This window comes from Pseudomonas sp. MF6396 (assembly GCF_002018915.1).
Lineage (GTDB): Bacteria > Pseudomonadota > Gammaproteobacteria > Pseudomonadales > Pseudomonadaceae > Aquipseudomonas > Aquipseudomonas palmensis.
The window spans coordinates 115,344-170,887 of sequence record NZ_MVOK01000008.1; the positions used below are offsets into that span (position 1 = coordinate 115,344).

General features: G+C 65.0%; 58 protein-coding genes (2 of these 58 cut by a window edge). 21 read left to right on the forward strand and 37 right to left on the reverse strand.

The window, feature by feature from the left end; translation table 11 throughout:
• Together MF6396_RS10475 and MF6396_RS10480 are read left to right on the forward strand one after the other, a co-directional pair.
• Positions 1 to 224, forward strand: partial view of an outer membrane protein OmpK gene (locus MF6396_RS10475; protein ID WP_043862345.1) — the 3' end only. 562 nt of this gene lie to the left of the window's left edge; only the last 224 of its 786 coding nucleotides appear in the window; its start codon lies beyond the left edge, outside the window; it ends in the stop codon at positions 222 to 224.
• A 353-nt stretch (positions 225 to 577) separates the two neighbouring features.
• A complete protein-coding gene (locus MF6396_RS10480) occupies positions 578 to 1,363 on the forward strand; it encodes an outer membrane protein OmpK (RefSeq protein ID WP_043862344.1) in 786 nt (261 codons plus the stop codon).
• 83 nt (positions 1,364 to 1,446) lie between these two features.
• Here the strand turns inward: MF6396_RS10480 and MF6396_RS10485 are convergent, their stop codons facing one another.
• Positions 1,447 to 2,355, reverse strand: a complete 909-nt coding sequence (locus MF6396_RS10485) for a DUF808 domain-containing protein (RefSeq protein ID WP_054915600.1) — start codon at positions 2,353 to 2,355, stop codon at positions 1,447 to 1,449.
• Between the two features lie 155 nt (positions 2,356 to 2,510).
• Between MF6396_RS10485 and MF6396_RS10490 the strand changes: the two genes are divergently transcribed.
• The gene (locus tag MF6396_RS10490) at positions 2,511 to 3,119 is read left to right on the forward strand and encodes a TetR/AcrR family transcriptional regulator (protein WP_043862341.1); all 609 of its coding nucleotides are present in this window, start codon (positions 2,511 to 2,513) and stop codon (positions 3,117 to 3,119) included.
• An 84-nt stretch (positions 3,120 to 3,203) separates the two neighbouring features.
• Here the strand turns inward: MF6396_RS10490 and MF6396_RS10495 are convergent, their stop codons facing one another.
• A complete protein-coding gene (locus MF6396_RS10495; protein WP_078480259.1) occupies positions 3,204 to 3,644 on the reverse strand; it encodes a GlcG/HbpS family heme-binding protein in 441 nt (146 codons plus the stop codon).
• A 256-nt stretch (positions 3,645 to 3,900) separates the two neighbouring features.
• Here MF6396_RS10495 and gcl point away from each other — a divergent pair, with 256 nt between their 5' ends.
• The 12 genes from gcl (at position 3,901) to MF6396_RS10555 (ending at position 19,840) form a co-directional block, all read left to right on the forward strand.
• The gene (gene gcl / locus MF6396_RS10500) at positions 3,901 to 5,676 is read left to right on the forward strand and encodes a glyoxylate carboligase (RefSeq protein WP_043859896.1); all 1,776 of its coding nucleotides are present in this window, start codon (positions 3,901 to 3,903) and stop codon (positions 5,674 to 5,676) included.
• 57 nt (positions 5,677 to 5,733) lie between these two features.
• Positions 5,734 to 6,516 carry a hydroxypyruvate isomerase gene (gene hyi / locus MF6396_RS10505; RefSeq protein WP_054915603.1) on the forward strand — a complete coding sequence of 261 codons (783 nt, stop codon included), beginning with the start codon at positions 5,734 to 5,736 and terminating at the stop codon, positions 6,514 to 6,516.
• A gap of 119 nt (positions 6,517 to 6,635) precedes the next feature.
• Complete coding sequence (locus MF6396_RS10510; protein WP_078480260.1) at positions 6,636 to 7,529, forward strand: 2-hydroxy-3-oxopropionate reductase; 894 nt, start codon at positions 6,636 to 6,638, stop codon at positions 7,527 to 7,529.
• Between the two features lie 183 nt (positions 7,530 to 7,712).
• Entirely contained in the window at positions 7,713 to 8,993 is a 1,281-nt protein-coding gene (locus tag MF6396_RS10515; protein WP_054915605.1) for a glycerate kinase type-2 family protein, read from the forward strand.
• Positions 8,983 to 10,398 carry a pyruvate kinase gene (gene pyk, locus MF6396_RS10520; protein ID WP_043859892.1) on the forward strand — a complete coding sequence of 472 codons (1,416 nt, stop codon included), beginning with the start codon at positions 8,983 to 8,985 and terminating at the stop codon, positions 10,396 to 10,398. Before MF6396_RS10515 ends, pyk begins: the two co-directional genes overlap by 11 nt.
• 150 nt (positions 10,399 to 10,548) lie before the next feature.
• Positions 10,549 to 11,427: an urea transporter gene (locus MF6396_RS10525; protein WP_058542041.1), complete on the forward strand. Its 879-nt coding sequence runs from the start codon at positions 10,549 to 10,551 to the stop codon at positions 11,425 to 11,427.
• A gap of 31 nt (positions 11,428 to 11,458) precedes the next feature.
• Positions 11,459 to 12,283, forward strand: coding sequence for an ion transporter (locus MF6396_RS10530; protein WP_043859890.1), 825 nt, complete (start codon positions 11,459 to 11,461; stop codon positions 12,281 to 12,283).
• A 92-nt stretch (positions 12,284 to 12,375) separates the two neighbouring features.
• Complete coding sequence (locus tag MF6396_RS10535; protein ID WP_043859889.1) at positions 12,376 to 13,377, forward strand: sulfate ABC transporter substrate-binding protein; 1,002 nt, start codon at positions 12,376 to 12,378, stop codon at positions 13,375 to 13,377.
• A gap of 238 nt (positions 13,378 to 13,615) precedes the next feature.
• Entirely contained in the window at positions 13,616 to 15,655 is a 2,040-nt protein-coding gene (locus MF6396_RS10540) for a mechanosensitive ion channel family protein (RefSeq protein ID WP_043859888.1), read from the forward strand.
• Positions 15,656 to 15,709: 54 nt separating this feature from the next.
• Positions 15,710 to 16,096, forward strand: a complete 387-nt coding sequence (locus MF6396_RS10545; protein WP_043859887.1) for a DUF2946 domain-containing protein — start codon at positions 15,710 to 15,712, stop codon at positions 16,094 to 16,096.
• Positions 16,097 to 16,186: 90 nt separating this feature from the next.
• Positions 16,187 to 18,340, forward strand: coding sequence for a TonB-dependent receptor (locus tag MF6396_RS10550; protein WP_078480261.1), 2,154 nt, complete (start codon positions 16,187 to 16,189; stop codon positions 18,338 to 18,340).
• 48 nt (positions 18,341 to 18,388) lie between these two features.
• On the forward strand, positions 18,389 to 19,840 hold the full coding sequence (locus MF6396_RS10555) for a PepSY domain-containing protein (protein WP_078480262.1): 1,452 nt from the start codon (positions 18,389 to 18,391) through the stop codon (positions 19,838 to 19,840).
• A gap of 82 nt (positions 19,841 to 19,922) precedes the next feature.
• Here the strand turns inward: MF6396_RS10555 and MF6396_RS10560 are convergent, their stop codons facing one another.
• On the reverse strand, positions 19,923 to 20,843 hold the full coding sequence (locus MF6396_RS10560; protein ID WP_102063796.1) for a class I SAM-dependent methyltransferase: 921 nt from the start codon (positions 20,841 to 20,843) through the stop codon (positions 19,923 to 19,925).
• A gap of 81 nt (positions 20,844 to 20,924) precedes the next feature.
• The gene (locus MF6396_RS10565) at positions 20,925 to 21,830 is read right to left on the reverse strand and encodes a DMT family transporter (protein ID WP_054915609.1); all 906 of its coding nucleotides are present in this window, start codon (positions 21,828 to 21,830) and stop codon (positions 20,925 to 20,927) included.
• A gap of 131 nt (positions 21,831 to 21,961) precedes the next feature.
• On the opposite strand from MF6396_RS10565, the gene MF6396_RS10570 reads away from it, so the two are divergent.
• From MF6396_RS10570 to MF6396_RS10580, 3 genes are all read left to right on the forward strand, one after another.
• A complete protein-coding gene (locus MF6396_RS10570) occupies positions 21,962 to 22,399 on the forward strand; it encodes an Lrp/AsnC family transcriptional regulator (protein WP_043861856.1) in 438 nt (145 codons plus the stop codon).
• A 98-nt stretch (positions 22,400 to 22,497) separates the two neighbouring features.
• Positions 22,498 to 23,394, forward strand: coding sequence for a hypothetical protein (locus MF6396_RS10575; RefSeq protein WP_153046074.1), 897 nt, complete (start codon positions 22,498 to 22,500; stop codon positions 23,392 to 23,394).
• Positions 23,394 to 24,071 carry a hypothetical protein gene (locus tag MF6396_RS10580; protein ID WP_078480264.1) on the forward strand — a complete coding sequence of 226 codons (678 nt, stop codon included), beginning with the start codon at positions 23,394 to 23,396 and terminating at the stop codon, positions 24,069 to 24,071. The genes MF6396_RS10575 and MF6396_RS10580 overlap by 1 nt, the downstream gene beginning before the upstream one ends.
• A gap of 3 nt (positions 24,072 to 24,074) precedes the next feature.
• Here MF6396_RS10580 and MF6396_RS10585 read toward each other — a convergent pair whose 3' ends face one another.
• The 5 genes from MF6396_RS10585 to MF6396_RS10605 all read right to left on the reverse strand — a co-directional run bounded on the left by MF6396_RS10585 (position 24,075) and on the right by MF6396_RS10605 (position 27,598).
• A complete protein-coding gene (locus MF6396_RS10585) occupies positions 24,075 to 24,737 on the reverse strand; it encodes a hypothetical protein (protein ID WP_058542044.1) in 663 nt (220 codons plus the stop codon).
• A 205-nt stretch (positions 24,738 to 24,942) separates the two neighbouring features.
• Positions 24,943 to 25,530: a hypothetical protein gene (locus MF6396_RS10590; RefSeq protein ID WP_153046075.1), complete on the reverse strand. Its 588-nt coding sequence runs from the start codon at positions 25,528 to 25,530 to the stop codon at positions 24,943 to 24,945.
• A 13-nt stretch (positions 25,531 to 25,543) separates the two neighbouring features.
• Positions 25,544 to 26,155: a hypothetical protein gene (locus MF6396_RS10595; RefSeq protein WP_043861852.1), complete on the reverse strand. Its 612-nt coding sequence runs from the start codon at positions 26,153 to 26,155 to the stop codon at positions 25,544 to 25,546.
• A gap of 80 nt (positions 26,156 to 26,235) precedes the next feature.
• Positions 26,236 to 26,574: an FKBP-type peptidyl-prolyl cis-trans isomerase gene (locus tag MF6396_RS10600; RefSeq protein ID WP_043861851.1), complete on the reverse strand. Its 339-nt coding sequence runs from the start codon at positions 26,572 to 26,574 to the stop codon at positions 26,236 to 26,238.
• A gap of 91 nt (positions 26,575 to 26,665) precedes the next feature.
• Complete coding sequence (locus MF6396_RS10605) at positions 26,666 to 27,598, reverse strand: DMT family transporter (protein ID WP_043861850.1); 933 nt, start codon at positions 27,596 to 27,598, stop codon at positions 26,666 to 26,668.
• A gap of 156 nt (positions 27,599 to 27,754) precedes the next feature.
• On the opposite strand from MF6396_RS10605, the gene MF6396_RS10610 reads away from it, so the two are divergent.
• On the forward strand, positions 27,755 to 28,648 hold the full coding sequence (locus MF6396_RS10610) for a LysR substrate-binding domain-containing protein (protein ID WP_078480266.1): 894 nt from the start codon (positions 27,755 to 27,757) through the stop codon (positions 28,646 to 28,648).
• On the opposite strand, the gene MF6396_RS10615 is transcribed toward MF6396_RS10610, so the two are convergent.
• From MF6396_RS10615 to ccmA, 12 genes are all read right to left on the reverse strand, one after another.
• Positions 28,641 to 29,054 carry a GFA family protein gene (locus MF6396_RS10615; RefSeq protein WP_078480267.1) on the reverse strand — a complete coding sequence of 138 codons (414 nt, stop codon included), beginning with the start codon at positions 29,052 to 29,054 and terminating at the stop codon, positions 28,641 to 28,643. The genes MF6396_RS10610 and MF6396_RS10615 overlap by 8 nt on opposite strands.
• Before the next feature lie 91 nt (positions 29,055 to 29,145).
• Positions 29,146 to 30,084 carry a 2-hydroxyacid dehydrogenase gene (locus MF6396_RS10620; protein WP_078480268.1) on the reverse strand — a complete coding sequence of 313 codons (939 nt, stop codon included), beginning with the start codon at positions 30,082 to 30,084 and terminating at the stop codon, positions 29,146 to 29,148.
• A 48-nt stretch (positions 30,085 to 30,132) separates the two neighbouring features.
• The gene (locus MF6396_RS10625) at positions 30,133 to 30,543 is read right to left on the reverse strand and encodes a hypothetical protein (protein ID WP_043861846.1); all 411 of its coding nucleotides are present in this window, start codon (positions 30,541 to 30,543) and stop codon (positions 30,133 to 30,135) included.
• Positions 30,544 to 30,553: 10 nt separating this feature from the next.
• Positions 30,554 to 31,738: a c-type cytochrome biogenesis protein CcmI gene (ccmI, locus tag MF6396_RS10630; RefSeq protein ID WP_078480269.1), complete on the reverse strand. Its 1,185-nt coding sequence runs from the start codon at positions 31,736 to 31,738 to the stop codon at positions 30,554 to 30,556.
• A complete protein-coding gene (locus MF6396_RS10635) occupies positions 31,731 to 32,207 on the reverse strand; it encodes a cytochrome c-type biogenesis protein (RefSeq protein WP_078480270.1) in 477 nt (158 codons plus the stop codon). Before MF6396_RS10635 ends, ccmI begins: the two co-directional genes overlap by 8 nt.
• On the reverse strand, positions 32,204 to 32,740 hold the full coding sequence (locus tag MF6396_RS10640) for a DsbE family thiol:disulfide interchange protein (RefSeq protein WP_043861843.1): 537 nt from the start codon (positions 32,738 to 32,740) through the stop codon (positions 32,204 to 32,206). Before MF6396_RS10640 ends, MF6396_RS10635 begins: the two co-directional genes overlap by 4 nt.
• Positions 32,737 to 34,710 carry a heme lyase CcmF/NrfE family subunit gene (locus tag MF6396_RS10645; protein ID WP_167400228.1) on the reverse strand — a complete coding sequence of 658 codons (1,974 nt, stop codon included), beginning with the start codon at positions 34,708 to 34,710 and terminating at the stop codon, positions 32,737 to 32,739. The genes MF6396_RS10640 and MF6396_RS10645 overlap by 4 nt, the downstream gene beginning before the upstream one ends.
• An 11-nt stretch (positions 34,711 to 34,721) precedes the next feature.
• A complete protein-coding gene (gene ccmE, locus MF6396_RS10650) occupies positions 34,722 to 35,177 on the reverse strand; it encodes a cytochrome c maturation protein CcmE (RefSeq protein ID WP_058542048.1) in 456 nt (151 codons plus the stop codon).
• Positions 35,174 to 35,350 (reverse strand): heme exporter protein CcmD, encoded by a 177-nt coding sequence (gene ccmD / locus MF6396_RS10655; protein ID WP_043861840.1) that lies wholly within the window; start codon positions 35,348 to 35,350, stop codon positions 35,174 to 35,176. The genes ccmE and ccmD overlap by 4 nt, the downstream gene beginning before the upstream one ends.
• Entirely contained in the window at positions 35,347 to 36,123 is a 777-nt protein-coding gene (locus MF6396_RS10660) for a heme ABC transporter permease (RefSeq protein WP_043861839.1), read from the reverse strand. Before MF6396_RS10660 ends, ccmD begins: the two co-directional genes overlap by 4 nt.
• A gap of 43 nt (positions 36,124 to 36,166) precedes the next feature.
• Positions 36,167 to 36,835, reverse strand: a complete 669-nt coding sequence (gene ccmB / locus MF6396_RS10665) for a heme exporter protein CcmB (protein ID WP_078480271.1) — start codon at positions 36,833 to 36,835, stop codon at positions 36,167 to 36,169.
• The gene (ccmA, locus tag MF6396_RS10670) at positions 36,832 to 37,464 is read right to left on the reverse strand and encodes a cytochrome c biogenesis heme-transporting ATPase CcmA (protein ID WP_078480272.1); all 633 of its coding nucleotides are present in this window, start codon (positions 37,462 to 37,464) and stop codon (positions 36,832 to 36,834) included. Before ccmA ends, ccmB begins: the two co-directional genes overlap by 4 nt.
• 182 nt (positions 37,465 to 37,646) lie before the next feature.
• Here ccmA and fliK point away from each other — a divergent pair, with 182 nt between their 5' ends.
• Together fliK and MF6396_RS10680 are read left to right on the forward strand one after the other, a co-directional pair.
• Complete coding sequence (gene fliK / locus MF6396_RS10675; protein WP_078480273.1) at positions 37,647 to 39,218, forward strand: flagellar hook-length control protein FliK; 1,572 nt, start codon at positions 37,647 to 37,649, stop codon at positions 39,216 to 39,218.
• The gene (locus MF6396_RS10680) at positions 39,215 to 39,550 is read left to right on the forward strand and encodes an EscU/YscU/HrcU family type III secretion system export apparatus switch protein (protein WP_043861835.1); all 336 of its coding nucleotides are present in this window, start codon (positions 39,215 to 39,217) and stop codon (positions 39,548 to 39,550) included. The genes fliK and MF6396_RS10680 overlap by 4 nt, the downstream gene beginning before the upstream one ends.
• A gap of 25 nt (positions 39,551 to 39,575) precedes the next feature.
• On the opposite strand, the gene MF6396_RS10685 is transcribed toward MF6396_RS10680, so the two are convergent.
• The 16 genes from MF6396_RS10685 to fliR form a co-directional block, all read right to left on the reverse strand.
• Positions 39,576 to 39,968, reverse strand: a complete 393-nt coding sequence (locus tag MF6396_RS10685) for a DUF2802 domain-containing protein (RefSeq protein WP_043861834.1) — start codon at positions 39,966 to 39,968, stop codon at positions 39,576 to 39,578.
• 1 nt (position 39,969) lies between these two features.
• A complete protein-coding gene (locus MF6396_RS10690) occupies positions 39,970 to 40,449 on the reverse strand; it encodes a chemotaxis protein CheW (protein WP_043861833.1) in 480 nt (159 codons plus the stop codon).
• A gap of 64 nt (positions 40,450 to 40,513) precedes the next feature.
• On the reverse strand, positions 40,514 to 41,407 hold the full coding sequence (locus MF6396_RS10695; protein ID WP_078480274.1) for a CheW domain-containing protein: 894 nt from the start codon (positions 41,405 to 41,407) through the stop codon (positions 40,514 to 40,516).
• Positions 41,407 to 42,195, reverse strand: coding sequence for a ParA family protein (locus MF6396_RS10700; RefSeq protein ID WP_078480275.1), 789 nt, complete (start codon positions 42,193 to 42,195; stop codon positions 41,407 to 41,409). Before MF6396_RS10700 ends, MF6396_RS10695 begins: the two co-directional genes overlap by 1 nt.
• Positions 42,196 to 42,238: 43 nt before the next feature.
• Complete coding sequence (gene motD, locus MF6396_RS10705) at positions 42,239 to 43,126, reverse strand: flagellar motor protein MotD (protein ID WP_043861830.1); 888 nt, start codon at positions 43,124 to 43,126, stop codon at positions 42,239 to 42,241.
• Between the two features lie 3 nt (positions 43,127 to 43,129).
• Positions 43,130 to 43,870, reverse strand: coding sequence for a flagellar motor protein (locus tag MF6396_RS10710; protein WP_078480276.1), 741 nt, complete (start codon positions 43,868 to 43,870; stop codon positions 43,130 to 43,132).
• A complete protein-coding gene (locus tag MF6396_RS10715; protein WP_078480277.1) occupies positions 43,870 to 44,991 on the reverse strand; it encodes a protein-glutamate methylesterase/protein-glutamine glutaminase in 1,122 nt (373 codons plus the stop codon). Before MF6396_RS10715 ends, MF6396_RS10710 begins: the two co-directional genes overlap by 1 nt.
• Before the next feature lie 45 nt (positions 44,992 to 45,036).
• A complete protein-coding gene (locus MF6396_RS10720; protein WP_078480278.1) occupies positions 45,037 to 47,274 on the reverse strand; it encodes a chemotaxis protein CheA in 2,238 nt (745 codons plus the stop codon).
• Positions 47,275 to 47,286: 12 nt separating this feature from the next.
• The gene (locus tag MF6396_RS10725) at positions 47,287 to 48,075 is read right to left on the reverse strand and encodes a protein phosphatase CheZ (RefSeq protein ID WP_043861826.1); all 789 of its coding nucleotides are present in this window, start codon (positions 48,073 to 48,075) and stop codon (positions 47,287 to 47,289) included.
• A 20-nt stretch (positions 48,076 to 48,095) separates the two neighbouring features.
• Positions 48,096 to 48,470, reverse strand: coding sequence for a chemotaxis response regulator CheY (locus tag MF6396_RS10730; RefSeq protein WP_043861825.1), 375 nt, complete (start codon positions 48,468 to 48,470; stop codon positions 48,096 to 48,098).
• 104 nt (positions 48,471 to 48,574) lie between these two features.
• On the reverse strand, positions 48,575 to 49,315 hold the full coding sequence (gene fliA, locus MF6396_RS10735) for an RNA polymerase sigma factor FliA (RefSeq protein ID WP_043861824.1): 741 nt from the start codon (positions 49,313 to 49,315) through the stop codon (positions 48,575 to 48,577).
• A complete protein-coding gene (fleN, locus tag MF6396_RS10740) occupies positions 49,312 to 50,145 on the reverse strand; it encodes a flagellar synthesis regulator FleN (RefSeq protein WP_054915624.1) in 834 nt (277 codons plus the stop codon). The genes fliA and fleN overlap by 4 nt, the downstream gene beginning before the upstream one ends.
• A gap of 119 nt (positions 50,146 to 50,264) precedes the next feature.
• On the reverse strand, positions 50,265 to 51,575 hold the full coding sequence (flhF, locus tag MF6396_RS10745; RefSeq protein WP_043861822.1) for a flagellar biosynthesis protein FlhF: 1,311 nt from the start codon (positions 51,573 to 51,575) through the stop codon (positions 50,265 to 50,267).
• Positions 51,576 to 51,586: 11 nt separating this feature from the next.
• Complete coding sequence (gene flhA / locus MF6396_RS10750; RefSeq protein ID WP_043861821.1) at positions 51,587 to 53,716, reverse strand: flagellar biosynthesis protein FlhA; 2,130 nt, start codon at positions 53,714 to 53,716, stop codon at positions 51,587 to 51,589.
• Positions 53,717 to 53,880: 164 nt separating this feature from the next.
• Positions 53,881 to 55,017: a flagellar biosynthesis protein FlhB gene (gene flhB / locus MF6396_RS10755; RefSeq protein ID WP_054915626.1), complete on the reverse strand. Its 1,137-nt coding sequence runs from the start codon at positions 55,015 to 55,017 to the stop codon at positions 53,881 to 53,883.
• 2 nt (positions 55,018 to 55,019) lie between these two features.
• Positions 55,020 to 55,544 carry the 3' portion of a flagellar biosynthetic protein FliR gene (fliR, locus tag MF6396_RS10760; protein WP_054915627.1) on the reverse strand. 252 nt of this gene lie beyond the right edge of the window, so the window shows 525 of its 777 coding nt (coding positions 253-777); its start codon lies off the right edge, out of view; its stop codon occupies positions 55,020 to 55,022.

The window sequence follows — 55,544 nt, forward strand, 5'->3', positions numbered from 1 at the left end:
GGGTGGTGGACAACGACGAAAGCCGTCGCGGCACCTACCACGCCAACCTGCACTTCAACCCGCAGGTCAAGTACGACCTTGGCAAGGCGCTGAACATCGGCGCCAAGCAGCTGTACGTGGGTATCGAATACAGCTACTGGAAGGACAAATACGGCATCGAGGACAGCGATCGCCTCAAGACCAACCAGAGCGTGACCAGTGCGCTGATCAAGGTTCACTTCTAAAACCTGATCGAACGCACAGTTTTTGTCGCACACGCTCCATAACGGAGCACTTGAGGGACGGCGCGCAAGCCAGTAATCTGCGCGCCCCCTCGCTCAGGGTAGGACCCCTCCTACCTGCGTTTACTGACCGCTCAGTCAATGAATTCGGGCGGTTGGTAAGCGTATTGCCAGCCTCACGCCCCTTGTTCAACTGTTCAGAAAGACGTCGAGCAGGCCCGTTGCGCCAACCCGCCAAGGTTGGCTCAGCTCTTGCGAACGCGCTGTGGCCGATCGAAAAAAGCTGACCAAAAAGACAACACGTTGAACCAGAACGGCGCCGACACAGAGTGCCGAATCAATCAAGGGAGCACGCAATGCGCATTACCAACAGCCTGATGCTTGCAGGCGGCCTGCTGGCGGCAAGTACCGCCACCGCCGGTGACCTGCTGCAGTGGCAGAACAACAGCCTGACCTACCTCTACGGCAAGGACTTTACGGTCAACCCGCAGATCCAGCAGACCTTCACTTTCGAGCACGCCGATGCCTGGAAGTACGGCGACAACTTCCTGTTCATCGACAAGATCTTCTACAACGGCAAGAAGGACGGCAACGTCGGTCCGAACACCTACTACGGCGAGTTCACCCCGCGCCTGTCGTTCGGCAAGATCTTCGACCAGAAACTGGAGTTCGGCCCGGTCAAGGATGTGCTGCTGGCCATGACCTACGAGTTTGGCGAGGGAGACAACGAGTCGTACCTGATCGGCCCAGGCTTCGACCTGGCCATCCCCGGCTTCGACTACTTCCAGCTCAACTTCTACCAGCGCCACACCGAGGGCAGCCGCGCCGGTGACAACGTATGGCAGATCACCCCGGTGTGGTCGTACACCATTCCCGTGGGCAAGTCGGACATCCTGATCGACGGCTACATGGACTGGGTGGTGGACAACGACGAAACCCGGCGTCGCGGCACCTATCATTCCAACCTGCACTTCAACCCTCAGATCAAGTATGACCTGGGCAAGGCCCTGAACCTGGGCGAAAAACAGCTGTACGTCGGTTTCGAATACGACTACTGGAAAGACAAGTACGGTATCAAGGACAGCGACGCCTTCGATACCGACCAGAACACCGCGAGCCTGCTGGTGAAAGTGCACTTCTGACCGGGTTGCGTTCTTCGCCGGCAAGGCCGGCTCCTACAGACGGCTCACTCCTGTAGGAGCCGGCCTTGCCGGCGAAGAGGCCATCAGCCCCGGATGGCCTTCCAGAGCTTGCCCACCACGGCAACCACCGCCAGCACCGCAGCCCCCGCCACTACGCCCACGCCGGCATTGAGCAAGGCCGTCGTCAGCGCCCCGCCACGCCCTTCGCCGAAGGCCTCGATGGCATGATGCAGCGGCGCGATGCCATGCACCAGAATCCCCCCACCTACCAGGAACATCGCCGCGGTGCCGATCACCGACAGGCTTTTCATCATGTAGGGCGCCGCACTCAAAATGCCGTTGCCGATGGCCTTGGCTGCACGCGAGGCCTTTTGCGTCAGCCACAGGCCCAGATCATCCAGCTTGACGATCCCCGCCACCAGCCCGTACACGCCGATCGTCATCACGATCGCGATGCCCGACAGCACGATGATCTGCTGGGGCAGTGGCGCATCGGCCACGGTGCCCAGCGTGATGGCGATGATCTCGGCCGAGAGAATGAAGTCGGTACGCACCGCGCCCTTGATCTTGTCTTTCTCGAACGTCACCAGGTCGACCGCCGGGTTGGCCACTGCTTCGGTCAATGCCGCATGCCCGGCCTTGGCCTCCTCGGCGCTGTGCAGAAACCTGTGCGCGAGCTTTTCGAACCCCTCGAAGCACAGGTAGGCGCCGCCGAGCATCAGCAGCGGGGTTACCGCCCACGGGATGAATGCGCTGATCAGCAACGCAGCCGGCACCAGGATCAGCTTGTTCAGGAACGAGCCCTTGGCCACCGCCCACACCACCGGCAGTTCCCGCTCGGCGCGCACACCCGTGACCTGCTGGGCATTGAGCGCCAGATCATCACCCAGTACGCCGGCGGTCTTCTTGGCCGCGACCTTGGTCATGACCGAGACATCGTCGAGTACCGTGGCGATATCGTCGATCAGTACCAGCAAACTGCTTGCAGCCATGATTCATGTTCCATTGAGGTGAGATGGCGCCAAGCTTAGCCTGTCGATGGGCAAAAGGGGCGACCTTGAGCGCTTCGCGAACGCGGTGCTACCATGCGCAACCGCCTGCCCAGGCCTGTTGCCGCACGCGGCCAGATACAAGGAACAGCGCCACCATGAGCACCATTCGCGAGCGCAACAAAGAACTGATCCTGCGGGCCGCCAGCGAGGAGTTCGCCGACAAGGGCTTCGCTGCCACCAAGACCAGCGACATCGCGGCCAAGGCCGGCCTGCCCAAGCCCAACGTCTACTACTACTTCAAATCCAAGGAAAACCTCTACCGCGAGGTGCTCGAAAGCATCATCGAGCCGATCATGCAGGCCTCCACCCCGTTCAATGCCGACGGTGAGCCGCAAGAGGTGCTCAGTGCCTACATCCGCTCCAAGGTGCGCATCTCCCGCGACCTGCCCTTCGCGTCCAAGGTGTTCGCCAGCGAGATCATGCACGGCGCGCCGCACCTGAGCGCAAGCCAGGTCGAGCAGCTCAACGTGCAGGCACGGCACAACATCGAATGCATCCAGGGCTGGATCGAACGCGGCCTGATCGCCCCGGTCGACCCGCACCACCTGATGTTCAGCATCTGGGCTGCAACCCAGACCTATGCCGATTTCGACTGGCAGATCTCGGTGGTCACCGGCAAGGCCAAGCTCGAGGACAGCGACTACGAGGCGGCGGCGCAGACCATCATCCGGCTGGTGCTCAAGGGCTGTGCGCCGGACGCCTGATCGCGTTGACTGCTTCGCCGGCAAGGCCGGCTCCTACAAGGCTCGCGCAGACATGTAGGAGCCGGCCTTGCCGGCGAAAGGGCCCTACGCCGCTACCCCCGCATCCGCCGTCAGCCCCGCCTCTTCGATCGCACTGATCGCGCACTGCTCGTCGATATCCGACGTATCACCGCTGATACCGATCGCGCCCAGCACTGCCCCGCTCTGATCCCGAATCAGCACCCCACCCGGCGCCGGCACCACAGGGCTCTGGCCCAACCCGTTGAGCGCGGCAAAGAACGCCGGGCGCTGCTGCGCGTCCAGCGCCAGCAGGCGCGAGCCCTTGCCCAGCGCAATCGTGCCCCACGCCTTGCCCATCGCCACCTGCGGACGCAGCAGGCTGGCGCCGTCCTCGCGCTGCAGAGTCAGCAGGTGCCCACCGGCATCGAGCACCACCACGGTCAGCGGCGCCGCCGAAATCCTGCGGCCGGCCGCCAGCGCGCCATTCACCAGGCTCACCGCTACTTTCAAGCTCAGAACGTTCATCCAAAGGTCCTCTTGTTGTTAGAAGCCCACGTGGGCAAGTGAAAAACCGATACAACAAATAGAACACAATGAAGAATATTTTTGTATACAATAATTCACTCCATCCGACCAAAACCCGTCACAACCCCTTTTTACGGGGTAACGACGAAAGCACCCGGTGGCGGATGAAAATGGATTGACCAGAGTCGCCTGCCGTGAATACACTCTGTCGAAAAGCAATTTGTATACAATTACAAAATCTAAGAGGCACAAAACCATGAGCAAAATGAGAGCAATCGATGCAGCCGTGCTGGTCATGCGCCGTGAAGGCGTCGACACCGCATTCGGCATCCCGGGCGCCGCGATCAACCCGCTGTATTCGGCCCTGAAGAAAGTCGGCGGCATCGATCACGTCCTTGCTCGTCACGTGGAAGGTGCCTCGCACATGGCCGAGGGCTACACCCGTACCAAGGCCGGCAACATCGGCGTGTGCATCGGCACCTCCGGCCCTGCCGGCACCGACATGGTCACCGGCCTGTACAGCGCCTCGGCCGACTCCATCCCGATTCTGTGCATCACCGGCCAGGCGCCCCGCTCGCGCCTGCACAAGGAAGACTTCCAGGCCGTCGACATCACCAGCATCGTCAAGCCGGTCACCAAGTGGGCCACCACCGTGCTCGAACCTGGCCAGGTGCCGTATGCGTTCCAGAAAGCCTTCTATGAAATGCGCACCGGCCGTCCTGGCCCGGTACTGATCGACCTGCCGTTCGACGTGCAGATGGCCGAGATCGAATTCGACATCGACGCCTACCAGCCGCTGCCGGTGAGCAAGCCGTCGGCCAACCGCGTGCAGGTCGAGAAGGCCCTGGCCATGCTCGACTCCGCCGAGCGTCCGCTGCTGGTGGCCGGTGGCGGCATCATCAACGCCGATGCCAGCGACAAGCTGGTGGAATTCGCCGAACTCACCGGTATCCCGGTCATCCCGACCCTGATGGGCTGGGGCACCATCCCTGACGACCACCCGCTGATGGTGGGCATGGTCGGCCTGCAGACCTCGCACCGCTACGGCAACGCGACCATGCTCAAGTCGGACGTGGTGCTGGGCATCGGCAACCGCTGGGCCAACCGCCATACCGGCTCGGTGGATGTGTACACCGAAGGCCGTCGCTTCATTCACGTCGACATCGAACCGACCCAGATCGGCCGTGTGTTCACCCCGGACCTGGGTATCGTGTCCGACGCCGGCGCCGCACTGGACGTGTTCCTGGAAGTGGCCCGCGAGTGGAAAGCCGCCGGCAAGCTCAAGGACCGTGGCGAGTGGCTCAAGGACTGCCAGCAGCGCAAGGCCAGCCTGCACCGCAAGACCCACTTCGACAACGTGCCGGTCAAACCGCAGCGCGTGTACCAGGAAATGAACCAGGTGTTCGGCAAGGACACCTGCTACGTCAGCACCATCGGCCTGTCGCAGATCGCCGGTGCGCAGTTCCTGCACGTGTACAAGCCGCGTCACTGGATCAACTGCGGCCAGGCCGGCCCGCTGGGCTGGACCATTCCTGCGGCACTGGGCGTGGTCAAGGCCGACCCGTCGCGCAAGGTCGTGGCACTGTCGGGCGACTATGACTTCCAGTTCATGATCGAAGAGCTGGCGGTGGGCGCGCAGTTCAACCTGCCGTACATCCATGTAGTGGTGAACAACTCCTACCTGGGGCTGATCCGCCAGGCCCAACGCGGCTTCGAGATGGATTACTGTGTACAGCTGGCGTTCGAGAACCTCAACGCCCCGGAACTGAACGGCTACGGCGTGGACCACGTCGCGGTTGTAGAAGGTCTGGGTTGCAAGGCACTGCGCGTGTTCAAGCCGGAAGAAATCCAGCCGGCCCTGCGCAAGGCCCAGCAGATGGCCGAAGAGTTCAAGGTGCCGGTCGTGGTCGAGGTGATCCTCGAGCGCGTGACCAATATTTCCATGGGTACCGAAATCAACGCGGTCAACGAATTCGAAGACCTGGCGCTGGTCGGCAACGACGCGCCAACCGCGATCTCGCTGCTCGACTGACTGTTGTAGCGGCCCTGCTGCCCAGCGCACAGGGCCCACTTTTGCAAGGAGACAACCATGCCTCGTTTCGCCGCCAACCTGTCCATGCTGTTCACCGAGCAGGACTTTCTCGCCCGTTTCAAGGCTGCTGCCGACGCCGGCTTCAGCGGGGTCGAGTACCTCTTCCCGTACGATTTCAGCTCGGCTGAAATCAAGCAGCACCTGGACAGCAACGGCCTGACCCAGGTGCTGTTCAACCTGCCGGCCGGCGACTGGGCCAAGGGTGATCGCGGCATCGCCTGCGACCCGTCCCGTGTCGAGGAATTCCGTGCCGGCGTGGACCTGGCCATTGCCTACGCCCAGGTACTGGGCAACACCCAGGTCAACTGCCTGGCCGGTATTCGCCCACAAGGCCCGGACTGCGCCACGGTGCGCAAGACCTTTGTCGACAACCTGAAGTTCGCCGCCGACAAGCTGCAGGCAGCAGGCATCAAGCTGGTGATGGAGATGATCAACACCCGCGACATCCCGGGCTTCTACCTGAACACCACCAAGCAGGCGCTGGAGATCCAGGCCGAAGTGGGCAGCACCAACCTGTTCCTGCAGTACGACATCTACCACATGCAGATCATGGAAGGTGACCTGGCCCGCACGATGGAAGGCAACCTGGCCAAGATCAACCACATCCAGCTGGCCGACAACCCGGGCCGCAACGAGCCGGGCACCGGCGAGATCAACTACCGCTTCCTGTTCGAGCACCTGGACCGTATCGGCTACCAGGGCTGGGTAGGCTGCGAATACAAGCCGCTGACCACCACCGAAGCGGGCCTTGGCTGGCTCAAGACCCACAACGCGATCTGAACCCCACATAACCCCTGTAGGAGCCAGCCTTGCTGGCGAAGGGGCCTGACCGAACACCTCATGGCCCCATTCGCCGGCAAGGCCGGCTCCTACATGTACAAAAACAAGAGGTAATTGTAATGGCTAAAATCGGATTCATCGGCACCGGCATCATGGGCCTTCCAATGGCTCAGAACCTGCAGAAGGCAGGTCACAGCCTGTTCCTTTCCTCGCACCACGGCGCCGCGCCGACCGACCTGATCGCCGCCGGCGGCGTGGCCCTGGCCAACCCCAAGGAAGTGGCCCAGGAAGCCGAATTCATCATCGTCATGGTGCCGGACACCCCGCAGGTCGAAGCCGTGCTGTTCGGTGAAAACGGCGTGGCCCAAGGCGTTGGCCCGAACAAGGTGGTGATCGACATGAGCTCGATCTCCCCTACCGCCACCAAAGCCTTCGCCGAGAAGATCAAGGCCACCGGCGCCACCTACCTCGACGCCCCGGTGTCCGGTGGTGAAGTCGGCGCCAAGGCCGCGACCCTGAGCATCATGGTCGGCGGTTGCCCCAAAGCCTTCGAACGTGCCCAGCCGCTGTTCCAGGCCATGGGCAAGAACATCACCCACGTGGGTGGCAGTGGTGACGGCCAGACCGCCAAGGTCGCCAACCAGATCATCGTGGCCCTGAACATCCAGGCCGTTGCCGAAGCCCTGCTGTTCGCCGCCAAGAACGGCGCCGACCCGGCCAAGGTGCGCGAAGCACTGATGGGCGGCTTTGCCTCCTCGAAAATCCTCGAAGTGCACGGCGAGCGCATGATCAAGGGCACCTTCGACCCGGGCTTTCGCATCAGCCTGCACCAGAAGGACCTGAACCTGGCCCTGCAGGGTGCCAAGGAGCTGAACATCAACCTGCCCAACACCGCCAATGCCCAACAGGTGTTCAGCACCTGCGCGGCCATCGGTGGCGCCAACTGGGACCACTCGGCGCTGGTCAAGGGCCTTGAGCACATGGCCAACTTCTCGATCCGCGGCGACAAGTAAGCGTCAAGCGGCAGGTTTCACGCGGCAAGACCGGCAGACCGCGCATCGGTCCGCTGTCTCTTGCAGCTTGTAGCCTGAAGCTTGCCGCGCTAAAGAGCACCACCCGCCCTTGGGCCCGTCTGCACGGAGGCAGGCCCAGGGGCGTTTTCGATTCTGCAAAACAATAAGATTTGGGAGCCTGCCATGTCGGTCGATCCGCAACACTTTCTGCGCGAGCTGTTCGCCACGGCCATCGATGCCGCGCATCCACGCCAGGTGCTCGAAGCCCACCTGCCCAGCGACCGCAGCGGCCGCGTCATCGTCATCGGCGCCGGCAAGGCCGCCGCCGCCATGGCCGAAGTGGTCGAGCGCAGTTGGCAGGGCGAGGTCTCGGGCCTGGTCGTGACCCGCTACGGCCACGGCGCCAGCTGCAGCAAGATCGAAGTGGTCGAAGCCGCCCACCCGGTACCGGACGCCGCCGGCCTGGCCGTGGCCAAGCGTGTGCTGGCGATGGTCAGCGACCTCAGCGCCGACGACAGGGTGATCTTCCTGCTCTCCGGCGGAGGTTCCGCCCTGCTGGCCCTGCCCGCCGAAGGCCTGACCCTGGCCGACAAGCAGCAGGTCAACAAGGCCCTGCTCAAATCCGGCGCCACCATCGGCGAGATGAACTGCGTGCGCAAGCACCTCTCGGCGATCAAGGGCGGCCGCCTGGCCAAGGCCTGCTGGCCGGCCACGGTGTACACCTACGCGATTTCCGACGTACCCGGCGACCTCGCCACCGTGATCGCCTCCGGCCCCACCGTGGCCGACCCGAGCACCTCGGCCGAAGCGCTGGCGATCCTCAAGCGCTACAACATCCAGGCCCCGGCCGCCGTCACCGCGTGGCTGAACAATCCGGCCTCCGAAACCGTCAAGGCCGATGACCCGGCCCTGGCCCGCAGCCACTTCCAGCTGATCGCCCGCCCCCAGCAGTCGCTGGAGGCCGCTGCGGTAAAGGCGCGCCAGGCCGGCTTCAGCCCGCTGATCCTGGGTGACCTGGAAGGTGAGTCGCGTGAAGTGGCCAAGGTGCATGCCGGCATCGCACGCCAGATCGTGCAGCACGGCCAGCCACTGGCGGCGCCCTGCGTGATCCTGTCGGGCGGCGAAACCACCGTCACCGTGCGCGGCAATGGCCGCGGCGGGCGCAACGCCGAGTTCCTGCTCAGCCTCACCGAAAGCCTCAAGGGGTTGCCCGGCGTGTACGCACTGGCCGGTGACACCGACGGCATCGACGGCTCCGAAGACAACGCCGGGGCCTTCATGACCCCCGACAGCTATGCGCGTGCCCAGGCCCTGGGCCTGTCGGCGGCGGACGAGCTGGACAACAACAATGGCTACGGTTATTTCGCCGCGCTCGACGCCTTGATCGTTACCGAGCCCACGCGCACCAACGTCAACGATTTTCGCGCCATCCTGATCCTCGAGACCGCACAACATGACGCCTGACAAGAAAGTCAAAATCCTCGCCACCCTCGGCCCCGCGACCAAAGGCATCGACGACATCCGTCAGCTGGTCGAAGCCGGGGTGAACATCTTTCGCCTGAACTTCAGCCACGGCGAGCACGCCGACCACGCCATGCGTTTCGAATGGATCCGCGAAGTGGAGCGCCAGCTCAACTACCCGCTGGGCATCCTCATGGACCTGCAGGGCCCCAAGCTGCGTGTCGGGCGTTTTGCCGAAGGCAAGGTGCAACTGCAACGCGGCCAGGCCCTGCGCCTGGACCTGGATGCCACACCGGGCGATGCACAGCGGGTCAACCTGCCCCACCCGGAGATCATCGCCGCGCTGGAGCCGGGAATGGACCTGCTGCTCGATGACGGCAAACTGCGCCTGCGCGTGACCGCCAAGCACGCCGACGCCATCGACACCGAGGTGCTCAACGGCGGCGAACTGTCCGACCGCAAGGGCGTGAACGTGCCCCAGGCGCTGCTCGAGCTCAGCCCGCTGACCGAAAAGGACCGTCGCGACCTGACCTTCGGCCTGGAACTGGGCGTGGACTGGGTGGCCCTGTCGTTCGTGCAGCGCCCTGAAGACATCATCGAGGCGCGCCAGCTGATCGGCGACCGGGCCTACCTGATGGCCAAGATCGAGAAGCCCTCGGCGGTCACGCAACTGCGCGAGATTGCCCAGTTGAGCGACGCGATCATGGTCGCCCGTGGCGACCTGGGCGTGGAAGTGCCGGCCGAAAGCGTGCCGCAGATCCAGCAGCGCATCATCACCACCTGCCGCCAGCTGGGCCGCCCGGTGGTGGTGGCCACGCAGATGCTCGAGTCGATGCGCTTCAGCCCGGCCCCGACCCGCGCCGAGGTCACCGACGTGGCCAACGCCGTGGCCGAGGGCGCCGATGCGGTGATGCTGTCGGCCGAGACCGCCTCGGGCGACTACCCGCTCGAAGCGGTGCAGATGATGAGCAAGATCATCCGCCAGGTCGAAAGCGGCCCGGACTACCAGGCCCAGCTGGACGTGGGCCGGCCACAGGCCGAGGCCACGGTGTCGGATGCGATCAGCTGCGCGATCCGTCGCATCAGCGGCATCCTGCCGGTGGCGGTGCTGGTGAACTACAGCGAGTCGGGCAACTCGACCCTGCGCGCAGCGCGTGAACGGCCGCGTGCACCGATCCTCAACCTGACCCCCAACCTCAACACCGCACGGCGCCTGAGTGTGGCCTGGGGCGTGCATTCGGTGGTCAACGATCGGTTGCGCCAGGTAGACGAAGTGGTGTCCACGGCACTGGAGATTGCCCAGGCCCAGGGCATGGCCAGCCGTGGCGACATCCTGTTGATCACTGCCGGTGTGCCTTTTGGCAAGCCGGGGTCGACCAATACGCTGCGGATCGAAACCCTGCTCTGACCGCTTCGCCGGCAACGCCGGCTCCTACACACGGCACAGACCCTGTAGGAGCCGGCCTTGCCGGCGAAGAGGCCCGCACTGACACACACCACACCGTGGGACAACAAAGCCCGAAGAGGCGCCCCACTCCACCCACCCTGACCCACTGCCATGTACACCAAGAACTTCGTCAACCCGTGCCCCGACTGGGCCACCGCCTTGCTCAACGGTTTCAGTCAGGTGCTGCTGCAGCGCAACCCGCTGTGCGGCCTGCTGTGCCTGCTGGCCATCCTGATCACCGCCCCCGAACTCATCGGCGGTGCGCTGCTGGGCGCCCTTGCCGGGCTGCTCACCGCGCAGCGCCGCGGCTACAACCGCGCCGACCGCCAGGCCGGCCTGTACAGCTACAACGGCGTGCTGCTGGGCCTGCTGCTCAGCCACGCACTGCCCTGGTCGGCCCTGCTGCCCCCGCTGATCATCGCCGCTGCGGGCCTGAGCAGCATGCTGGTGCACCAGTGGCTCAAGCGCAAAAGCCCCCGCCTGCTGCCCGCCTACACCGCGCCCTTCGTGCTGATCGGCTGGGCGGTACTGGCGCTGGCCGAGCCTTCCAGCGCCGGCTACGCCCCGGTCGCGGCCAACCCGCTGTTCGCCCTGGGCCGCGGCCTGGGCCAGATCTTCCTGCTCGACCAGCCGCTGGCTGGCCTGCTGATTGCCCTGGGCCTGCTGATCGCCAACCGCTACGCCGCCGCCTGGGCGCTACTGGGCGCCGCCCTGGGCGGCAGCGTGGCGCTGCTCGGTGGCGAGGCCGGTGCCGGCTACTACGGCCTGTACGGCTTCAATGCGGCGCTGGCCGCGCTGGCCTTCAGCCAGACCCGCGCACAACCCTGGCGGCCGTTGCTGGCCATCGTTCTGGCCATCGTGCTGCAACCGCTGCTGGGCCTGTTGCCGGTGCCGGGCCTGACCGCGCCGTTCATCCTCGCCTGCTGGCTGCTGCAACTGGGTACCGCTGCCCGACGTCGCCCGCTTGCACAGCTGCGGGCCAGCCCCTAGGCTCTGCTCCATCTTGTAATGGAAAGCGCCCATGAGCACCCCTTCGAGCTGGCGCGAGCGGCTCTACGTCATCGTCTTTCAAGCCGACACCGTGGCCGGCCGGCGCTTCGACAGCATTCTGCTGCTGATCATCCTGGCCAGCCTGATCACCGTCATCCTCGACAGCATCGACGAGGTCCACCAGGGCTACGCCGGGCTGCTGGCCTGGATCGAGTGGGGCTTTACCGCCATCTTCCTGGCCGAATACCTCACCCGCCTGTACTGCTCGCCCAAGCCGCTGCGCTATGCCTTCAGCTTCTACGGGCTGGTGGACCTGCTGGCGATCGTGCCGGGCATCATCGCCATCTACTACAGTGACGCGCAGTACCTGCTGATCATCCGCGTGATCCGCATGCTGCGCATCTTCCGCGTGCTCAAGCTCGGCCCGTACCTCAAGCAGGCCAACTACCTGATGTCGGCGCTGCGCGGCAGCAAGCAGAAGATCATCGTGTTCCTGGTCAGCGTGTCGACCCTGGTCACGGTGTTCGGCACCCTGATGTACGTGGTCGAAGGCCCGGAACACGGCTTCACCAGCATCCCCAAGGGCATCTACTGGGCCATCGTGACCCTGACCACCGTGGGCTTTGGCGACATCGTGCCCAAGACCCCGCTGGGCCAGGTGATTTCCTCGCTGGTGATGATCACCGGCTACTCGATCATTGCCGTGCCCACCGGCATCTTCACTGCCGAGCTGGCCAACGCCATGCGCGGCGAACAGCTGCAGCACGCCTGCCCCACCTGCCACAAGGGCAGCCACGAGCAGAGCGCCGCGTTCTGTTCACGCTGCGGCAATGCGCTGTTCAAGAAAATGGAATAACCAAAGCACTTTTTAATCTTTAAGCGACTAAGGCCGAGCCGCTATAGTCGCTGGCATAATGCCTTTCTCCCAACTCGAACAAGGAATGCGCAGTGAAAAAACTCTTTGGTGCCTCGCTTCTGGCCGCAGGCCTGGCCCTGGGCAACCTCGCCCAGGCCGCCCCGACCACCCTGCTCAACGTCTCCTACGACGTGATGCGCGACTTCTACAAGGACTACAACGCCGCGTTCCAGAAGCACTGGGAAGCCGAGCACAAAGAGAAGATCAACGTGCAGATGTCCTTCGGCGGTTCGAGCAAACAGGCGCGCTCGGTGATCGACGGCCTGCCGGCCGACGTCATCACCATGAACATGGCCACCGACATCAATGCCCTGGCCGACAACGGCAAACTGGTGCCGGACAACTGGGTCACCCGCCTGCCCAACAACAGCGCGCCCTTCACCTCCGCCACCGTGTTCATCGTGCGCAAGGGCAACCCCAAGGCCCTGAAGGACTGGCCCGACCTGCTCAAGGACGGCGTACAGGTGATCGTGCCCAACCCCAAGACCTCGGGCAACGGCCGCTACACCTACCTGTCGGCATGGGGCTATGTGCTCAAGAACGGCGGTGACGAGAACAAGGCCAAGGACTTCGTCGGCAAGCTGTTCAAGCAGGCACCGGTGCTCGATACCGGTGGCCGTGCCGCGACCACCACCTTCATGACCAACCAGATCGGCGACGTGCTGGTGACCTTCGAGAACGAAGCCGAGATGATCGCGCGCGAATTCGGTCGCGACCAGTTCGAGGTGATCTACCCGAGCGTGTCGGCCGAAGCAGAGCCGCCGGTGAGCGTGGTCGACAAGGTGGTGGACAAGAAGAAAAGCCGTGCCACCGCCGAGGAGTACCTCAAGTACCTGTGGTCGCCTGAAGCCCAGGAAATTGCCGCCAACAACTACCTGCGCCCACGCGACGCGACCGTGCTGGCCAAGTACACCGACCGCTTCCCCAAAGTCGACTTCCTGTCGGTGGAAAAGACCTTCGGTGACTGGCGCACCGTGCAGAAGACCCACTTCAACGACGGCGGGATCTTCGACCAGATCTACACCGGGCAGTAAGGCCGGGTGACGAATCCGGGGCCTGTGACGGGCCCCGGATTTTTTGTGGCCGGCGTTCGGGCCTGTCGCGGGTCAAGCCCGCTGCCACAAGGTGATGTGCCGATTTCAAGGGCGATGTCGCACCTGTGGCAGCGGGCTTGACCCGCGATGAATTCACCTCGGTTTCGAACTTGCCCGGCAAATACCGATCAGTTCCTTGGACTACCCTTTCCGTCATTCACGGCTCAAGGAGTGCCCAGTGACCCGATTGCTCACCCTGTTGCTCGGTTGCCTGCTCAGCACGCAACTGCTCGCCGCCAGCCTCATCCCCGGCACCGACAGCGCCGAAACCGCCGAAAAAGCCCCGGAACCCGTGGTTCAGGGCGGCCTGCTCGGCGCCCTGGCCAACAGCCTCGACAGCGTCACCCAGGAAATCGACGTCGACGGTCACCTGGTCGACGCATGGCGCCTGCGCGCCAATCGCGCCAGCAAGGAGGCCAACCAGCTGGTCGACCGCCACGCCGAAGACTCCTTCGACCTGCTGGTGGACTTTGCCCTGCTCAGCCTCACCTGGCTGGTGGTGTTCGGCGTGCTCACCAGCCTGGGCCGCGTGCTGTCCCACCACATCAATCGCAGGCGCCCGCTGCGCGAACGTCCGCGGTTGCAGAAACTGCTCGGCTACCTGCTGCCCTACACCCTGCCGGCCCTGGCCAGCCTGCCCGCCACCCTCTACGCCAGCACGCGCCTGCTCGACCCCTCGATCGGCCGCGCGCTGGGCCTGAGCCTGGCCTACGCCACCAGCAGCGGCCTGTTCTCGACGTCGATCATCCTGTGCCTGATCACCGTGTTCGACACCGGCCACAAGCGCACCGCCGTGCGCATCATCCGCAAGATCGCGCCACGCCCGTTGTTCATGATCGGCTTTCTCGCCGCCTGGGCCGACGCCCTGACCAGCCCGCAGATCACCCGCCAGATCGGTGGCAACCTCACCAGCAGCATCGCGGTGATCACCGGCCTGCTGGCCACCTTCGCCTTCGCCGCGCTGGTGATCCGCCTGCGCCGCCCGGTGGCCCACCTGATCCGCAACCGCGACCTGCACGACCGCCTGCAGCACCGCGCCCTGCAGGAAACCCTGCGGATCTTCTCGTGGCTGTGGTACCTGCCGATCCTGATGATGATCCTGGTATCGGCGATCAACCTGATCGGCGCCGGCGAAGAAAGCCAGAAGGCCCTGCAAAAGGCCCTGCTGACCACGGTGCTGCTGGTGGGCACGGTGTTCCTGAGCACGGTGCTGCAGCACCTGTTCAAGTCCCGCGAGGTCGACCCCGGCCAGCGCCTGCGCCCCTACAAGGAACTGGTGCGCAACCTCGCCCACGCGCTGCTGCGCATCGGCATGGCCATCGCCTTCATCGAGCTGCTGGGGCGCATCTGGGGCTTTTCGGTGCTCGAATTCGCCGTGCGCAACAGCCTGGGCCGGGCAATCAGCGATTCGCTGAGCAGCATCGGGTTGATCTTGCTGGTCACCTGGCTGCTGTGGGTGGTGATCGACACCGCCATCCAGGAAGCCCTCAAGCCCAGCGCCGGCCGGCGCGCTTCGCGCCAGCCCAGCACACGGGTGCGCACCATCCTGCCGATGCTGCGCAACGCGGTGAAGATCGTGCTGGTGGTGATCTGCACCATCACCACCATGGCCAACCTGGGCATCAACGTGGCGCCGCTGCTGGCCGGTGCCGGGGTGGTCGGCCTGGCCATCGGTTTCGGTTCGCAGCAGCTGGTACAGGACGTGATCACCGGCCTGTTCATCCTGATCGAGGACACCATCGCCATCGGCGACTGGGTGGTGCTCGACTCCGGCCACGCCGGCACCGTCGAGAGCCTGACCATCCGCACCCTGCGCCTGCGCGACGGCAAGGGCTTCGTGCACTCGGTACCGTTCGGCCAGATCAAGGCCGTCACCAACCAGTCGCGCCAGTTCGCCTATGCGTTCTTCTCGGTGCAGTTCAGCTACCAGACCGATGTCGACAGCGCCCTGCACCTGATCCGCGAGGTGGGCCAGTCGATCAGCGAGGACCCGGTGCTGCGCCACAGCCTGCAAGGGCCGCTGCAGGTGTTCGGGGTGGACGCCATGAACCTCAACGGCATCACCCTCACCGCCCAGTTCCGCACCACCTCGGGCGGGCAGTACGCAGTGAACCGGGCGTTCAACGAACGCCTGAAAAAGCGCGTGGACCAGACCGACGACGTGAGCTTCGCGCAGTATTACCCGCAGCCGGCCCACGTACGCGACGAAACGGTGTAGACACTGCGGCGTTCAACCTTCCCGGCATGGGAAGGTGGTGCTAAAGTCGCCGCCATGAAATTTACCCGTGCCGACCGCTCGCTGATTGCCTGGACGCTGTACTTCAGCGTCCTGTTCAATCTGTTCGCCTGCGGTATCGGCCACGGGCAGATGATGGGCCTGCAGCTCAACGGCATCGGCGGAGCCTTCTGCTCGGCCATGGGCACCCCGGGCCCGACCCTCAAGACCGATTACAGCGACGCCTCCATCGCCGGCTGGGACAGCCTGCAAACCTGCCCGGTGTGTGCCGCGGCCGTGGTGTGCCTGGCCCTGAGCCTGGTGATCGGCTGGCTGCTGGCGTTCACCCGCACGCGCCGCTACCACCGCGAACTGCGCAGCAAGGCGCCACCTCGCTACTGCTGGCCCTCGGCCAACCCGCGCGCCTCCCCCCTGCTGGCCTGATCCAACCCGGCAGCCTTGCCGCTGCCCGTACCGGCACACGCCTGCGCCACTGCGCGGGGGTGCCGTTGGCTCACCTGCAGAGTTCGCTCAATGACCCCTTTCCCACGTTTGCAGGGCTGCACTGCCCTGCTCTGCGCCCTGTCGCTCAACGCCGTTGCCGACGAGGCACTCGTGCTGCCCGATGTACTGGTCAGCGACCGGCCGATTCCGGTGGACGGCGTGTTGCTCGACACCCCCTCGCAAACCGGTTCGCGCCTGGGCCTCACGCCCCGCGAAACCCCGGCCTCGATCAGCATCGTCAACCGCCAGCAGATCGAACAGCGCGGCGCCAGGACCACCCAGGACATGCTCGCCGGCGTACCCGGCCTGAACGCCGCCTCCCCGCCCGGCTCGGCCGGCTCGGTATCGTACCGGGGCTTTTCCGGGGCGCAGATCACCCAGCTGTTCAATGGCATCAGCGTGCAGTACGACTCGATCGCCGCACGCCCGGTCGACAGCTGGATCTATGACCGCGTCGAAGCGGTCGGCGGCCCGTCCAGCTTCCTGTTCGGCGCCGGCGCCGTAGGCGGCTCGATCAACTACATCACCAAGCTGGCCAACCGCGACGAAGACTTCAATGAAGGCCGCGTCAGCTATGGCAGCTACGACAGCAGCGAGACCTCGTTCGGCTTCAACCACGCACTCAACGACACCAACCATGCGCGCCTGGATTTCAGCCATACCCGCAGCAATGGCTACGTCGACCGCGAGGAGCGCGATGCCTGGAGCGTGGCGTTCTCGCTGCTGACCGACATCAACGACCAGCTGTCCCACACCCTGGCACTCGAATACCAGAACGAGAGCGTCGACAGCCCCTACTGGGGCAGCCCGGTGCTCAACCCGCTGGGCGGCCAGATGAAGGTCGACAAGAGCCGGCGCTTCGAGAACTACAACGTCGAGGACGGGCGCTACGAGCAGCGCGTGCGCTGGCTGCGCTCGATCACCGAGTACCGTTTCGACGACGCCACCTCGTTGCGCAATACGCTTTACCACTACAACGCCGAGCGCAACTTCCGCAATCTCGAGACCTACACCTACAACGCCGACAACAGCCGCGTGCAACGCTCCGGCAGCCTGCTGCAACGGCACGACCAGGAGCTCAACGGCAACCGCGTGGAACTGCTGCATGACGGCCAACTGTTCGGCCTGCGCAGCCAGTGGTCGACGGGCCTGGACTACAGCCACAACGTGCAGATGACCTACCCGCGCTCGGGCACCGCTGCCGGCAGCGTCGACCCCGACCACTTCGACCCGGGACACTTCTACGACCTGCCGGGCATGTTCCCCGGCTACGAGAAGAACCGTCAGAACACGGTCGACACCTGGGCCGGCTTTTTGGAGAACCGCCTGACCCTGACCGATCGCCTGACCCTGCTGACGGGCCTGCGCCACGACAGCATCGACCTGCAGGTACGCAACTACCGCGCCGTCAACGAGGCCAACCCGGCGCAGTTCAAACGCCGCTACCAGCCCACCACCGGGCGTGTGGGCCTGGTGTTCGAGCTGACCCCGTCGGCCAACGTGTATGTGCAGTACAGCACCGCCGCCGACCCGCCCGCCGGCATGCTCACCACCGCCAGCTTCGGCCAGGTGCGCGACTTCGACCTGAGCACCGGCAAGCAGCTGGAGGTGGGCAGCAAGTTCGACTTTCTGGACGGACGCGGTTCGGCCACCGTGGCCGCCTACCGCATCGAGCGCGACAACCTGGCCACCGCCGACCCGGCCAACCCCGGCTTCACCCAGCCGGTGGGCAAGCAGTCGTCACGCGGTATCGAGGTGGCGGCGGCGCTGCGCGTCACCCCGCAACTGCTGGCCGAAGGCAACTTCGCCTATGTCGATGCGCAGTACGACGCGTTCAACGAAAACGTCGGCGGCCAGTCGTTCTCGCGCAAGGGCAACACCCCCACCAACACCCCGGACCGGGTGGCCAACCTGTGGCTGACCTACGACCTGGACCCGCAGTGGCAGGTGGGCGGCGACAGCCGCTATGTGTCGTCGGTGTACGCCGATGCGGCCAACACCCGCTACGCGCCGTCGTACACCCTGTTCGGGGCCTTCGTCGGCTACAAGGTGGATGCCGACACGCGCATCACCGCGCGGGTGCGCAACCTGACCGACGAGGTGTACGCACGCTGGACCTCGTCGAGCATGCTCTACCTGGGTGCACCGCGCACCTTCGAACTGGCGGTGCAGACCCGCTTCTGACTGGGCCGGGCCGGGGCGTTCGCGCCCTGGCCCTGATGGAGCGTCGCAATGAAGCGTTATCTGTATCTGTGGCATCGCTGGCTGGGGATCGTGACCTGCGTGTTCATGGCGCTGTGGTTCGTCTCGGGCATGGTGATGCTGTACGTGGGCTACCCCAAGCTGACCCCGCGCGAGCACCTGGCGCACCTGCCGGCGCTGTCGGCGCAGGGCTGTTGCGTCTCGCTGGGCGAGGCGCTGGCGGTGACCGATCCGCAACCTGCACGCATACGCCTGAGCAGCGTGGCCGGGCAGGCGCTTTACCTGTTCGACTATGCCAGCGGCGAGGCCGTGGCGGTGGACGCAACTAGCGGCCAGCGCATCGCCCCCACCAACCGCGAACGGGCGCTGGCCAGTGCCGGGCAATACGACCCGCATGCGCCGCTGACCTATCGCGACGCGGTGCAGGAAGACCTGTGGAGCCATTCGCGCGCACTGGATGCGCACCGGCCGCTGCACCGCGTGCAGTTGAGCGATACGGACGGCACCTTGCTGTACATCAGCGGCCAGACCGGCGAAGTGGTGCGCGATGCCAGCGCCAGCGAGCGCGGCTGGAACCTGATCGGCGCCTGGCTGCACTGGCTGTATCCATTGCGCGGCATCGGCGTGGACGGGCTGTGGAGCAACCTGGTGATCTACCTGTCGCTGGCAGCCAGCGTGATGGCGCTGTTGGGCGCGGTGGTGGGTGTGATGCGCTGGCGCTTCAGCCGGCCCTACCGCAGCGGTTCGCGTTCGCCGTACAAGGGCTGGGCACGCTGGCACCATGTGGGCGGGTTGCTGTTCGGTGCCCTGGCCATCACCTGGATTTTCAGTGGGCTGATGTCGATGAACCCGTGGCGGCTGTTCAGCAGTGCGCAGCCGCTGGATACCTCGGCGTATCAGGGCGGGCCGCTGAATGCGGCGGCGTTCCCGCTGTCGGTGCCCCAGGCACTGGCGCGCTTTGCCGACCAGGGCTTCACCGCCCGCGAGCTGGAGTGGCGGCTGATCGGGGGCGCGGGGTATGTGGTGGGCCAGGACGGCGCGGGACGCACGCGGGTACTGTCGATGCACGACGGCCAGGTGCTGCAGCGTCTGCCGCGGGCGGTGCTGGAGCAGGCGGCGCGGGCGATCGGGCCGGCGATGCAGGTGCAGCAGTTGGAGGCCTACGACTTCTACTACTACGCACGGGCCGAGCAGAGCATGCTCGGGCATCTTGAAAAGCGTCTGCCGGTGCTGCGGGTGCGCTTCGACGACCCGGCGCAGACCTGGCTGCATCTGGACCTGTACACCGGTGAAGTACTGGGGCAACTGGACCAGCCACGGCGCGCGTCACGCTGGCTGTTCGCGTTGCTGCACAGCTGGGACTGGCTACCGCTGCTGACGCGGCGGCCGTTGTGGGATGGGTGGATGATCGTGCTCAGCCTGGGTGGGCTGGTGCTGAGCGTGAGTGGTGTGGTGATGGGGTGGCGGCGTTTGCGCCGCTAGCCTCATTCGCCGGCAAGGCCGGCTCCTACAGACGACGCAAAACCTGTAGGAGCCGGCCTTGCCGGCGAACAATTCACCCCGGTCACCCCTGGCGAAACACCAGCGCCTTCAGCCCGCCCACCGGATCACTGTCCGCAAACTCCGGTGGATTGGCCAGACGCTCCACGAACACCAGCCCCGGCGCCTCGGCTGCCATCCCCTCGATCAGAAAGTCAGGCCCGATGGCCGGGTCGTTCACGCACGCCAGCACCGTGCCGCCTTCATTCAACAGCTCCGGCAGGCGGCGCAGGATCTTGCTGTAGTCCTGGGTCAGCACAAAGCTGCCCTTCTGGAACGTCGGCGGGTCGATGATGATCAGGTCATACGGCCCGCTCTTGCGCACCTTGCCCCATGACTTGAACAGCTCATGCCCCAGAAACCCCACCCGCCCCAGGTCATGCCCGTTGAGCCGATGGTTGTCGCGCCCGCGGCTCAGGGCCGAGCGCGCCATATCGAGGTTGATCACCTGCTCGGCCCCCCCGGCAATCGCTGCCACCGAAAACCCGCAGGTGTAGGCGAACAGGTTGAGCACCCGCTTGCCCGCCGCCTGCTCCCGCACCCAGCGCCGGCCATAGCGCATGTCCAGGAACAGCCCGGTGTTCTGCTTCAGGCCCAGGTCCAGCTGATAGCGCAGGCCATCCTCGTCGATCACCCGGTGCTCGCTCGGCTCGCCCAGCAACCACTGGCCGGGGCTGTCGGGCAGGTAGCGGTGCTGAATCAGGATCGCCTGCCCGGGCCAGCCAGGGCTGGCGGCCAGGGTGCGCAGCATCTGCTCCAGCGTGGCCAGTTGCCCTTCGGGCGGTTCGCGAAACAGCGAGACCAGCAGCACGCCCTGCAGCCAGTCCACGGTGATCTGTTCGAGCCCCGGCCAGCAGCGCCCGCGCCCATGGAACAGGCGCCGGGTTTCGGCAGGCGCAGGGTTCAGGGCACCGAGCAGGTGGGCGTGAAGGGTGGCAATCGGCATGGCAGGATTCACTGGGACAAAAAGGGCTATTTTAGCGGCAAGCTTCACGCAGCAAGCGACAAGTTTGCGCCGGGCGCCTGTTTACTTGTCGCTTGTGGCGTGCAGCTTGCCGCTCGCCCTCCACCACCAGCCCTGCTGCATGCCGGCAGCCGCCAGCAGAATCGCCGCCACCCCCAGCCATTGCAGCGCGCTCAAGCGATGGCCAAAGGCAAACCAGTCGACGAAGATCGCCGCAATCGGGTAGATGAACGACAGCGCCCCGGTCAACGCGGTCGGCAGTTTCTGGATGGCGCCATACAGCAGCACGTACATCAGGCCGGTGTGCACGATACCCAGCGTCACCAGGCTGGCCAGCGCCCCCGCAGTGCCCGGCAGGCCGCCGGTATTGGCAAAGGGCGCCAGCAACAGGATGCCGGTGCTCACCTGGATCAGCGCGATCAGGTGCGGCGGCGTGCCACTCAGGCGCTTGATGATCAGCGCGGCCACCGCGTACAGAAACGCCGCGCCCAGCGCCAGCGCGATGCCCAGCAGGTAATCCTCGCCACTGCCCTGCCCGCTGCCGTGGGCACTCACAATGGCCAGCATCCCGGCAAACGACACCCCCAGCCAGAACAGCTTGGGCACACTGAGCTTTTCACCCAGAAACACCGCCGCCAGCCCCACCAGCATGAACGGCTGCACGTTGTACACCGCCGTACCGATGGCAATCGAGGCCCGTGAATAGGAGCCGAACAGCAGCACCCAGTTGCCCACGATGGCCACCCCGCTGAGTACCGCCAGGGCAAAGCTGGCACGTGTGAGGATGCCCGGCCGCAGAAAACCCAGCACGGCGCACACCAGCAACAGCGTGCCGGCGCCGAACACGCAGCGCCAGAACACCACGTCCAGCACCGGTTGCCCCGACACCAGCACGAACCAGCCGATGGTGCCGGATATCAGCATCGCGGCGACCATTTCCAACGACCCACGGCGTATTGAATTGTCCATCTCTCACCTCCCAGACGATGGACAGATTATGCGAGCGAAAAGCCAGGGCACTCCATAGCAAAAACAAGGCTAGACTCAAGCCTTGCCTTTTTTATCAAGGCAATTTCATTGATCTGCCTGACGAGGACTGCATGACTGATGATATCGACCAGCTGTTGATCAAGGCGCTGATGGAAGACTCGCGGCGTTCGCTCAAGGCGCTGGCGCACCTGAGCGGGCTGTCGGCGCCCAGCGTCAGCGAGCGCCTGCGTCGCCTGGAAGAACGCGGCGTGCTCAAGGGCTACACGGTCGACATCGACCCGCGCAGCTTCGGATACCAGTTGCAGGCCATCGTGCGCATTCGTCCGTTGCCGGGGCAACTGCAGGAGGTGGAGCGCCAGATCATCGCCATCCCCGAGTTCACCGAGTGCGACAAGGTCACGGGTGACGACTGCTTCATCGCGCGCCTGCATGTACGCTCGATGGAGCAGCTCGACACCCTGCTCGACAAGCTCAACAGCCACGCCGAAACCAACACCGCCATCGTCAAGAAAAGCCCGGTGAAGCGACGGCTGCCGCCGATGGCATAAGCGCCATACTGGCGGGCAGCGCGGGATTCGCAGAGCAACGGCACGTTCCACACATATGCTAGCCTTGCGCCCCTCTCCCGCAAGGACGCACCGTCACCATGTTCGCTTTCCCAAGGCCCCTCTGCATGCTGGGCCTGGCGCTGGCCTTCACCAGCGCCCACGCCACCGACCCGATCAACCTGTACCAGGGCGCCCTCGGCGAGCGCAAGGTCGAGGTCGCCCTGCAATACACCTCGCAGTACGAGTACGTGCAAGGCTACCTGCTGGACATCGAGCACCACACCAGCCTGCCACTGGAAGTGACGCCCTACAGCAAGGACGTGCCACTGCTGATCAACATCATGGACAACCCGCGCATGCCCGCCGCAGCATTGCGGGTGCGCCCCTTCGTGTTCACGCACGATCGCGACTTCAGTGGCGAATGGATCGACCTGCGCACCCGGGAACGTGTGCCCTTCAGCCTCACGCGCCAGACTCGCTTCAGCGACGAGCAGCGCTCCAGCTGGCAAGGCGCGCTGCTGCAACAGCCGCAGAACCGCGGCAAGAGCTTCTATGTGCACGCCAGCAAGGCCGAGGGCGAATACACCGGCAAGGTCGATCGCATCACCATCATCGACCTCGCCAGCGGCAGCACACTGCAGGTGCTGGACAACCTGGCGCTGGCGTTCAACGGCACCCGCACCCTGACCTTCGCCGACTACAACGGTGACGGCATCATCGACTTCAGGGCCTCGCCCATCGGCCAGCGCGCCACCGGCGGCGCCAACCAGGAGCCGGACCAGTTCTACCTGTACCAGCCCACCAGCAATACCTACCAACGCCACACCGAACTCGAAGCGCTGGGCGACAAGGGCGCGCTCAAGTTCCCCGCCCCCGGCTGGGTAGCCCAGCGCCAGGGCAGCAACTACGACACCGGGACCAGCGACTGGCAGTACTACCACTTCGTCGACCCCAAGCAACTGGTGTGGCAGCGCCACAGCGTGGAGCCTTTCTGATGCCGTTTCGTACCCTGTTCGCCTGCCTGCTGCTGTGCCTGAGCGCCAATGCCCTGGCCTACCATTCCGTGTACCAGGGCAAACTCGGCGGGTTGCCGGTGACGCTGGTGATCGAGCGCACCAACGACTACGTGACCGGTATCTACTACTACGAGCGCTACCACACGCCGATCCGGCTCAAGCCCACGCGCAACACCGACACCTACAACTTCGCCATGGACGAACTGGACAGCGGCGGCCTGCCCACCGCGCGCCTGCATTTCCAGAAAGCCGATTTCAGCAGCCGTGCCCAGCCGCTGCAAGGCACCTGGACCGCCTACGCCAGCGGCAAGCAGCTGCCCTTCACGCTCAAGCTGGTGGCCGACATCGGCCTGCAGACACCCTCGTCGGGCGCGGTACTGCCCCAGGCCGCATCCACCGAACGCTTCTACTTCCAGTTGCCGATGGACATGGACTATGCCGCCCTCGAAACCATCCAGGTGATGGACAAGGCCACCGGCAAGCTGCAGCAGACGCTGGAGGTGAAGGTGCCGGGCTGTCGCAGCAAGGGTATCGACACCGTCCAGGTACGCCTGCAGGGTGGCGCCACCCAGGTGCTCATCCCTTCCAGCCCGTATTGCCTGGGCAAGACGTTCGAGTGGCGCGAGGCCAGCGCACGCTTCGAGGTGGTGAACTAGCCCTCAGCTCGGGCAGGCGAGGTCGCCGTTGTCCAGCCCCTGCTTGTAGTTGCGGCTGAGCAAGCTGGCCTTGCCGTCGTGCCAGGTCAGGGTCAGCACATACAGCGAGTCGAAATCCTCGCCGTCCCAGTCGTCGGTGATGGTGCGTTTTTCGCCCAGCGCCTTGCCGGCCACGGTGTTGATCAGCTCGGGCAGGTAGCCGTGTGACCACGCGGTGTAGACCGTGGCGTTGCGGTACTTGTCCTGCAGCAGCTCGTCGGCCAGGTCGCCGGTGTCGTTGGCGCCGAAGTCGATGTTCACCGGCAGGCCGAGCTTGATCGCGCTCGGGCTGATGGTCATCAGCGGACGGATATAGCTGTAAGCATTGTCGTTGCTGCCCTCCTCCACTTCGCGGCTGGGGTTGGCGGCAAACACGTAGTCGGCGGGGCCGAATTTTTCCGGGAGCAGAGTGGCCAGGTCCAGGGCGCGGTTGAGGCCCTGGCAGTTCAGTTGCCCGAGGCCTTCGCCGGGCTTTTCTGCATGGCGCAGGAAGACCAGGGTCTGGGTGCCGTCCACCGGCTGGGCTCGGCTTTCGAGCGCTTCGAAGGTCAGCAGGGTGGCGCCGACGACCAGCGGAACGGAAAACAGCGCAGGGCGATAACGCCGAAAAAAGGAGGGCAACTTCATGGCACGGGCTCTTTGCGACAAATAGGGTTGAGGCTGACCCGCCTGTGCCACCCCGCAGCCGAGGCTGCGGGGTGATCCCTGTCTGTCGTTCCATCCGTGGAAACGGGCGTGCTTGAGAGTGTCGCAAACCCGTTTGGTTCATCCGTGCCGGCTCAGCCTTGAGCCAGCGCCAGTCTGGCGCAGGGATGTTTCGCGATGATGACGCTCAGATCAGCTTGCGCCGGATCGCTTCTTCAACCGAACTGCGGCTCAGGTGCTCGATGATGGCATCGCCCGAATCGTTGAACGGCACCGCGAAGATCAACAGCAATTGCATCCAGGTGGTGATGGTTTCGCTCTTGCTGACCTTGCCGATGAGTTTGCCTTCACGGTCCTTGTACAGCGTCTCCAGGGTCAGGGTGTTGTCGAAGGTGGACGGGATGATGAACAGCGTCGCACCGGTCAGCGTCGCCGCCAGCACGTTGCCTTGCTCGTTGTTCCTGAGCGTGACGTAGGCGTACACGTCGGAGTCGACCTTCTCGCTGGTCACCCGTGTGAAGCGCTCGCTCTGTTCATAGCTCTGCACCAGGGTCTTTTCGAAACGCATCAGGTTGGCGTTGCTGGCGCGCGGCTGGCCGTCGAACTCGTACAGTGTGTTGAAGCGCACATAGGCGGTCTTGTGCGCGGGCGCCGCATCGGCGGCAGGCAGCGGCGGCCAGGCTTCGACCACCGGCAACTGGTGCTGGGAGTAGCTGATGCAGCCGGTCAGGGCCGTGCTGAGGGCCAGCAACAGGGCCATTAGGCAATGACGCATGGTTGAATTCCTTTCAGTGAGTGGCCAATTGCGGGGCAGCCGTCGCGGTGTCGAGCAACCTGGTGATCAGCTGACGCAACTGCACGCCCCCCAGGCTGCCGTTGGCATAGTCGTTGTCGTACAGGCCGACATTGTTGTCGAGCTTGACCTGCTCGGTTACGCGGGTGAGGCGCTTGCCGTCGCGGTCTTCGATCACCAGCTCGCCGGCCAGGTCGTACTTGTCGACATAGATCGGGCCGTTGAACCAGATCCAGAACGTCAGCGTCACCAACGCGCCGGGAACGTAACCGGGGTGCGTGGTGCGCTTGCCCTTGAGCGAGGTGATGGTGAACTTGAGCACTACATCCTGCTCGCCCAGGGTGGCGGGAAATTCCACCAGTTTGGTGAAGTACTCGCCGCGGTCGACGTAGTGGCTGATCTGTGCGGTGAGCTGGCGGCTGATGTTCAGGCGCACGTCATCCTTGAGGTCGGGCGCGGTGATGGCCACGTCGGCGATCTGGGCGCCCCGCTGTGCAGTATTGTCGGCCACGGTGACCGGTTCGCCGATCGGGCCCACCGGTGTGAAGGAGTAGCAACCGGTAAGGCCGAGGCAGGCCAGGAAAAGAAAACAGAAAGTACGCAGCACGCAAAATGTCCTTGCTTCGGGTGAGAGACAGGCTGTTATCGGCATCAGGGCCAAAGACTGTAATGAGAATGACTCAGCCCTCAATCGTCGCGGGTGAGGACCTCGAGCAACTCGATCTCGAAGGTGAGGGTCGAATTCGGCGGGATGCTGCCTACGCTGCGCGCGTCGTAACCCAGGTGCGCCGGCACGATCAGCTTGCGCTTGCCGCCCACCTGCATGCCCATCAGGCCCTGGTCCCAGCCCTTGATCACGCGGCCGGTGCCGATCACGCACTGGAACGGCTTGCCGCGTTGGTGGGAGGAATCGAATACGCTGCCATCGTCCAGCCAGCCGGTGTACTGGGTGGTGATCAGCGCCCCCTTGACGGCCGCCTTGCCGTCGCCCAACTGGAGGTCGATGATTTGAAGTTCGTTGCTCATGGGTGATCTCTGACGGCTATGGGACGTTTTCTGCCGATGCGTTTTCGCAGCAATGGCCGTGTTTTGCAAGGCTGTGGGGAGCGAACTCGGCTCATGAGGTGGCGCCGGCTGTCACCGGCTCGTGCTGGCGCATCGACCAGCACACCCCGCCCACCACCAGCACGATCGCCGCGCCCTCCAGCAGGTTCGGCCCGCTCTGGCGCCAGATGAACGCATACAGCAAGGCAAACAGGGTCTCGAACACGATCAACTGCCCGCTCAGGGTCAGCGGCATGCGCTTGGCTGCCGCATTCCACAACACCCCCGCCAGCCACGAGCCAAACAGCGCGCAACCCAGGCTGAACGCCCAGAACAGCTGCCAGCGCTCAGCAGTGGCCTGCACCTGCAACTGCTGCGGCTGCCACACCCACAGCAGCGCCACCAGCACCAGGCTGAACACGCCGGTCACCACCCCGGTGAGCACCGACCACTGATGGCTGTCCAGGTGCCGGCACTGCTTGAGATAGCGGCTGTTGTAGGTGGCGTACCAGGTCCAGCAGGCCAGCGCGGCCAGCGCATAGAGCAGCCCGGCGAGCTTGTCCTGCACCGCCCCCGGCTCCACCGCGAAGGTCTGCAGGTTGATGCACAGCATGCCCGCCAGGATCAGCGCCAATGGCCCGGCCAGGCGCGACAGGGCCACCGCGCCGCTGTCATTGCGCCCGTACAGGGTGATGGTCAGCGGCAGCACACCAACGATCAGCGATGCCGGCGCCACGCCCAGGCGCTGGATCGCCGCCACCAGGCACATGAAGTACAGCAGGTTGCCGATCAGCGCCAGGCGCGCCAGCATCCACACGTCTGCCCGTTCGAGCTGACGCAGAGCCTTGCGCATTGGCAGCAGCAGCGCGAGCGATACCGCCCCCAGCAGGACGAACCGCGCACAGGCCAGCAGCACCGGGCTGAACTCCGGCAGCAGTTGCGGCACCATCAGCACCATGCCCCACATCGCACCGGCCACGCCGGCATACGCCACACCCCGTTTCACTTGCCTGCTCCTCGTTTTTCAGAGCACGCAGGCTAGCCAAATGCAGGCGTCCAGGCAAAAGATCATTCGGCATGCAGGCATTCCCATGGGGAATACCTTTAAAGCGCAAAGCACCGGGTTTACCATCCAGCCATTCCCTGAACCGAAGACCCCGCAATGAGCCGCTTCAGCCGTCACCTGCCCCCGCTGGATACCCTGATCGCTTTCGAGGCGGTGGTACGCACCGGCAGTTTCACCCGCGCCGCCGCCGAGCTGTCGCTGACCCAGAGCGCGGTGAGCAAACAGATCAAGCTGCTTGAAGAACACCTGGGCGCGCCGCTGTTCGAACGCCGCGCCCGCGGCATCACCCTGACCGCCGCCGGCAGTGGCTTCAATGCCATCGTCGAGCCGATGCTCGACAGCCTGCTGGCCAACGTATTGCGCCTCAAGAGCGGGCACGGCAGCCGCAATGTCAGCGTGATCTGCACCCATGCGGTGGCACAGTACTGGTTGTTCCCGCGGCTGCTGCGCTTCAACGCACAGCACCCCGAGCTGACAGTGAACATCCATGCCAGCAACGAGATGGATGAACGCGTGGTGGGCAACTATGACTTCGGCGTGCTGTACGGCCATGGCCGCTGGAGTTCACTGCAGGCCGACAAGCTGTTCGATGAATGCATCTACCCCATCGTCAGCACCCAGCGGGCCCTGCCGCCAGCCGATTCGCTGGCGGCGCTGCAGGCCCTGCCGCTGATCCAGCTGGATGCCTCGGCCTGGAACTGTCTGGATTGGCCCGACTGGTTCGCGCACCTGGGGGTGCGCTACAAGGCGCCGGCCGATGCGGTGACATTCAATCAGATCACCCTGGTGTTCGACGCGGTGATGCAGGGTATGGGGGTGGGGTTGGGCTGGGAGCTCATGGCCCGCGAGCGCATCGCCAGCGGGCAGGTGCGGCCGGTGTCGGAGTTCATCGTGCACACCGGCCAGGCCGACTACCTGGTGCACGACAGGCAGCGTGTGTGCTCGCCGGCGGCCCAGGTATTCAGGGACTGGTTGCTGGCGCTCAACTGAACTGCGCTTGCACCTCGGCGCCGGTGAGGGTCCGGGTCTGGTTGGCGAAGCAATAGAAGCCCGGCTTCTGATCGATGTAGATCTGCAGTTCCAGCGCCCAGTCACTCTCGCCATCGAGCACGCCCACCGGCACGGCGTCGAAGCCGCCGGCCTTGAGGCGATAGAACAGGTGGGTGCCGCAGGTGCCGCAGAAGCCGCGCTGTGCCCACTCGGAGGAATCGTAGATGCGCGGGGTGTCGCCGCTGAGCCTGAGGGTCTGGGTGCTGTGCACCACCATCAACGGGCCACCGGACCATTTGCGGCACATGCTGCAATGGCAGGCGCTGACACTGGCGTTGTCGAGGCTGACGCTGAGGTGAATGGCGCCGCACAGGCAGCTGCCGTGTTTTTCCTGGGGTTGGGACATGGTGCAGGGTCCTTGCGGTGAGCGGTAGGGCTGAAGTCTAGCAGCAGTCGGCCCCGGCCCTTTCGCCGGCAAGGCCGGCCACTACAGCGGATTACGCCGTCACCGGGGTCAACACCGGTTCCCCGGCAAAGAACGCCTGCAGGTTGCGCAGCACCAGCGCCACCGTATCGCGCGCCGCTTCCGGCGACTGTCCGGCCACATGCGGGGTCAGCACCACGTTGTCCAGCGCCTTGAGTGCCTGCGGCACTTCAGGCTCGGCATCGAACACATCCAGCCCGGCCCCGGCAATACGCCCTTCGCGCAACGCCGCCACCATCGCATCGGTGTCCACCACGCTGGCCCGCGCAATGTTCACCAGAAAACCCTGAGGCCCCAGTGCGTCCAGCACCGCCGCGTCGACCAGGTGGCGCGTACCGGCCCCGCCCGGGGTGGCAACGATCAGAAAGTCCACCTCCCCCGCCAGCGCCAGCGGGCTTTCGCACCAGGTGTAGGGCACGTCGGTGCGTGGCCGGCGGTTGTGGTAGCTGACCTGCATGTCGAAGCCCAGCGCCGCACGCCGGGCAATCGCCAACCCCGTCGCGCCAAGGCCCAGTACCCCGAGGCGCTTGCCGCTCAGCGACGGGCTGATCACACGGTTCCACTGCCCCTGGCGGGTGGTGGCATCGGCACGGGGAATATCGCGCACGATGGCGAACAGCAGCGCCAGGGCATGGTCGGCCACCGCAGTGGCGTTGGCACCGGCGCCATTGGTCACGGTGATGCCACGCGCAGCAGCCGCTGCCAGGTCCACTTCCTCATAGCCGGCGCCGATGACGCAGATGATTTTCAGATGGGGCAAGGCGGCGATTTCGTCGGCTCGCAAGCCCAGCGGCCCGCGGGTCAGTACCGCATCGATTGCGCCGCCGTGGCGGGCGATGGCCTCGGCACGCAGGGCCGGGGTCTGTGCCCGAATCAGCTCGAAGCCGGCCTGTTCGAGCAAGGGCAGGTAGTCATCCACCGTTTCTACCAGCACCAGTACCTTGTGTGTCATGCCCTGCCCCCTGGCCATTCGCAAAAGGGGCATTATGCCGGCTTGGGCTTACTGGGCGAAAGCCCGTCCCAGGCCGCCCGGCACGCCGCTGCTGTCGGTGTCCTGCCAGGGGCCGTCAGGGCTGGTGGCCCAGCTCCAGCCATTGCTGAAGCGGTAGTAGGTGCGTTGGCGGTAGAAGGTGTTGGTCTTGCCTTCGAGCACGTACACCCCGAGTTTAGGGTCCCAGTGGCTGGCGCCACCCGGCGGCGGCGCGAAGCTTGCCGAGGTGCGTGGCATCGGCTTGGGCGTCGGCAGCGTGGCCGGGGTACCTGGCTTGGGCCCCGGCACCGGTTTGATCACCGGCCCGGTCGGCGGCAGGGTTTCGATCGGCGGCACGGTGGGCTCGCTGGGCCGATGCACCGTACACGCACTCAAGCCCACGGCCAGGGCGATCAGGGTGAGGCGTGCGATGCTGTTCATAGTGGTCTCTCTACGGGTCCGGGCTGTCGATGGTCAGGTGCTGCGGCGCCTCGGTGCTGCTGGCCAGCGGGCTGCCACGGCCGATCCACTCGCCCTTGGTCGGCTGGCCGGCACGGGAGACGCGCGCAACCAGTTGGACTTCGGGGAAGCTCGACAGTTTCATGTTCGGCATCATCGCATCGCTGTCGCTGAGCTGAACCTCGATCGGCAGGTCGGCCACGGTCACGCGCTTGGCCGCCAGCGGCATCGGCGGCCCGGAACTGGCGCGGGCAAAGATGAACACGCTGTCATCGGGACGCACCTTGTCCTTGAGCGCCGGCGCCAGCTCGACCCGCACCGTCAGGCGTGCGTTGGTGGCCGGCGCCTGGCCCGCGGCCTTGAGCCGTTCGCCAGCACGCTCGATGCCGCCCTGCAGCGCGGCACGCGAGGCATCGCCCTCGGGCAACTGGGCAATCAGACGGTTCCAGTAGTCGATGGCCTGCTGGTAGCGCCCGTCCTCGAAAGCGGCGATACCCAGCAGCCCCAGGCTGGTGACTTCCGCCGGATCGGCCTTGAGCGCTTCGTCGGTCAACGCCTGCATCTGCGCTGTCCACTGCTTGCCGTTACCGAAGTACAGCGCCTGCGCCCATTGCCCAAGCAGCTCAGGCTGACGCCCGGCCAGGGCGGCAGCGCGTTCGAAGGCCTTGGCGGCATCGGCGGCGCGTTCCTGGGCCATGTAGGCACGGCCCAGCAGGTACAGGCCTTCGGCCGAGTCTGGCTGGGCCTGCACCGCACGCTCCAGGCGCGAGGTCATCTCCTGCACCGACTGCGGCGCCTGGGCGAACTCGCGGGTCAGCTCGACCTTGTCGCTGGCGCCAAAGTGCAGGTACAGCCCGAGGCCCATCACCGGCACCAGCACCGCGGCCAGCAGCGGCCAGGTCTTGCCCAGGCGCGCACTGCGGTCGGGTTCGGCGTTGTCGGTGTCGGCCAGCAGTTCGCGGGCGGCCTCGTCGCGGCCACGGTCCAGTTGCTCGGTGGTGAGCACGCCGGCCTCGCCCTGGGCCTGCAGTTCGGCCACGCGCTCCTGGTACAGGGCCACGTTCAACGCGGTACGGTCTTCTTCCTGTTGCGCACGACGCACGCGCAACACCGGGATCAGCAGAAAGCTCAGGGCTACCAGTAACAGCAGGCCTGCGGGAAGCCAGAATTCAGTCATGGGTGCGTTCTTTGTCCAGCAGTTTGGCGAGGCGCTCACGCTCCTCGGGGGAAAGGTTGACGGTGCCGCCCGCCGCCTGGGTACGGCGCTTGCGCACGATCAGCGCCAGCATGCCGAAGCCGCCCAGCAGCAGGATGCCCGGGCCGAACCACAGCAGCCAGGTACGCGCCGTCAGGGCCGGCTTGTAGCGCACGAAGTCGCCATAGCGGTCGACCATGAAGTCGATGATCTGCTGGTTGTCCTTGCCTTCGCCGAGCATGCGGAAGATCTCGCGGCGCAGGTCGGCGGCAATCGGTGCGTTGGAGTCGGCGATGTCCTGGTTCTGGCACTTGGGGCAGCGCAGTTCCTTGGTCAGCACGTGGTAACGCTCGCGCTCGGCGTCGTCGGCGAACTGATAGGTGTCGATGGCCGCGTGGGCCACGCCGGCGATGCTCAGGCCCAGCAGCGCGCCTGCCAGCCAGCGCCTCATTGGCCGGCCTCGTCGAGCAGGCCCTGGTACAGCGGCGCCAGTTGCTCGCGCCACACGGTCTGGTCGACCACGCCGACGAACTTGTGACGGATGATGCCCTTGGCGTCGATGATGAAGGTCTCCGGCGCGCCGTACACACCCAGGTCCAGGCCGAGGGTGCCGTGCTCGTCACGGATGCCGATCTGGTAGGGGTTGTGGAACTCGGTCAGCCACTTGATCGCAGCCGCGTTCTCGTCCTTGTAGTTGACCCCGTAGATCACCACGCCCTGCTCGGCCAGCTTGTTCAGCACCGGGTGCTCGACCTTGCACGAGGGGCACCAGGTGGCCCACACGTTGACCAGCGCCGGCTTGCCCAGCAGGTCGTCGCGGGTCAGGGTCCGGTCGCCTTCCACGGTCGGCAGCGAGAACGCCGGGAAGGGTTTGCCGATCATCGCAGAGGGCAGCTCGGACGGGTCCAGGTACAGGCCCCGGTACAGAAACACCGCCACCAGCAGAAACACCGCCAGCGGCAGCACCATGATCCAACGCTTCATGCAGTTGCTCCCGACATGCCCAGTACTTCACGTACCCGGCTTTTCACCTTGACCCGATACCGCTTGTCCATCGCCGCCATCAGGCCGCCCAGGCCGGTCAGCAGGCCGCCCAGCCAGATCCAGCGCACGAACGGCTTGACGTGCACGCGCACGGCCCAGGCGCCGTTGTCCAGCGACTCGCCCAGCGCCACGTACAGGTCGCGGGTGAAACCGGCATCGATGCCGGCCTCGGTCATCACCGACTGCTGCACGGTGTACAGGCGTTTTTCCGGGTGCAGCACGCTGATTTCACGACCGTCCCGCAGCACGCGCACGGTGCCCTTGTCGGAGGTGAAGTTCGGCCCTTCGAAATGCTTGGCGCCTTCGAACACGAACTGGTAGCCGCCCAGTTCCATCGACTCGCCCGGCGCCAGGCGCAGGTCGCGTTCGGCGCTGTTGTTGCTCGACAGCACCACGCCCAGGGCGCATACCGCGATGCCCAGGTGCGCCACGTGCATGCCCCAGTAACTGCGGCTCAGGCCGCGCATGCCCTTGAGCAGGCCCTTGTGACGGGTCTTGTCGAGCAGGTCGCGCACGCCGGCCAGCAGGATCCACGCCGCCAGGGCGAAGGTGGTCAGTACCTGCCAGTCGAAGTCGTCCACCAGCAGCCCGCCGATGGGCGCCAGCACCACGCTGCCGATCGCCACCGGGGTGAGCATGCTCACCAGCCATTTCGTCGGGGTGTCCTTCCAGCGCACGATCACGCCGACCGCCATCACCACCATCAGCAGGGCCATCAGCGGGATGAACAGCGCATCGAAGTAAGGCGGCCCCACCGACAGCTTGGCCCCGGTCAGTGCATCGAGCACCAGCGGGTACAGGGTGCCCAGCAGGATCATCGAGGCCGCCACCACCAGCACCAGGTTGTTGGCCAGCAGCAGGGTTTCCCGCGACCACAGGGCAAACCCGACCTGGCTCTTGACCACCGGGGCGCGCAAGGCGAACAGAGTCAGCGAACCGCCGACCACGAACAGCAGGAAGATCAGGATGAACACGCCGCGCTCGGGGTCGGCGGCAAAGGCGTGCACCGAGGTCAGCACGCCGGAACGCACCAGGAAGGTGCCCAGCAGGCTCAGCGAAAACGCAGCGATCGCCAGCAGCACGGTCCAGCTCTTGAACACGCCGCGCTTCTCGGTGACGGCCAGCGAGTGGATCAGTGCGGTGCCCACCAGCCACGGCATGAACGAGGCGTTTTCGACCGGGTCCCAGAACCACCAGCCACCCCAGCCGAGCTCGTAGTAGGCCCACCACGAGCCCAGGGTGATGCCGATGCCCAGGAACGCCCAGGCCACGATGGTCCAGGGCCGCGACCAGCGTGCCCAGGCCGCGTCCAGGCGCCCGCCGAGCAAGGCGGCGATGGCGAAGGCGAAGGCCACCGAGAAGCCCACGTAGCCCATGTAGAGCATCGGCGGGTGCACGATCAGGCCGATGTCCTGCAGCAGCGGGTTGAGGTCGCGACCATCGGCAGGCACCTGCGGCAGCAGACGCTGGAACGGGTTGGAGGTAACGATCAGAAACGACAGGAAGCCCACGCTGATCATGCCCATCACCGCCAGCACCCGGGCCAGCATCACCTGCGGCAACTGGCGCGAGAAGATCGACACGGCGAAGGTCCAGCCGCCCAGGATCAGCGCCCACAGCAGCAGCGAGCCTTCGTGGGCGCCCCACACGGCGCTGAACTTGTAGTACCAGGGCAAGGCGCTGTTGGAGTTGCTGGCCACATACGCCACCGAGAAGTTGTCGGTCATGAAGGCATGGGTCAGGCAGGCGAAGGCAAACGCCAGGAAGGCGAACTGGCCCCACGCCGCCGGGCGTGCAAGGCTCATCCACAGGCTGTCGCCCCGCCAGGCGCCGAGCAGCGGCACGCTGGCCTGAACGCCGGCAAAACAGATGGCCAGGATCATCGCCAACTGGCCCAGCTCGGGAATCATCAGTGCAGCATTCATGGCTTGGCTCCGCCGTCGGTGGACACCTGGCCGCTTTCCTTCAGGGCCTTGGTGACCTCGGGCGGCATGTATTTTTCGTCGTGCTTGGCCAGCACCTCGTCAGCCACCACCACGCCCTCGGCGTTGAGCTTGCCCAGGGCGACGATGCCCTGCCCTTCACGGAACAGGTCGGGCAGGATGCCTCGGTAGGTGATGGGCACCGACTTGTTGAAGTCGGTGACCACGAAACGCACGTCCAGCGAGTCGCCGGAGCGTTGCAGGGAACCGGCCTCGACCATGCCGCCGGCCCGGATGCGGGTATCGAGCGGGGCTTCGCCGTTGGCGATCTGGGTAGGGGTATAGAACAGGTTGATGTTCTGCTGCAGCGCGCTCAGGGCCAGGCCGACGGCGACGCCGACACCCACCAGCAGGCCGAGGATGATGAACAGACGCTTCTTGCGTTGCGGATTCACTTGGACTTCTCCCGGCGCAGGCGGCGCGCTTCTTCTTGCAGATACCGGCGCTTGCTCAGTACGGGCGCGGCAACATTGATGGCCAGCACCAGCAGGCAGATGCCATAGGCCGACCAGACATAGAGGCCGTGATGGCCCATGGCGAGGAAATCATTGAAGCTGGCAAAACTCATCGTGCGGTCTCCCGCCCCAGGTGGCCCAACACTTCATCCTTGACCCAACTGGCGCGTGCCTCGCGCCGCAGCACTTCAAGGCGCATGCGCAACAGCAGCACCGCGCCGAAGAAGCAATAGAACCCCAGCACGGTCAGCAGCAGCGGCAGCCACATCTCGGCAGGCATCGCCGGCTTTTCGGTGAGGGTGAAGGTGGCGCCCTGGTGCAGGGTGTTCCACCACTCCACCGAGTACTTGATGATCGGAATGTTGATCACGCCGACAATCGCCAGTACCGCGCAGGCCTTGGCCGCGCTCTCACGATTGCTGATCGCCTGGCCCAGGGCAATCAGACCGAAGTACAGAAACAGCAGGATCAGCATCGACGTTAGTCGTGCATCCCAAACCCACCAGCTGCCCCAGGTCGGCTTGCCCCAGATGGCACCGGTGCTCAGGGCCACCACGGTCATCCAGGCGCCGATGGGCGCGGCGCATTGCAGTGCCACGTCGGCGATCTTCATCTTCCAGACCAGGCCGACCACGCCGGCCACCGCCAGCATCACGTAGCACGACTGCGCCAGCATGGCCGCCGGCACGTGGATGTAGATGATTCGGAAACTGTTGCCCTGCTGGTAGTCCTGCGGGGCGAAGGCCAGGCCCCAGACCACGCCCACGGCGATCAGCAGGATGGCGGCGATGCTCAGCCACGGCAGCATGCGGCCGCTGATGGCATAGAACCATTTGGGTGAACCCAGCTTGTGAAACCACGTCCAGCTTATTGCGCTGCTTTTCATCACGGTACATCCAGGGTCTTTGCTGGGCGGGGCCCAGACCTCATTATTCGCCGACGCTGATCTTCAGGCCAGCCGCTATTGCAAAGGGTGCCAGGGTTACTGCAAGGGCGGTCAGGCTGCCAAGCCAGAGCAGGTAACCGGTCGCCGGCATAGCTTGCAGTGCCGCCTGCAAGGCGCCACTGCCCAGGATCAACACCGGGATATATAACGGCAAAATAAGCAGTGCCAGCAGCAGGCCACCGCGCTTCAAACCCACGGTCAAGGCTGCGCCCACTGCACCCAGCAGGCTCAGTATCGGGGTACCGAGCAGCAGCGAGGCCAGCAGTACCGGCAGGCATTGCACCGGCAAACCGAGCATCAGGGCCAGCAGCGGCGACAACAATACCAGTGCCAGACCGGAAAAGGCCCAGTGTGCCAGCACCTTTGCCAATACCAGAAGCGCCAGGGGGTGCGGCGAAAGGACCCACTGCTCGAGGGATCCGTCCTCGAAATCACTGCGAAACAGCCCGTCCAGCGAGAGCAGAACGGATAAAAGGGCGGCCACCCAGACTAACCCAGGGGACAAGTTTTGCAACAATTGCGTCTCCGGCCCGACCGCCAACGGGAACAACGCGATCACGATCGCGAAGAACACCAATGGGTTGGCAAGTTCGGCCGGACGGCGGCACAGCACCTGCGCTTCTCGGCGCAGCAAATGAACGAACACACTCATGCCGCGTACTGCCCCAGGTTCAGTTCTCGGTAGCCGGACGGCGTCTGCGCCAGCGTGTGGTGGGTGGTCAGCACGACCATGCCGCCGCGCTCGCAATGCGCCGCCAGGTGCGCTTCGAGCTGGGCCACGCCCTGCTTGTCGAGGGCGGTGAAGGGTTCGTCGAGAATCCACAGCGGCGGGCTGTCCAGGTACAGCCGCGCCAGCGCCACGCGGCGCTGCTGGCCGGCCGACAGGGTATGGCAGGCAACATCTTCGAAGCCGCGCAGGCCCACGGCCGCCAGTGCCTGCCAGATCGCCTCGCGGCTGGCAGGCTGATGCAGGGCGCACAGCCAGGCCAGGTTTTCCTCGGCGGTGAGCAGGTCCTTGATGCCGGCCGCATGACCGATCCACAGCAGCATCCTGGCCAGTTCGCTGCCCTGCTCGGCCAAGAGCTTGCCGTCCAGGTGGATTTCACCGCTGGTGGGCCGCATCAACCCGCTGAGCAGGCGCAGCAGGCTGGTCTTGCCGCTGCCATTGGGGCCGCTGATCTGCAGCATGTCACCGGCCGCCAGTTGCAGTTCGAGGTGTTCGAAAAGCATTCGCCAGTCGCGCTCGCAGGCCAGGCCCACAGCTTCGAGTCGAGGGGTCACAGGTTCGCCTTATGGTTCGGTCTCAAGTCGGTCCGGGCCTGGCCGTTATACTGAGCAACAGCTGTACGGCATGGCCGGTCGCATCGGGCACGCCACAGGACGTGCGCACCCGCCAGGAACGGGCGGCATTATACATGGCATGTCCTACTGCAAAGAGGGCTATTTCCACAGGTTGCAACGTGATGACAGGCGAAATCAACAGCCTTGGCCCGCAGGCCCTGGCCAACCCCCAGGCGCGCAGCGCGGCGATGACCGGCGAACTGCTCAAGCTGCTGCAACCCCAGCCTGCCCTGCTCGCCCCGGGCGAGACCGCGCAGGCGCAGGTACTGTCGTTGCGCCAGGTCGGTCAGGACTTCCAACTGCTGCTGCAACTGACCCAGACCAACGGGCGCCAGACTACCGTGCAGACCAGCGCCAGCCAGCCCCTGCCCCAGGGCAGCGAGCTGACGGTCAGCCAGCCCAATGCCGGCAACCTGAGCATCACCGTGCAGCAGGCCATCGCGCGCAACGTAGCCACCCTCACCCAGCTCGACACCCGCCAGTTGCCGCCGGGCACCCTGCTGCAGGGCAAGGTGCTGACCACCCAGGCGCTGCCCCAGGCCGCCGGGCAGCCGGCCTTGTTCCGCTCGTTGGTGACCCTGCTCAACACCGCCCAGGCCGGCGCCACCCTGAACATCGACAGCCCTCGGCCACTGGCGCTGGGCAGCCTGCTCAGCGCACGGGTACAGGGTGAACAGTCGATCAGCTTCGTGCCCCTGAGCGGGCGCCAGGAACAACTGGCGATCACCCAGCACCTTAGCGCGCAGCTGAGCCGCCAGGCCTCGCTGCCGGGCCTGCTCGCCAGCCTGCAACAGATGAGCGCCGAGCAGCGCCTGCCGGCCGATGTGCGGGCCAGCGTGAGCACCCTGCTGGCCAGCCTGCCGGACATGGAACAGCTCGGCACGGCCAAGGGCCTGGCCCAGGCCCTGAACAACAGCGGCGCGTTTCTGGAAGCCAAGCTGCTGGCTGGCGCCCCCGCCGCCCTCGCCCCCGACCTCAAGGCCCAGGTGATCCGGCTGGTGGCGCAGTTGCTGCCCGGCCTCCCCGGCAGCACCCAGTTCAACCCGGCCGTGGCTGCCAGCACCCTGGCCCAGGTGCTGCCGGGCATGGTGCGCAACGCCCTGGGCATGCTCGGCCAGGTAAGCCCGCGCCCGGCCCCGGGAAGCTTTCCGCTGCCCTCGCGGTTGCTGCAAAGTGGCGACGAAGAAGGCGACCTGGAACACCTGCTGCGCCTGGCAGCGGCAGCCATTTCACGCCTGCAGAGCCACCAGCTCGCTGGCCTGGAGCAAACCCGCACCACCGCCGACGGCAACCTGCAGACCACCTGGCAACTGGAGATACCGGTGCGCAACGGTCAGGAGTTCATGCCGCTGCAAGTGAAGCTGCAGCGCGAGGAAACCCCCGAGCAGCAGGCCGACCCGGAACGCGAACAGCGCGACCCGCTGGAGATGCTCTGGCGCGTGGAGCTGGCATTCGACCTCAGCCCGCTGGGGCCCTTGCAGGTGCAGGCGCAGATCAGCCAGGGCAACCTGTCCAGCCAGCTGTGGGCGGAGCTGCCGAGCACCGCGCAACTGATCGACAGCCAGCTCGGCAAGCTGCGCGCGCGGTTGGTGGAGCGCGGGCTCAACGTCGGTGAACTGCTGTGCCATCACGGTACGCCGCCACAGGGGCCGCGTACGCATCTGGAACAACGCTGGGTGGATGAAAACGCATGAGCCAGACCCCGCCACGTCAGGCCATTGCCCTGACCTACGACGGCCAGCAGGCCCCGACCTTGAGCGCCAAGGGCGACGACGAGCTGGCCGAGGCGATCCTGGCCATTGCCCGCGAACACGAAGTGCCGATCTACGAGAATGCCGAGCTGGTACGCCTGCTGGCGCGCATGGAGCTGGGCGATCAGATCCCGGAGGCGCTGTACCTGACCATCGCCGAGATCATCGCCTTCGCCTGGCAGCTCAAGGGCCAGGTGCCGGAGGGGTTCGTGGACAACGCCCCGCAGGAGCGCGACATTACCCCGAACCTGTACAGCCTGCCTGCGCCGGACTGACGCCGCGCAGGCCGGGTGCCTTGCATCAGCTGCGGTGCAGTTTGCTCATCAGCTCGGCTTCGGCCTGGGTCAGGCCGCAGGACTGGGTCAGCTCGTCGACGCTGGCGCCCATGCCCACCAGCCGCGCCGCCTGGGCGAACGACAGGCTGTTGGGGTCGCGCTGCTCCAGTTGCATCAGCTTGTCCGGCAACGGCGCCACCACGGCGCGCAGCTCGTGCAACGCGTCGCCCATGCGCACCGTACCGTTCTGGTAATCGTCCACACGCTTGGCCAGGTCCTTGATGCGCTGGTCACGCAGCGCATCGCCCTGAGCCTGCTGCGAGGCCAGCTCGCGCTGGCGCTTGCTGTAGCCGTAGAACAGCCACAGGCTGAGGATCCAGACCAGCGCCAGAAATATGACAGCACCCTCGAGAATCAACTCAGATATTCTCCAGCTCGGACCACTCTTCCTCGGTCATCATCTTGTCCAGCTCGACCAGGATCAGCAGTTCGTTGTTCTTGTTGCACACACCCTGGATGAACTTGGCCGATTCCTCGTTGCCGACATTCGGCGCGGTCTCGATCTCCGACTGACGCAGGTACACGACCTCGGCCACGCTATCGACCAGGATGCCGACCACCTGCTTGTCCGCCTCGATGATCACGATACGGCTGTTGTCGGAGATTTCGGCAGACATCAGGCCGAAGCGCTGGCGCGTGTCGATCACGGTCACCACATTGCCGCGCAGGTTGATGATGCCCAGCACATAGCTCGGCGCGCCCGGCACCGGAGCGATTTCGGTGTAGCGCAGCACTTCCTGGACCTGCATCACGTTGATGCCGTAGGACTCGTTGTCCAGCTTGAACGTTACCCACTGCAGAATCGGATCGTCGGAACCCTGCGCAGTCATGTTTTTCATTCCCCTAACCCTCAAAAGCCGTTCTCGGCGGTGTACTCAGTGCGGTCGCGGCAGTTGCGACCGATTATTTATGCGTACCGTGCATCTGCTTGACGGCGCCGCTGGCGATCAGCTCGGCCAGCTCGGCGACATCCAGCAGCGCGCACATGTGTTCGATGACCGTACCGGCAAGCCACGGGCGCTGCCCACGCTGGCTACGCCACTTGATCTCGCTCGGGTCCAGGCGCAGCGAGCGGCTGACCTGATGCACCGCCAGCCCCCACTCGTAGCCCTGTACCGAAATAACGTATTGCAGCCCCTGGCGGAAGTCGTCGCGGTAGCGGTCGGGCATGACCCAACGCGCCGTGTCGAGCACCTTCAGGTTGCCCGCCTGGCTGGGCAGGATGCCCAGGAACCACTCGGGCTGGCCGAACAGCGGCGTGAGCTCCTGGCCGGCCAGCGAGTAGATCGAGCCCAGACACACCAGCGGCACCGCCAGGGTCAGCCCGGCAACGTCGAACAGCAGGCATTCGAACGGCTCGGCGGCCCAGGCCGGGCGACCGTCTCCCGTCAACGGCGGCACCGGCTGGTCCGGTGCTGCGGGCAGGTGCACCTGCACCAGCGGCTCGACCGGGGTCGGCACGTCGGCGATGACCGGGGCGACCACCGGGGCCGCCTCCACCACCTTGGCCACCACCGGTGGCGCCATCACCGGCATGACCAGCCGCGTAGGCTCGGCGAATGCCGGCACCGCGGTCTTGAGCCGGGCGTCACGGGCCTGTTCTTCGAGCACGGCGGCCTGGAACTCGTCGATCGCTTCAGGCGCCGTGACGACCACCGGGGCCGGGGCCACTGCGACGCGTTCGGCCACCGCCAGGGGCAATGGCTGCAGCTCTTCGGTGGCCTCCTGCAACAGGCCGTCCAGGTACGACTGCAAGGCCAGTTGAGGCTTTATGGTGACCTGCTGCGGGCTGTTCATCAGGCCACCTGCGCAACGGCATTCTGCGCCAGCAGATGCTTGAGCAATGCCCGGTAGGCAATCACGCCACGGCTCCTGCCATCGAACTGCGACGGCGTGAGCCCGGCACGGCTGGCGTCGCGCAGGCGCGTATCGACCGGAATGTAGCCCTGCCAGATGGTGTCGGGATAAGCGTCGCGCAGCACCCGCAGGGTGCCCATCGAGGCCTGGGTGCGGCGGTCGAACAGGGTCGGCACGATGTGGTACGGCAAGGCCTGCTTGCGCGAGCGATTGACCATGCTCAGCGTGCTGACCATGCGCTCGAGGCCTTTCACCGCCAGGTATTCGGTCTGCACCGGGATCACCAGTTGCTGGCTGGCAGCCAGCGCATTGACCATCAGAACGCCCAGCAACGGCGGGCTGTCGATGATCGCGTAGTCGAAATCCTGCCACAGCTGCGCCAGACTCTTGGCGATCACCAGGCCCAGGCCACTCTGGCCCGGGGACTGACGCTCGAGCACCGCCAGGGCGGTGCTCGAAGGCAGCAGCGAGATGCGCTCGTCGCTGGTGGGCAGCAACAGCTGGCCCGGCAGCCCTTCGGGCACCGTGCCCTTGTGCAGGAACAGGTCGTAGCTGCTGTGCTCGAGGGTGTCCGGGTTGTGACCGAAGTAGCTGGTCATGGACCCGTGCGGGTCGAGGTCGACCACGACCACACGCTTGCCCGCCTCGGCCAGCAGGCCGGCCAGGGCGATGGATGTGGTGGTCTTGCCGACACCACCTTTTTGATTGGCTACTGCCCAGACTCTCATTGCGCTGCTTCCTCCCGGTCGGGTCGGACCCTGCCGGGATCGATTAAAGGGTCGACGACGGGGAATTGACGGGATTGCGCCCGGCCGTCGGTGCTACGGCTGGCGGTGCAGTTTGTGTGCCAGCACGCTTGAGCGCCGCATCGGGTGTGGCATTGGCGCTGCCGGTACCGGTCAGGCTGCGGCGCACCTCCAGATTGCGCGAGATCACCAGCACCACCCTGCGGTTCTGCGCGCGCCCTTCAGGGCTGGCATTGCTGGCGATGGGCTGGAACTCGCCGTAGCCCACAGAAGCCATGCGTGCCGGGTTGACCCCTTCCATCGCCAGCAGGCGCACGATGCTCGCCGCCCGTGCCGACGACAGCTCCCAGTTGGTCGGGTACTGCGCCGTGCGGATCGGCTGGTCATCGGTGAAGCCTTCGACGTGCACCGGGTTGGCGAACGGCTTGATGATGTGCGCCACCTTGTCGATGATGTCGAACGCCTTGTCGCTGGGCATGGCATCGCCACTGCCGAACAACAGGGAGGAATTGAGCTCGATCTCGATCCACAGTTCGTTGCCGCGCACGGTCATCTGGTCGGACTTGATCAGGTCGCCAAAGGCATCGCGCACATCGTCGGCGATGGTCTGCAGCGGGTCGCTGGAGCTTTGCCCCAGGCCCGCATCGACCTGCTCGCTGTCCTTGATCAGCGGTTCGGCCGGCTTGACGCTGAGGGGGCGCTCGTCGCCTATCGGAATCGGCTTCATGCTGCGCTCGGGGTCGTTGAACACGCCGATCAGCGCCTGCGAGATGACCTTGTACTTGCCCTCGTTGATCGAGGAAATCGAATACATGACCACGAAGAAGGCGAACAGCAAGGTGATGAAGTCGGCATACGACACCAGCCAGCGTTCGTGGTTTTCATGTTCCTCGGGTTGACGACGACGGGCCATGGCTTACTCCATGAAGCCCTGAAGCTTCAGTTCGATTGAACGTGGGTTCTCGCCTTCGGCAATCGACAGCAAGCCTTCCAGGAGCATTTCGCGATAGCGCGACTGGCGCATGGCCAGGGCCTTGAGCTTGTTGGCGATCGGCAACAGGATCAGGTTGGCACTGGCCACGCCGTAGATGGTGGCCACGAACGCCACGGCGATACCGCTGCCCAGCTGGGTCGGGTCGGCCAGGTTGCCCATCACGTGGATCAGGCCCATCACCGCGCCGATGATGCCGATGGTCGGCGCATAGCCGCCCATGCTCTCGAACACCTTGGCGGCCTGGATGTCACGGCTTTCCTGGGTGTAGAAATCCACCTCGAGGATGCTGCGGATGGCTTCGGGCTCGGCGCCGTCGACCAGCAGCTGCAGGCCCTTGCGGGCATACGGGTCGGGCTCGGCATCGGCCACGCCCTCAAGGCCCAGCAGGCCTTCCTTGCGTGCGGTGAGGCTCCAGTTGACCACCCGGTCGATACCGCCGGCCAGGTCGACCCGCGGCGGGAAGAGGATCCAGCGCACGATCTGCAGGGCGCGCTTGAACGCGCTCATGGGGGCCTGCAGCAGCGAGGCCGCCAGCGTCCCGCCGATCACGCTCAGCGCCGCCGGGCCATTGATCAGCGCCGACAGATGGCCGCCTTCGAGGTAGTTGCCGCCAACGATGGCGACGAACGCCAGGATGATCCCGATAAGGCTCAACACGTCCATCAGATGCACGCCTCTACCAGGTGCCGGCCGATCTCGTCCAGGCCGTACACCGCATCGGCCAGGTTGGCCTTGGCAATGGCCATGGGCATGCCATAGATCACGCAGCTGGCTTCGTCCTGGGCCCACACCTGGCTGCCGCCCTGCTTGAGCAGGCGCGCGCCTTCGCGGCCATCGGCGCCCATGCCGGTCAGCACCACGGCCAGCACCTTGTCGCCATACGACTTGGCCGCCGAACCGAAGGTGATGTCCACGCAGGGCTTGTAGTTGAGGCGTTCGTCACCCGGCAGGATCTTCACCGTGCCGCGCCCGTCGACCATCATCTGCTTGCCGCCCGGTGCCAGCAGGGCCAGGCCGGGGCGCAGCACGTCGCCGTCCTCGGCTTCCTTGACGCTGATGCGGCACAGCTTGTCCAGGCGCTCGGCGAAGGCCTTGGTGAAGGCCGCCGGCATGTGCTGGATCAGCACGATCGGCGCCGGGAAGTTGGCCGGCAGCTGGGTCAGCACGCGCTGCAGCGCCACCGGACCACCGGTGGAGGTACCGATGGCCAGCAGCTTGTAGGCCTTGCGCTTGGGCGCCGGCGAGCTGGGTGCAGCGGCCCGCGCAGGGGCTTGCGGGGCAACCGGGGCGGCGCGCATGGACGCTGCCGGGACGCTGCTGCCGGCGCTGTGCGACGGTGCAGCCGCTGCGGCCGGTGCCGGGCTGGCATAGCTGCTGAAACGGCGGTTGCTGCGCGAAATGGTATGCACCTTTTCGCACAGCATCTGCTTGACCTTCTCGGGGTTGCGCGAGATGTCCTCGAAGTTCTTCGGCAGGTAGTCCACCGCACCGGCGTCCAGTGCGTCGAGGGTGACGCGGGCGCCTTCGTGGGTGAGCGAGGAGAACATCAGGACAGGCGTGGGGCAGCGCTGCATGATATGACGCACGGCGGTGATGCCATCCATCATGGGCATTTCATAGTCCATGGTGATGACGTCGGGCTTGAGCGACAGCGCCTGATCGATCGCTTCCTTGCCGTTGGTCGCGGTACCGACCACCTGGATAGTCGGGTCCGCTGAAAGAATTTCCGAGACACGGCGGCGGAAAAAACCGGAATCATCCACCACCAGGACCTTGACTACCATAAACACTCCATTACGGGGCGCGGCCACCTGGCCACGCCACCGGGATCAGATACGCCGAGCGGCGTAACGCTTGAGCATGCTCGGCACGTCGAGGATCAGCGCAATGCGCCCGTCACCGGTAATGGTGGCGCCCGACATGCCCGGGGTGCCCTGCAGCATCTTGCCCAACGGCTTGATGACCACCTCTTCCTGGCCCACCAGCTGGTCGACCACGAAGCCGATGCGCTGGGTACCCACCGACAGGATCACCACGTGGCCTTCACGCTGCTCCTCGTGGGCTGCCGAGCTGACCAGCCAGCGCTTGAGGTAGAACAGCGGCAAGGCCTTGTCACGCACGATCACCACTTCCTGGCCGTCGACCACGTTGGTGCGCGACAGGTCCAGGTGGAAAATCTCGTTGACGTTCACCAGCGGGAAGGCGAAGGCCTGGTTGCCGAGCATCACCATCAGGGTCGGCATGATCGCCAGGGTCAGCGGCACCTTGATGACGATCTTCGAGCCCTGGCCCTTGGTCGAGTAGATGTTGATCGAGCCGTTGAGCTGGGAAATCTTGGTCTTGACCACGTCCATGCCCACGCCGCGACCGGACACGTCGGAGATCTCGGTCTTGGTCGAGAAGCCCGGGGCGAAGATCAGGTTGTAGCAGTCGCTTTCGCTGAGGCGATCGGCGGCGTCCTTGTCCATCACCCCGCGCTTGACCGCAATGGCGCGCAGGACATTGGCATCCATGCCCTTGCCGTCATCGGAGATCGACAGCAGGATGTGGTCGCCTTCCTGTTCGGCAGCGAGGATCACCTTGCCATTGCGCGACTTGCCGGCGGCTTCGCGCTCTTCCGGGGTTTCCACGCCATGGTCGACGGCGTTGCGCACCAAGTGCACCAGCGGGTCGGCCAGGGCCTCGACGAGGTTCTTGTCCAGGTCGGTCTCTTCGCCGACCAGCTCCAGGTTGATCTCTTTCTTGAGCTGGCGGGCCAGGTCGCGAACCAGACGCGGGAAGCGCCCGAAGACCTTCTTGATCGGCTGCATGCGGGTCTTCATCACCGCGGTCTGCAGGTCGGCGGTTACCACGTCCAGGTTCGAGACGGCCTTGGACATGGCTTCATCGCCGCTGTTCAGGCCCAGGCGCACCAGGCGGTTACGCACCAGCACCAGTTCGCCGACCATGTTCATGATCTCGTCCAGGCGCGCGGTGTCGACCCGCACGGTGGTCTCGGCCTCGCTGGCCGGATGCTTGTCGGCAGCGGGAGCCGCCTGACGGGCCGGCGCGGGGGCGGGTGCCTTGGCCGGTGCCGGTGCCGGTGCAGCGGCTGCCGCTGCGGGCTTGGCCGCCGGCTGGGCCGCAACCGTCGCCGCAGCAGCAGGCGCGCTGGCAGCGCCGGCGCCGCTGACGGCGTCGGGCGCGAACTTGCCCTTGCCGTGCAACTCGTCGAGCAGGGCCTCGAATTCGTGTTCGGAAATATGGTCACCCGCCGCTGCGGGTGCGGCAGCGGCCGGTGCGGCGGCCGCTACAGCGCCGGGCAGTGCATCGGCGGCAAAGGTGCCCTTGCCGTGCAACTGGTCCAGCAGTGCTTCGAATTCATCGTCGGTAATATCGCCGCTGGGCGCCGCGTCCGCGCCAGGTGCAGCAGCAGATGCCGCCGCCACGCTGTCGGGGGCGAACTGGCCCTTGCCATGCAACTGGTCCAGCAACGACTCGAACTCGGCGTCGGTGATTTCATCGCTGGCAGCGTCCACGGCCACCGGCTCGGGCGCCTCGGCCTGGGCCTTGGCGGCATTGAGCGAGTCGAGCAACTGCTCGAACTCGCTGTCGGTGATATCACCCCCGCTCGCCTCGGCCTCAGGCTCCGGCTCGGCAACCGCCGCCACCGGCGCAGGCGCCGCCGCTTCGGCACCGGCAGGTTCGGCCAGGCGCGCCAGGGCGGCCAGCAATTCCGGAGTGGCTGCGGTGATGTCGGTGCGCTCGCGCACCTGGCCGAACATGCTGTTGACGGTGTCCAGGGCTTCCAGGACCACGTCCATCAGTTCGGCGTCCACACGTCGTTCACCCTTGCGCAGGATGTCGAAGACGTTTTCGGCGATGTGGCAGCACTCCACCAGCTCATTGAGCTGGAGGAAGCCGGCGCCCCCTTTTACAGTGTGAAAACCGCGAAAAATTGCATTGAGCAGGTCGGCATCATCCGGGCGGCTTTCCAGCTCGACCAGTTGCTCGGACAGTTGCTCAAGAATTTCGCCGGCTTCTACCAGAAAATCCTGGAGGATTTCTTCATCGGCGCCGAAGCTCATTAAACGTGCTCCCTAAAAACCCAGGCTGGACAGCAGATCGTCGACATCGTCCTGACCGGACACAACGTCTTCACGTTTATCGGCATGAATCTGTGGTCCTTCACCCCGAGTCGGATGTTTTTCTTGATCTTTTTCGGCACGCAGCTGGTCGTGGTCATGCTCGATGCCGGCGAACCGGTCGACCTGACTCGCCATCAACACGAGCTTCAGAAGATTGCTTTCTACTTCGGTGACCAGTGCCGTGACGCGCTTGATCACCTGGCCGGTCAGGTCTTGGTAGTCCTGAGCCAGAAGAATGTCGTTGAGATGGCCGGCGACCTTGCGGTTGCCCTCGGCGCTGTGCGTCAGGAAACTGTCGACGCGCTTGACCAGCTCGCGAAACTCCGGAGCCTCGACTTCGCGGCGCATGAAGCGCTGCCAGTCGCCACTCAGGCTGGCCGCCTCGGCACTGAGGTCATTGAGTACCGGCGTGCTTGCCTCCACCAGGTCCATGGTGCGGTTGGCAGCGCCCTCGGTCAGCTTGACCACATACGACAGGCGTTCGGTGGCGTCGGTAATCTGCGAGACTTCCTCGGCCTGCGGCATGTGCGGATCGATCTGGAAACTGACGATCGCACTGTGCAGCTCGCGGGTAAGCTTGCCGACTTCCTGGTACAGGCCAAGGTCACGGGTCTGGTTCAGCTGATGGATCAGTTGCACCGCGTCGCCGAACCTGCCTTTTTCAAGGCTGCTGACCAGCTCCTGGGCATGTTTCTTCAGAGTCGACTCGAAGTCGTCCAAAGATGATCTTTTTTGCTCCATAAGCGCCCCCGTGGCGTACCTCAGCTATTGACGCGCTCGAAGATCTTTTCGATCTTTTCTTTCAGCACCTGGGCGGTGAACGGTTTGACCACATAGCCGTTGACGCCCGCCTGGGCGGCTTCGATGATCTGTTCGCGTTTGGCTTCGGCCGTCACCATCAGCACCGGCAGGTGCTTGAGGCGTTCATCCAGACGTACCTTGCGCAGCAGGTCGATACCGGACATGCCGGGCATGTTCCAGTCGGTCACCAGGAAATCGAAGTGACCGCTTTCGAGCATCGGCAACGCGGTGTTGCCGTCGTCGGCTTCCTGGGTATTGGTAAAGCCCAGGTCACGCAACAGGTTCTTGATGATCCGCCGCATCGTCGAAAAATCGTCGACGATGAGGATTTTCATGTCTTTGTTCAATTAGACCTCCAAGCAGTCTTTAACGCGCTCAGCGCTGAACGCGCATTCAATCAATTCGGGCACTACATTTCACGACTGTATGGAACGGCTGCTCAACGCGCCCGCCATTCCCCCAGGCGACCGCGCAAGCGTGCGGCGCACTGGCTGTGCAACTGGCTGACACGCGACTCGCTGACCCCCAGCACCTCGCCGATTTCCTTGAGGTTCAGCTCTTCGTCGTAGTACAGCGCCAGCACCAGGCGCTCGCGCTCGGGCAGGTTGGCGATTGCATCCGCCAGGGCTGCCTGAAAGCGCTCGTCTTCCAGATCGCGCGATGGCTCGAGCTGGGCACTGGCGCCGTCCTCGTGCAGGCCTTCATGTTCGCCGTCCTGCAACAGGTCGTCGAAACTGAACAGGCGACTGCCCAAGGTATCGTTCAAAATCCCGTAATAATCATCGAGACTCAATTGAAGTTCGGCAGCAACCTCGTGATCTTTAGCATCACGACCGGTTTTTGCTTCAATTGCACGAATCGCGTCACTCACCATGCGGGTATTGCGGTGTACCGAACGCGGCGCCCAATCCCCCTTGCGCACCTCGTCGAGCATGGCCCCACGGATGCGGATACCGGCATAGGTCTCGAAACTGGCACCCTTGCTGGAGTCGTACTTGTTGGAGACCTCGAGCAGGCCGATCATGCCGGCCTGGATCAGGTCTTCCACCTGCACACTGGCTGGCAGACGCGCCAGCAGGTGATAGGCAATGCGCTTGACCAAGGGTGCGTACCGCTCGATCAGCTCGTACTGGGCATCACGCGAAGCCTTGCTGTACATCCGATAGCCGCTTGCACTCATAGCACTGGTCCCGCACTGGTCGGTTGCACCAGCCGTTCGACGAAGAACTCCAGATGACCACGCGGGTTGGCAGGCAACGGCCAGCTATCGACCTTCTGAGCAATGGCCTTGAAGGCCAGCGCGCACTTGGAACGCGGAAAGGCTTCGTAGACTGCTCGCTGCTTCTGCACTGCCTTGCGGACACATTCGTCGTAGGGCACAGCACCGACGTATTGTAAGGCGACATCCAGGAAGCGATCCGTGACCTTGGTCAATTTGGCGAACAGATTGCGACCTTCCTGAGGGCTTTGTGCCATGTTGGCCAGCACCCGGAAACGGTTCATGCCGTAATCGCGGTTCAGCAGCTTGATCAGGGCATAGGCGTCAGTGATGGACGTGGGCTCGTCGCACACCACCAGCAGCACTTCCTGGGCCGCGCGCACGAAGCTGACGACCGAATCGCCGATGCCGGCCGCGGTGTCGATGACCAGCACGTCGAGGTTGTCGCCGATCTCGCTGAACGCCTGGATCAGCCCGGCATGCTGGGCCGGCGCCAGGTGCACCATGCTCTGGGTGCCGGAGGCCGCAGGCACGATGCGTACCCCGCCAGGCCCCGGCAGCAGCACGTCGCGCAGCTCGCAGCGGCCCTCGATGACATCGGCCAGTGTGCGTTTGGGGGTCAGGCCGAGCAAGACGTCGACGTTGGCCAGGCCCAGGTCGGCGTCCAGCAGCATGACCCGACGGCCAAGCTCAGCCAGCGCCAATGACAAGTTCACTGACACGTTGGTCTTGCCGACGCCACCTTTGCCGCCTGTCACGGCGATCACCTGTACGGGATGCATGCTGCCCATGTTTGTTCTTTACCTTGTCTTACTTAGACCGAGGCCACATGACTGGCTGCGCTTTCAACACCTGAAAAATGCCTGGCAGACCATTGATGTAGGTACTTTGCAACGTATACACATTTACCTCAGCCGACACGCTTGCCGTCGCTGTGGTACAGATCGGCGAACATGTCGGCCATGGCCTCTTCGCTGGGATCGTCCTGCATTTGTACACTGACCGCGCGACTGACCAGATGGTGCCGGCGCGGCAAGTGCAGATCGTCCGGAATGCGCGGCCCATCGGTCAGATAGGCCACCGGCAACTCATGCGTGATGGCCAGGCTCAGCACCTCGCCCAGGCACGCCGTTTCGTCGAGCTTGGTCAGGATGCAACCGGCCAGCCCGCAGCGCTTGTAGCTGTGGTAGGCAGCGGTCAGCACCTGCTTCTGGCTGGTGGTGGCCAGCACCAGGTAATTCTTGGCCTGGATGCCGCGCCCGGCCAGGGTTTCGAGCTGCATGCGCAGTGCCGGGTCGCTGGCCTGCAGGCCGGCGGTATCGATCAGCACCACGCGCTTGCGCAGCAGAGGGTCCAGGGCCTGGGCCAGCGACTGGCCGGGGTCGACGTGGGTCACCGACACATTCAGGATGCGCCCCAGGGTCTTGAGTTGTTCCTGGGCGCCGATGCGAAAGCTGTCCATGCTCACCAGCGCGATGTTCTGCGCGCCGTACTTGAGCACATAGCGCGCCGCCAGCTTGGCCAGGGTGGTGGTCTTGCCCATGCCGGCCGGGCCGACCATGGCGATCACGCCGCCCTCTTCGATCGGCTCGATTTCCGGCACCTGGATCATGCGGGCCAGGTGCGCCAGCAGCATGCGCCAGGCCTGGCGGGGCTCTTCGATGTCGGCAGTGATGTCCAGCACCTCGCGGGCCAGCGGCCCGGCGATGCCGATGCGCTGCAGGCGGCGCCAGAGGTTGGCCTGGTGCGGCTTGCTGCCCTGCAGCTGGGTCCAGGCCAGCGAGCCGAGCTGCACTTCGAGCAGCTCGCGCAGGCCCGAGAGCTCCGAACGCATGGAATCGAACAGGCGCTGATCGACCGGCGCCGGGGCCGCTGCCTGAGGCCGCACGGGGGCCTCGACCTGCGGCTCTACCAGCGGCTCGGAGGCGGTCAGCGGCAGGCCGGCGAACAACTGGCGGTTGCCCTCCTCGCCTTCGACCCGGCTGCTGAGCTCGGCCTGCGCGGTGACGATGCGCGACTGGGTCTTGCGCAGTTCGTCCTCGAGCTCGACGTTCGGCACCCGCGGCGCAAGCGCGGACAGCTTGTAGTCCAGCGCCGCCGTCAGCTCGACACCGCCAGCAATCCGTCGGTTGCCGATGATGGCGGCCTCTGCCCCCAGCTCATCACGAACCAGCTTCATGGCCTGACGCATATCAGCGGCGAAAAAACGCTTAACTTGCATATCCCACTACCTCAGCCGTTGGGGCCTACTGTGGCAACGATGGTAACTTGCTTGTTGTCAGGTATTTCCTGATACGCCAAAACATGCAAATTCGGTACAGCCAGGCGGCCAAAACGCGACAGCATCTGTCGAACGGGTCCTGCGACCAGCAGGATTGCAGGTTGCCCTTGCATCTCCTGACGCTGGGCGGCCTCGATCAACGAACGCTGAAGCTTTTCGGCCATGCTCGGCTCAAGAAGAACACCATCTTCCTGACCCTGCCCGGCCCTTTGCAAACTATTGAGCAAAATCTGTTCCAACCTTGGCTCAAGCGTGATCACAGGCAGCTCGGACTCAGTTCCTACAATGCTTTGCACGATTGCGCGGCTCAATCCTACGCGCACCGAAGCCACCAGCGCGGCGGTATCTTGACTCTTGGCGGCATTGTTGGCGATGGCTTCGGCAATGGTGCGGATGTCGCGCACCGGCACCTGCTCGGCCAGCAACGCCTGCAGCACCTTGAGCAGACCGGACAGCGGCAGCACCCCCGGTACCAGTTCCTCGGCCAGCTTGGGCGAGCCCTTGGCCAGGACCTGCAGCAGTTGCTGTACCTCTTCGTGACCGATCAGCTCGTGGCAATGCTTGTAGAGGATCTGGTTGAGGTGGGTGGCGACCACGGTGCTCGCGTCCACCACGGTGTAGCCCAGCGATTGCGCCTGGCTGCGCTGGGCCACATCGATCCACACTGCCTCCAGGCCGAAGGCCGGGTCCCTGGCGGCGATGCCGTTGAGGTTGCCGAACACCTGCCCCGGGTTGATCGCCAGTTCGCGGTCGGGGTAGATCTCGGCCTCGGCCAGGATCACCCCCATCAGCGTCAGGCGGTAGGCGCTGGGGGCCAGGTCGAGGTTGTCGCGGATGTGCACGGTGGGCATCAGGAAGCCCAGGTCCTGGGACAGCTTCTTGCGTACCCCCTTGATCCGCGCCAGCAACTGCCCACCCTGGTTGCGGTCCACCAGCGGGATCAGCCGGTAGCCGACTTCCAGGCCGATCATGTCGATCGGGGTAACGTCGTCCCAGCCCAGCTCCTTGGTTTCCTGAGCACGCTGCGGCGACGGCAGCAGGTCCTGCTGGCGCTGCACTTCCTGCTGTGCCTTGACCTTGGCCTGGTTCTGCTTGCGCCACACCAGGTAGGCGCCGCCCGCGGCCATCAGGCCGAGGCTGAGGAATGCCACGTGCGGCATGCCCGGCACCAGCCCCATGACGATCATCAGGCCACCGGACACGGCTAGCGCCTTGGGCGAATCGAACATCTGCCGGTTGATCTGCTTGCCCATTTCCTCGGAGCCCGAGGCACGGGTAACCATGATCGCGGCGGCGGTGGACAGCAGCAGCGAAGGCAACTGCGCCACCAAACCGTCACCGATGGTGAGCAGCGCATACACGCGACCGGCGTCGCCGAAGGTCATGCCGTGCTGGAAGATACCCACGGCCATGCCGCCGATCAGGTTGATGAACAGGATCAGCAGGCCGGCGATGGCGTCACCGCGCACGAACTTGCTGGCACCGTCCATCGAACCGTAGAACTCGGCCTCCTGGGCCACTTCGGTACGCCGTGCCTTGGCCTGGGCCTGGTCGATCAGGCCGGCGTTGAGGTCGGCGTCGATGGCCATCTGCTTGCCGGGCATGGCGTCGAGGGTGAAGCGCGCGCTCACCTCGGAAATGCGCCCGGCCCCCTTGGTCACCACCACGAAGTTGATGATCATGAGGATCGCGAACACCACGATACCGACCACGTAGTTGCCGCCGATCACCACCTCGCCGAAGGCCTGGATCACCTTGCCCGCGGCTTCGTGGCCGTCGTGGCCGTGGAGCATCACCACCCGAGTGGACGCCACGTTCAGCGCCAGGCGCAGCAGCGTGGCCACCAGCAGGATGGTCGGAAACACGGCGAAATCCAGCGGGCGCAAGGCGTACACGCACACCAGCAGCACGACGATGGACAGGGCGATGTTGAAGGTGAAGAACACGTCGAGCAGGAACGGCGGGATCGGCAACATCATCATTGCCAACATCACCAGCAGCAACAGCGGCACCCCCAGGTTGCCCCGGCCGAGCCCGGACAGGTTGCTACGGGCGCTGTTGATTAACTGAGAGCGATCCACCGATATTCCTCTTCAAGCAAACTTTTGACGCCATGCGGGCGCTTGGCGCTGCTATTGCAAGAAGCTTTCCAACTTTGGATCAGTGACGCGACCTTCGCCGACACTGCCGGCTCCTGCAGCGAAGGGGCCGGCACCTCGGCGCCGACGGGAAGAGCTCAAACGGTTCAGGAATCGCGGCGCAGGTCCGGCGGAATCGGCAGATCCTTGAGCGGCTCCGGCGCCTTGCCCTTGCCCGCCCGGTGCTGGCGAATCTGGTACACGTAGGCCAGCACCTGGGCCACGGCCAGGTACAGGCCGGCCGGGATCTCTTCCTCGAGCTCGGTGGAGTAGAAGATCGAACGCGCCAGCTCCGGCGATTCCAGAACCTGGATGTTGTGGGCATTGGCGATTTCGCGAATCTTCAGCGCCAGGAAATCGGTGCCCTTGGCCAGCAGCGTCGGCGCATTGCCCTTCTCGGGGTCGTACTTGAGCGCCACCGCATAGTGGGTCGGGTTGGTGATGATCACGTCGGCATCGGGGATCGCCGCCATCATGCGCCGCTGCGACATCTCGCGCTGCAGCTGGCGAATACGCTGCTTGACCTCCGGCTTGCCCTCGCTGTTCTTGTACTCGTCGCGCACCTCCTGCTTGGTCATCAGCAGCTTCTTGTGCGACTGGTACAGCTGCAACGGCACGTCCACCAGGGCAATCAGCAACAGGCCGGCGGCCATCCACAGGGCACTCCAGCCCACCACCTGCACGCTGTGGATGATCGCCTGCTCCAGCGGCTCGTTGGCAATGGCCAGCAGGTCGTCACGGTCCGACGACAACACCACCAGCGCCACGATCAGGATCACGAAGAACTTCGCCAGGGCCTTGAGCAGCTCGGTCAGTGCGTTCAGGGAAAACATGCGCTTGATCCCCGACAGCGGGTTCATGCGGCTGAACTTGGGCGCCAGGGTGCCGCCGGCAAACAGCCAGCCACCCAGCGAAATCGGCCCGATGAAGGCCACGATCAGCGCCACCAGCAATACCGGCTGCAGCGCCATCAGGGCCATCTTGCCCGAGGCCAGCAAGAAGGTGCCCATCGAGCGCTCGTCGATCAGCGTGTCGCGCGACAGGGTGAAGTTGATGCGCATGATGTCCATCAGCACTTCGGCCAGGCCACCACCGAACACCAACAGGCCACCGGCCCCGGCCAGGGTCACCACCACCGTGTTGAGCTCCTTGGAACGGGCGATCTCGCCCTTCTCGCGGGCGTCCTTCTTCTTTTTCTCCGTGGGGTCTTCTGTCTTGTCCTGACCGCTTTCGCTCTCTGCCATGCTCAGCTCGCCCTCGCCAGCTCACGCAGCCACTGCAGGGCCTCGGAGGCCAGCGCCTGGTAATGGGAAAGGATGTCGGCCAGGACAACCCAGAAAATCCCGAGCCCCAGCACCAGGGTCAACGGGAAACCGATGGAGAAGATGTTCAGCTGCGGCGCTGCACGGGTCATCACGCCGAAGGCGATGTTCACCACCAGCAGCGCGGTGATCGCCGGCAGCACCAGCAGCAGCGCCGCGCCCAGCACCCAGCTCAGCCGCCCGACCAGGTCCCAGTAGTGGTTGACCATCAGGCCGGTGCCCACCGGCAAGGTGGTGAAGCTCTCGGTGATCACCTCGAACACCACCAGGTGCCCGTTCATCGACAGGAACAGCAGCGTCACCAGCATGCTCAGGAACTGGCTGACCACCGCCACGTTGACGCCGTTGACCGGGTCGACCATGGAAGCGAAGGCCATGCCCATCTGGATGGCCACCACCTGCCCGGCCACTACGAATATCTGGAAGAACAGCTGCAGCGACAGGCCGAA

Bases quoted from the DNA above. Each gene is read 5' to 3' on its own strand.
- fliA (WP_043861824.1), bottom strand. From the start codon at position 49,315: ATGAGTGCAAGCGGCTATCGGATGTACAGCAAGGCTTCGCGTGATGCC.
- gcl (WP_043859896.1), top strand. From the start codon at position 3,901: ATGAGCAAAATGAGAGCAATCGATGCAGCCGTGCTGGTCATGCGCCGT.
- MF6396_RS10490 (WP_043862341.1), top strand. From the start codon at position 2,511: ATGAGCACCATTCGCGAGCGCAACAAAGAACTGATCCTGCGGGCCGCC.
- MF6396_RS10715 (WP_078480277.1), bottom strand. From the start codon at position 44,991: ATGGTAGTCAAGGTCCTGGTGGTGGATGATTCCGGTTTTTTCCGCCGC.
- ccmB (WP_078480271.1), bottom strand. From the start codon at position 36,835: ATGAGTGTGTTCGTTCATTTGCTGCGCCGAGAAGCGCAGGTGCTGTGC.
- MF6396_RS10545 (WP_043859887.1), top strand. From the start codon at position 15,710: ATGAAATTTACCCGTGCCGACCGCTCGCTGATTGCCTGGACGCTGTAC.
- MF6396_RS10555 (WP_078480262.1), top strand. From the start codon at position 18,389: ATGAAGCGTTATCTGTATCTGTGGCATCGCTGGCTGGGGATCGTGACC.
- flhF (WP_043861822.1), bottom strand. From the start codon at position 51,575: ATGCAAGTTAAGCGTTTTTTCGCCGCTGATATGCGTCAGGCCATGAAG.
- MF6396_RS10660 (WP_043861839.1), bottom strand. From the start codon at position 36,123: ATGAAAAGCAGCGCAATAAGCTGGACGTGGTTTCACAAGCTGGGTTCA.
- MF6396_RS10725 (WP_043861826.1), bottom strand. From the start codon at position 48,075: ATGGAGCAAAAAAGATCATCTTTGGACGACTTCGAGTCGACTCTGAAG.
- MF6396_RS10530 (WP_043859890.1), top strand. From the start codon at position 11,459: ATGAGCACCCCTTCGAGCTGGCGCGAGCGGCTCTACGTCATCGTCTTT.
- MF6396_RS10645 (WP_167400228.1), bottom strand. From the start codon at position 34,710: ATGATTCCCGAGCTGGGCCAGTTGGCGATGATCCTGGCCATCTGTTTT.
- MF6396_RS10585 (WP_058542044.1), bottom strand. From the start codon at position 24,737: ATGAAGTTGCCCTCCTTTTTTCGGCGTTATCGCCCTGCGCTGTTTTCC.
- MF6396_RS10615 (WP_078480267.1), bottom strand. From the start codon at position 29,054: ATGTCCCAACCCCAGGAAAAACACGGCAGCTGCCTGTGCGGCGCCATT.
- MF6396_RS10635 (WP_078480270.1), bottom strand. From the start codon at position 32,207: ATGAGGCGCTGGCTGGCAGGCGCGCTGCTGGGCCTGAGCATCGCCGGC.
- MF6396_RS10495 (WP_078480259.1), bottom strand. From the start codon at position 3,644: ATGAACGTTCTGAGCTTGAAAGTAGCGGTGAGCCTGGTGAATGGCGCG.
- MF6396_RS10485 (WP_054915600.1), bottom strand. From the start codon at position 2,355: ATGGCTGCAAGCAGTTTGCTGGTACTGATCGACGATATCGCCACGGTA.
- MF6396_RS10720 (WP_078480278.1), bottom strand. From the start codon at position 47,274: ATGAGCTTCGGCGCCGATGAAGAAATCCTCCAGGATTTTCTGGTAGAA.
- MF6396_RS10565 (WP_054915609.1), bottom strand. From the start codon at position 21,830: ATGGACAATTCAATACGCCGTGGGTCGTTGGAAATGGTCGCCGCGATG.
- MF6396_RS10560 (WP_102063796.1), bottom strand. From the start codon at position 20,843: ATGCCGATTGCCACCCTTCACGCCCACCTGCTCGGTGCCCTGAACCCT.
- MF6396_RS10730 (WP_043861825.1), bottom strand. From the start codon at position 48,470: ATGAAAATCCTCATCGTCGACGATTTTTCGACGATGCGGCGGATCATC.
- MF6396_RS10480 (WP_043862344.1), top strand. From the start codon at position 578: ATGCGCATTACCAACAGCCTGATGCTTGCAGGCGGCCTGCTGGCGGCA.
- MF6396_RS10640 (WP_043861843.1), bottom strand. From the start codon at position 32,740: ATGAAGCGTTGGATCATGGTGCTGCCGCTGGCGGTGTTTCTGCTGGTG.
- fliK (WP_078480273.1), top strand. From the start codon at position 37,647: ATGACAGGCGAAATCAACAGCCTTGGCCCGCAGGCCCTGGCCAACCCC.
- MF6396_RS10680 (WP_043861835.1), top strand. From the start codon at position 39,215: ATGAGCCAGACCCCGCCACGTCAGGCCATTGCCCTGACCTACGACGGC.
- MF6396_RS10575 (WP_153046074.1), top strand. From the start codon at position 22,498: ATGTTCGCTTTCCCAAGGCCCCTCTGCATGCTGGGCCTGGCGCTGGCC.
- hyi (WP_054915603.1), top strand. From the start codon at position 5,734: ATGCCTCGTTTCGCCGCCAACCTGTCCATGCTGTTCACCGAGCAGGAC.
- MF6396_RS10700 (WP_078480275.1), bottom strand. From the start codon at position 42,195: ATGAGAGTCTGGGCAGTAGCCAATCAAAAAGGTGGTGTCGGCAAGACC.
- MF6396_RS10590 (WP_153046075.1), bottom strand. From the start codon at position 25,530: ATGCGTCATTGCCTAATGGCCCTGTTGCTGGCCCTCAGCACGGCCCTG.
- MF6396_RS10570 (WP_043861856.1), top strand. From the start codon at position 21,962: ATGACTGATGATATCGACCAGCTGTTGATCAAGGCGCTGATGGAAGAC.
- MF6396_RS10580 (WP_078480264.1), top strand. From the start codon at position 23,394: ATGCCGTTTCGTACCCTGTTCGCCTGCCTGCTGCTGTGCCTGAGCGCC.
- MF6396_RS10690 (WP_043861833.1), bottom strand. From the start codon at position 40,449: ATGAAAAACATGACTGCGCAGGGTTCCGACGATCCGATTCTGCAGTGG.
- MF6396_RS10525 (WP_058542041.1), top strand. From the start codon at position 10,549: ATGTACACCAAGAACTTCGTCAACCCGTGCCCCGACTGGGCCACCGCC.
- MF6396_RS10610 (WP_078480266.1), top strand. From the start codon at position 27,755: ATGAGCCGCTTCAGCCGTCACCTGCCCCCGCTGGATACCCTGATCGCT.
- ccmD (WP_043861840.1), bottom strand. From the start codon at position 35,350: ATGAGTTTTGCCAGCTTCAATGATTTCCTCGCCATGGGCCATCACGGC.
- MF6396_RS10710 (WP_078480276.1), bottom strand. From the start codon at position 43,870: ATGGACGTGTTGAGCCTTATCGGGATCATCCTGGCGTTCGTCGCCATC.
- fleN (WP_054915624.1), bottom strand. From the start codon at position 50,145: ATGGGCAGCATGCATCCCGTACAGGTGATCGCCGTGACAGGCGGCAAA.
- MF6396_RS10600 (WP_043861851.1), bottom strand. From the start codon at position 26,574: ATGAGCAACGAACTTCAAATCATCGACCTCCAGTTGGGCGACGGCAAG.
- MF6396_RS10515 (WP_054915605.1), top strand. From the start codon at position 7,713: ATGTCGGTCGATCCGCAACACTTTCTGCGCGAGCTGTTCGCCACGGCC.
- MF6396_RS10625 (WP_043861846.1), bottom strand. From the start codon at position 30,543: ATGAACAGCATCGCACGCCTCACCCTGATCGCCCTGGCCGTGGGCTTG.
- pyk (WP_043859892.1), top strand. From the start codon at position 8,983: ATGACGCCTGACAAGAAAGTCAAAATCCTCGCCACCCTCGGCCCCGCG.
- ccmI (WP_078480269.1), bottom strand. From the start codon at position 31,738: ATGACTGAATTCTGGCTTCCCGCAGGCCTGCTGTTACTGGTAGCCCTG.
- MF6396_RS10620 (WP_078480268.1), bottom strand. From the start codon at position 30,084: ATGACACACAAGGTACTGGTGCTGGTAGAAACGGTGGATGACTACCTG.
- MF6396_RS10695 (WP_078480274.1), bottom strand. From the start codon at position 41,407: ATGAACAGCCCGCAGCAGGTCACCATAAAGCCTCAACTGGCCTTGCAG.
- flhB (WP_054915626.1), bottom strand. From the start codon at position 55,017: ATGGCAGAGAGCGAAAGCGGTCAGGACAAGACAGAAGACCCCACGGAG.
- MF6396_RS10510 (WP_078480260.1), top strand. From the start codon at position 6,636: ATGGCTAAAATCGGATTCATCGGCACCGGCATCATGGGCCTTCCAATG.
- MF6396_RS10550 (WP_078480261.1), top strand. From the start codon at position 16,187: ATGACCCCTTTCCCACGTTTGCAGGGCTGCACTGCCCTGCTCTGCGCC.
- motD (WP_043861830.1), bottom strand. From the start codon at position 43,126: ATGGCCCGTCGTCGTCAACCCGAGGAACATGAAAACCACGAACGCTGG.